54 protein-coding genes (2 of these 54 running past the window's edge) are annotated in these 55,910 nt (G+C 70.5%); 30 read left to right on the top strand and 24 right to left on the bottom strand.

Annotated features, from left to right (window positions below; all coding sequences use genetic code 11):
* Positions 1-639, bottom strand: partial view of a hypothetical protein gene (locus ACZ3I4_RS04535; RefSeq protein WP_465380420.1) — the 5' portion only. The gene continues 756 nt to the left of window position 1, outside the view; 639 of the gene's 1,395 nt are visible here — the first part of the coding sequence; it begins with the start codon at positions 637-639; the stop codon falls past the left edge of the window.
* 281 nt (positions 640-920) lie between these two features.
* Here ACZ3I4_RS04535 and ACZ3I4_RS04530 point away from each other — a divergent pair, with 281 nt between their 5' ends.
* Positions 921-2,273, top strand: coding sequence for an MGH1-like glycoside hydrolase domain-containing protein (locus tag ACZ3I4_RS04530; protein ID WP_465380419.1), 1,353 nt, complete (start codon positions 921-923; stop codon positions 2,271-2,273).
* A 13-nt stretch (positions 2,274-2,286) separates the two neighbouring features.
* Here the strand turns inward: ACZ3I4_RS04530 and ACZ3I4_RS04525 are convergent, their stop codons facing one another.
* From ACZ3I4_RS04525 to ACZ3I4_RS04510, 4 genes are all read right to left on the bottom strand, one after another.
* Complete coding sequence (locus tag ACZ3I4_RS04525; protein ID WP_465380418.1) at positions 2,287-3,372, bottom strand: S-(hydroxymethyl)mycothiol dehydrogenase; 1,086 nt, start codon at positions 3,370-3,372, stop codon at positions 2,287-2,289.
* Between the two features lie 19 nt (positions 3,373-3,391).
* On the bottom strand, positions 3,392-3,898 hold the full coding sequence (locus ACZ3I4_RS04520) for a MarR family winged helix-turn-helix transcriptional regulator (RefSeq protein ID WP_465380417.1): 507 nt from the start codon (positions 3,896-3,898) through the stop codon (positions 3,392-3,394).
* A 222-nt stretch (positions 3,899-4,120) separates the two neighbouring features.
* Complete coding sequence (locus ACZ3I4_RS04515; RefSeq protein ID WP_465380416.1) at positions 4,121-4,510, bottom strand: cupin domain-containing protein; 390 nt, start codon at positions 4,508-4,510, stop codon at positions 4,121-4,123.
* Between the two features lie 19 nt (positions 4,511-4,529).
* On the bottom strand, positions 4,530-6,233 hold the full coding sequence (locus tag ACZ3I4_RS04510; RefSeq protein WP_465380415.1) for an EAL domain-containing protein: 1,704 nt from the start codon (positions 6,231-6,233) through the stop codon (positions 4,530-4,532).
* A gap of 391 nt (positions 6,234-6,624) precedes the next feature.
* On the opposite strand from ACZ3I4_RS04510, the gene ACZ3I4_RS04505 reads away from it, so the two are divergent.
* Positions 6,625-8,220 carry a restriction endonuclease gene (locus ACZ3I4_RS04505; RefSeq protein ID WP_465380414.1) on the top strand — a complete coding sequence of 532 codons (1,596 nt, stop codon included), beginning with the start codon at positions 6,625-6,627 and terminating at the stop codon, positions 8,218-8,220.
* The gene (locus tag ACZ3I4_RS04500; RefSeq protein ID WP_465380413.1) at positions 8,217-8,966 is read left to right on the top strand and encodes an alpha/beta fold hydrolase; all 750 of its coding nucleotides are present in this window, start codon (positions 8,217-8,219) and stop codon (positions 8,964-8,966) included. Before ACZ3I4_RS04505 ends, ACZ3I4_RS04500 begins: the two co-directional genes overlap by 4 nt.
* Here ACZ3I4_RS04500 and ACZ3I4_RS04495 read toward each other — a convergent pair.
* Positions 8,963-13,879: an arginase family protein gene (locus tag ACZ3I4_RS04495; protein WP_465380412.1), complete on the bottom strand. Its 4,917-nt coding sequence runs from the start codon at positions 13,877-13,879 to the stop codon at positions 8,963-8,965. The genes ACZ3I4_RS04500 and ACZ3I4_RS04495 overlap by 4 nt on opposite strands.
* 110 nt (positions 13,880-13,989) lie before the next feature.
* On the opposite strand from ACZ3I4_RS04495, the gene ACZ3I4_RS04490 reads away from it, so the two are divergent.
* Positions 13,990-15,144 carry a hypothetical protein gene (locus tag ACZ3I4_RS04490; protein WP_465380411.1) on the top strand — a complete coding sequence of 385 codons (1,155 nt, stop codon included), beginning with the start codon at positions 13,990-13,992 and terminating at the stop codon, positions 15,142-15,144.
* Here the strand turns inward: ACZ3I4_RS04490 and ACZ3I4_RS04485 are convergent.
* The 7 genes from ACZ3I4_RS04485 to ACZ3I4_RS04455 form a co-directional block, all read right to left on the bottom strand.
* Positions 15,141-15,884, bottom strand: a complete 744-nt coding sequence (locus ACZ3I4_RS04485) for an SDR family NAD(P)-dependent oxidoreductase (RefSeq protein WP_465380410.1) — start codon at positions 15,882-15,884, stop codon at positions 15,141-15,143. The genes ACZ3I4_RS04490 and ACZ3I4_RS04485 overlap by 4 nt on opposite strands.
* Positions 15,884-16,174 carry a DUF2795 domain-containing protein gene (locus tag ACZ3I4_RS04480; protein WP_465380409.1) on the bottom strand — a complete coding sequence of 97 codons (291 nt, stop codon included), beginning with the start codon at positions 16,172-16,174 and terminating at the stop codon, positions 15,884-15,886. The genes ACZ3I4_RS04485 and ACZ3I4_RS04480 overlap by 1 nt, the downstream gene beginning before the upstream one ends.
* Positions 16,175-16,786: 612 nt before the next feature.
* Positions 16,787-17,455, bottom strand: coding sequence for a hypothetical protein (locus tag ACZ3I4_RS04475; protein WP_465380408.1), 669 nt, complete (start codon positions 17,453-17,455; stop codon positions 16,787-16,789).
* Positions 17,456-18,338: 883 nt separating this feature from the next.
* A complete protein-coding gene (locus tag ACZ3I4_RS04470) occupies positions 18,339-18,671 on the bottom strand; it encodes a hypothetical protein (protein ID WP_465380407.1) in 333 nt (110 codons plus the stop codon).
* The gene (locus ACZ3I4_RS04465; protein ID WP_465380406.1) at positions 18,668-19,831 is read right to left on the bottom strand and encodes a WXG100-like domain-containing protein; all 1,164 of its coding nucleotides are present in this window, start codon (positions 19,829-19,831) and stop codon (positions 18,668-18,670) included. The genes ACZ3I4_RS04470 and ACZ3I4_RS04465 overlap by 4 nt, the downstream gene beginning before the upstream one ends.
* Complete coding sequence (locus ACZ3I4_RS04460; RefSeq protein WP_465380405.1) at positions 19,828-20,142, bottom strand: type VII secretion target; 315 nt, start codon at positions 20,140-20,142, stop codon at positions 19,828-19,830. Before ACZ3I4_RS04460 ends, ACZ3I4_RS04465 begins: the two co-directional genes overlap by 4 nt.
* Positions 20,135-20,515, bottom strand: coding sequence for a YbaB/EbfC family nucleoid-associated protein (locus tag ACZ3I4_RS04455; protein WP_465380404.1), 381 nt, complete (start codon positions 20,513-20,515; stop codon positions 20,135-20,137). The genes ACZ3I4_RS04460 and ACZ3I4_RS04455 overlap by 8 nt, the downstream gene beginning before the upstream one ends.
* Before the next feature lie 136 nt (positions 20,516-20,651).
* On the opposite strand from ACZ3I4_RS04455, the gene ACZ3I4_RS04450 reads away from it, so the two are divergent.
* The 7 genes from ACZ3I4_RS04450 to ACZ3I4_RS04420 all read left to right on the top strand — a co-directional run bounded on the left by ACZ3I4_RS04450 (position 20,652) and on the right by ACZ3I4_RS04420 (position 27,572).
* Positions 20,652-21,965, top strand: a complete 1,314-nt coding sequence (locus tag ACZ3I4_RS04450) for an AAA family ATPase (protein WP_465380403.1) — start codon at positions 20,652-20,654, stop codon at positions 21,963-21,965.
* 26 nt (positions 21,966-21,991) lie between these two features.
* Positions 21,992-23,029, top strand: a complete 1,038-nt coding sequence (locus ACZ3I4_RS04445) for a beta family protein (protein ID WP_465380402.1) — start codon at positions 21,992-21,994, stop codon at positions 23,027-23,029.
* A gap of 22 nt (positions 23,030-23,051) precedes the next feature.
* Positions 23,052-23,906: a bifunctional DNA primase/polymerase gene (locus tag ACZ3I4_RS04440; RefSeq protein WP_465380401.1), complete on the top strand. Its 855-nt coding sequence runs from the start codon at positions 23,052-23,054 to the stop codon at positions 23,904-23,906.
* A 77-nt stretch (positions 23,907-23,983) separates the two neighbouring features.
* Positions 23,984-24,658 (top strand): activator of HSP90 ATPase, encoded by a 675-nt coding sequence (locus ACZ3I4_RS04435; RefSeq protein WP_465380400.1) that lies wholly within the window; start codon positions 23,984-23,986, stop codon positions 24,656-24,658.
* Between the two features lie 15 nt (positions 24,659-24,673).
* The gene (locus ACZ3I4_RS04430) at positions 24,674-24,850 is read left to right on the top strand and encodes a hypothetical protein (protein WP_465380399.1); all 177 of its coding nucleotides are present in this window, start codon (positions 24,674-24,676) and stop codon (positions 24,848-24,850) included.
* A 584-nt stretch (positions 24,851-25,434) separates the two neighbouring features.
* Positions 25,435-27,225, top strand: coding sequence for a SpoIIE family protein phosphatase (locus ACZ3I4_RS04425; protein WP_465380398.1), 1,791 nt, complete (start codon positions 25,435-25,437; stop codon positions 27,223-27,225).
* Positions 27,226-27,239: 14 nt separating this feature from the next.
* Positions 27,240-27,572, top strand: a complete 333-nt coding sequence (locus ACZ3I4_RS04420) for a nucleoside triphosphate pyrophosphohydrolase family protein (protein WP_465380397.1) — start codon at positions 27,240-27,242, stop codon at positions 27,570-27,572.
* On the opposite strand, the gene ACZ3I4_RS04415 is transcribed toward ACZ3I4_RS04420, so the two are convergent.
* Genes ACZ3I4_RS04415 through ACZ3I4_RS04405 form a run of 3 tightly spaced genes read right to left on the bottom strand, consistent with a single transcriptional unit; the run spans position 27,544 to position 30,613 of the window.
* Positions 27,544-29,028 (bottom strand): hypothetical protein, encoded by a 1,485-nt coding sequence (locus tag ACZ3I4_RS04415; protein ID WP_465380396.1) that lies wholly within the window; start codon positions 29,026-29,028, stop codon positions 27,544-27,546. The genes ACZ3I4_RS04420 and ACZ3I4_RS04415 overlap by 29 nt on opposite strands.
* Entirely contained in the window at positions 29,025-30,050 is a 1,026-nt protein-coding gene (locus ACZ3I4_RS04410) for a hypothetical protein (RefSeq protein ID WP_465380395.1), read from the bottom strand. Before ACZ3I4_RS04410 ends, ACZ3I4_RS04415 begins: the two co-directional genes overlap by 4 nt.
* Complete coding sequence (locus ACZ3I4_RS04405; RefSeq protein ID WP_465380394.1) at positions 30,047-30,613, bottom strand: hypothetical protein; 567 nt, start codon at positions 30,611-30,613, stop codon at positions 30,047-30,049. The genes ACZ3I4_RS04410 and ACZ3I4_RS04405 overlap by 4 nt, the downstream gene beginning before the upstream one ends.
* Before the next feature lie 154 nt (positions 30,614-30,767).
* Here ACZ3I4_RS04405 and ACZ3I4_RS04400 point away from each other — a divergent pair, with 154 nt between their 5' ends.
* Positions 30,768-31,052 carry a DUF427 domain-containing protein gene (locus ACZ3I4_RS04400; protein ID WP_465380393.1) on the top strand — a complete coding sequence of 95 codons (285 nt, stop codon included), beginning with the start codon at positions 30,768-30,770 and terminating at the stop codon, positions 31,050-31,052.
* Positions 31,053-31,068: 16 nt separating this feature from the next.
* On the opposite strand, the gene ACZ3I4_RS04395 is transcribed toward ACZ3I4_RS04400, so the two are convergent.
* Positions 31,069-31,467 (bottom strand): hypothetical protein, encoded by a 399-nt coding sequence (locus ACZ3I4_RS04395; RefSeq protein ID WP_465380392.1) that lies wholly within the window; start codon positions 31,465-31,467, stop codon positions 31,069-31,071.
* Positions 31,448-31,813, bottom strand: a complete 366-nt coding sequence (locus ACZ3I4_RS04390) for a YbaB/EbfC family nucleoid-associated protein (RefSeq protein ID WP_465380391.1) — start codon at positions 31,811-31,813, stop codon at positions 31,448-31,450. Before ACZ3I4_RS04390 ends, ACZ3I4_RS04395 begins: the two co-directional genes overlap by 20 nt.
* A 200-nt stretch (positions 31,814-32,013) precedes the next feature.
* Here ACZ3I4_RS04390 and ACZ3I4_RS04385 point away from each other — a divergent pair, with 200 nt between their 5' ends.
* Positions 32,014-33,690, top strand: a complete 1,677-nt coding sequence (locus tag ACZ3I4_RS04385) for a putative bifunctional diguanylate cyclase/phosphodiesterase (protein WP_465380390.1) — start codon at positions 32,014-32,016, stop codon at positions 33,688-33,690.
* A 9-nt stretch (positions 33,691-33,699) separates the two neighbouring features.
* On the opposite strand, the gene fxsT is transcribed toward ACZ3I4_RS04385, so the two are convergent.
* The gene (fxsT, locus tag ACZ3I4_RS04380) at positions 33,700-36,120 is read right to left on the bottom strand and encodes an FxSxx-COOH system tetratricopeptide repeat protein (protein WP_465380389.1); all 2,421 of its coding nucleotides are present in this window, start codon (positions 36,118-36,120) and stop codon (positions 33,700-33,702) included.
* Positions 36,121-36,194: 74 nt separating this feature from the next.
* Here fxsT and ACZ3I4_RS04375 point away from each other — a divergent pair, with 74 nt between their 5' ends.
* The gene (locus ACZ3I4_RS04375; RefSeq protein WP_465380388.1) at positions 36,195-36,509 is read left to right on the top strand and encodes an STAS domain-containing protein; all 315 of its coding nucleotides are present in this window, start codon (positions 36,195-36,197) and stop codon (positions 36,507-36,509) included.
* A 4-nt stretch (positions 36,510-36,513) separates the two neighbouring features.
* Here the strand turns inward: ACZ3I4_RS04375 and ACZ3I4_RS04370 are convergent, their stop codons facing one another.
* On the bottom strand, positions 36,514-37,848 hold the full coding sequence (locus tag ACZ3I4_RS04370) for an MFS transporter (RefSeq protein ID WP_465380463.1): 1,335 nt from the start codon (positions 37,846-37,848) through the stop codon (positions 36,514-36,516).
* Positions 37,849-37,867: 19 nt separating this feature from the next.
* Between ACZ3I4_RS04370 and ACZ3I4_RS04365 the strand changes: the two genes are divergently transcribed.
* The 10 genes from ACZ3I4_RS04365 to ACZ3I4_RS04320 all read left to right on the top strand — a co-directional run bounded on the left by ACZ3I4_RS04365 (position 37,868) and on the right by ACZ3I4_RS04320 (position 47,660).
* Complete coding sequence (locus ACZ3I4_RS04365) at positions 37,868-38,830, top strand: GlxA family transcriptional regulator (protein WP_465380387.1); 963 nt, start codon at positions 37,868-37,870, stop codon at positions 38,828-38,830.
* 88 nt (positions 38,831-38,918) lie between these two features.
* Positions 38,919-40,586, top strand: coding sequence for a GspE/PulE family protein (locus ACZ3I4_RS04360; protein WP_465380386.1), 1,668 nt, complete (start codon positions 38,919-38,921; stop codon positions 40,584-40,586).
* A 139-nt stretch (positions 40,587-40,725) separates the two neighbouring features.
* A complete protein-coding gene (locus ACZ3I4_RS04355; protein ID WP_465380462.1) occupies positions 40,726-41,847 on the top strand; it encodes a type IV pilus twitching motility protein PilT in 1,122 nt (373 codons plus the stop codon).
* 4 nt (positions 41,848-41,851) lie between these two features.
* Positions 41,852-43,084, top strand: a complete 1,233-nt coding sequence (locus ACZ3I4_RS04350) for a type II secretion system F family protein (protein WP_465380385.1) — start codon at positions 41,852-41,854, stop codon at positions 43,082-43,084.
* A 76-nt stretch (positions 43,085-43,160) separates the two neighbouring features.
* Positions 43,161-43,682, top strand: a complete 522-nt coding sequence (locus tag ACZ3I4_RS04345) for a type II secretion system protein (protein ID WP_465380384.1) — start codon at positions 43,161-43,163, stop codon at positions 43,680-43,682.
* A 71-nt stretch (positions 43,683-43,753) separates the two neighbouring features.
* On the top strand, positions 43,754-44,539 hold the full coding sequence (locus ACZ3I4_RS04340; RefSeq protein WP_465380383.1) for a prepilin peptidase: 786 nt from the start codon (positions 43,754-43,756) through the stop codon (positions 44,537-44,539).
* A 36-nt stretch (positions 44,540-44,575) separates the two neighbouring features.
* The gene (gene pilM, locus ACZ3I4_RS04335) at positions 44,576-45,601 is read left to right on the top strand and encodes a type IV pilus assembly protein PilM (RefSeq protein WP_465380382.1); all 1,026 of its coding nucleotides are present in this window, start codon (positions 44,576-44,578) and stop codon (positions 45,599-45,601) included.
* Positions 45,601-46,326: a PilN domain-containing protein gene (locus ACZ3I4_RS04330; RefSeq protein WP_465380381.1), complete on the top strand. Its 726-nt coding sequence runs from the start codon at positions 45,601-45,603 to the stop codon at positions 46,324-46,326. Before pilM ends, ACZ3I4_RS04330 begins: the two co-directional genes overlap by 1 nt.
* Entirely contained in the window at positions 46,326-46,928 is a 603-nt protein-coding gene (locus tag ACZ3I4_RS04325; RefSeq protein ID WP_465380380.1) for a type IV pilus inner membrane component PilO, read from the top strand. Before ACZ3I4_RS04330 ends, ACZ3I4_RS04325 begins: the two co-directional genes overlap by 1 nt.
* A gap of 78 nt (positions 46,929-47,006) precedes the next feature.
* Entirely contained in the window at positions 47,007-47,660 is a 654-nt protein-coding gene (locus ACZ3I4_RS04320; protein WP_465380379.1) for a GntR family transcriptional regulator, read from the top strand.
* Here the strand turns inward: ACZ3I4_RS04320 and ACZ3I4_RS04315 are convergent.
* Positions 47,654-48,499 carry an LLM class flavin-dependent oxidoreductase gene (locus ACZ3I4_RS04315; protein ID WP_465380378.1) on the bottom strand — a complete coding sequence of 282 codons (846 nt, stop codon included), beginning with the start codon at positions 48,497-48,499 and terminating at the stop codon, positions 47,654-47,656. The two genes, ACZ3I4_RS04320 and ACZ3I4_RS04315, sit on opposite strands and share 7 nt — an antisense overlap.
* Before the next feature lie 121 nt (positions 48,500-48,620).
* Between ACZ3I4_RS04315 and ACZ3I4_RS04310 the strand changes: the two genes are divergently transcribed.
* The 6 genes from ACZ3I4_RS04310 (at position 48,621) to ACZ3I4_RS04285 (ending at position 54,327) form a co-directional block, all read left to right on the top strand.
* Positions 48,621-49,010: a response regulator transcription factor gene (locus ACZ3I4_RS04310; protein ID WP_465380377.1), complete on the top strand. Its 390-nt coding sequence runs from the start codon at positions 48,621-48,623 to the stop codon at positions 49,008-49,010.
* A gap of 47 nt (positions 49,011-49,057) precedes the next feature.
* Positions 49,058-49,516: a response regulator gene (locus tag ACZ3I4_RS04305; protein WP_465380376.1), complete on the top strand. Its 459-nt coding sequence runs from the start codon at positions 49,058-49,060 to the stop codon at positions 49,514-49,516.
* Positions 49,517-49,560: 44 nt separating this feature from the next.
* Positions 49,561-51,531 carry an ATP-binding protein gene (locus tag ACZ3I4_RS04300; protein WP_465380375.1) on the top strand — a complete coding sequence of 657 codons (1,971 nt, stop codon included), beginning with the start codon at positions 49,561-49,563 and terminating at the stop codon, positions 51,529-51,531.
* Positions 51,532-51,611: 80 nt separating this feature from the next.
* Entirely contained in the window at positions 51,612-52,208 is a 597-nt protein-coding gene (locus tag ACZ3I4_RS04295) for a PulJ/GspJ family protein (protein ID WP_465380374.1), read from the top strand.
* Positions 52,205-53,734 carry a hypothetical protein gene (locus tag ACZ3I4_RS04290; RefSeq protein ID WP_465380373.1) on the top strand — a complete coding sequence of 510 codons (1,530 nt, stop codon included), beginning with the start codon at positions 52,205-52,207 and terminating at the stop codon, positions 53,732-53,734. The genes ACZ3I4_RS04295 and ACZ3I4_RS04290 overlap by 4 nt, the downstream gene beginning before the upstream one ends.
* Positions 53,731-54,327: a type II secretion system protein gene (locus ACZ3I4_RS04285; protein ID WP_465380372.1), complete on the top strand. Its 597-nt coding sequence runs from the start codon at positions 53,731-53,733 to the stop codon at positions 54,325-54,327. The genes ACZ3I4_RS04290 and ACZ3I4_RS04285 overlap by 4 nt, the downstream gene beginning before the upstream one ends.
* Positions 54,328-54,356: 29 nt before the next feature.
* Here ACZ3I4_RS04285 and ACZ3I4_RS04280 read toward each other — a convergent pair whose 3' ends face one another.
* The 3 genes from ACZ3I4_RS04280 to ACZ3I4_RS04270 form a co-directional block, all read right to left on the bottom strand.
* Entirely contained in the window at positions 54,357-54,941 is a 585-nt protein-coding gene (locus tag ACZ3I4_RS04280) for a 3'-5' exonuclease (RefSeq protein WP_465380371.1), read from the bottom strand.
* Between the two features lie 58 nt (positions 54,942-54,999).
* Entirely contained in the window at positions 55,000-55,734 is a 735-nt protein-coding gene (locus ACZ3I4_RS04275; RefSeq protein WP_465380370.1) for a hypothetical protein, read from the bottom strand.
* Positions 55,735-55,893: 159 nt separating this feature from the next.
* Positions 55,894-55,910: the final stretch of a winged helix-turn-helix domain-containing protein gene (locus ACZ3I4_RS04270; protein WP_465380461.1), read on the bottom strand. The gene runs 328 nt beyond the window's last position; the window shows 17 of its 345 coding nt (coding positions 329-345); its start codon lies beyond the right edge, outside the window — the gene reads right to left on this strand; its stop codon occupies positions 55,894-55,896.

Below are 55,910 nucleotides of genomic sequence, written 5' to 3'. Positions count from 1 at the left end.
TTGCGTACGGGATTCGAAGGCGTATTGCGTGTTGCCGAGGAGCGCCGTGCCCTGGACCGGCACCGAGGACGCGTTGGTGATCGTCAGCGGGGTGTCGATGGTGGCGCCGGGCGCGGCCGAGCGTTCCTTCTCGGGGTCGACGGCGTTGAGCGACACGCCCTCGCCGACGGTGATCCGGGCGGTGCGGGTGACCGGGGCATAGCCCTTGACGGTCATCGTCGCGGTCAGCGTGGCCTGGTCGCCGGCCTTGGCCGCGCCGTCGACCTGCACCCAGCCGACCACCGCGGAGTCGACACCGGCCGGGGTCAGCGAGGTGACCTCGGCGCTGCAATTCAGCTCGAGCAGGGTCTCGATGTCGACGCTGCAGTTGTTGGGGTGGCCCGCCTCCTGCAGCCGGAAGACCCGGTTCTGGTTGACGAACCGGTATTTGAGGGCGACCGCGCCGCGCGCCACCGGCAGCGGCCGATCGGCGAAGAGCAGCGTGTAGATCAGCTCACCGTGGCCGGGGGCGATCGTGTAGCTCTTGACGAAGAAGTCGACCTTGGCTTTGGCCGCGGCCTGCGCCGGCAGCGCCCAGGTGAGAACGAGGGTCAATGCCGCCAGTCCGGCGAGCAAACGACGAAGAACGGGTGGGCGCATCGGGCTCCTCCGTATGTCCCCGAGCATCTACAGCGCCCGCAGCATAAGGATCGGCGCAAGATCCTGTGGTCCCGAAACTAAATTGTTACCTCTCGTTCACGTAAACTCGGCTTGCATCTGACCGCCCGGCGCACCGGTGGTCCGTGCTCCGAGCCCGGCTTCCCGGTTCCCTTCATTCAGCCCCGCCTTCGGCGATGAAGGGTTTACCGGTGACCGCAGCGGAAAGGTCTTCTGTTTAGATGCACGCCGACAGCCCCCCGACTCCCGCATTGATGACCGAGATGTCTGCTGAACTCTGGAATTCCGCCGCCCGCGTTCTCGAGACCAACTGGCAGGACGACCACATGGTCCCGTCCCGCCGTCTCTATCCGCACCAGTGGAGCTGGGATGCCGCGTTCATCGCGATCGGCCTGGCCTACGTCAATCCGACCCGCGCCTGGCGTGACCTGCGCAGCCTGTTCGAGGCCCAGTGGCCGGACGGGCGCGTGCCGCACATCGTCTTCGACCCCGCGACCGCCGAGTCCGACTACTTCCCGGGTCCGGCCTTCTGGGGCGTTCCCGCGTACGCGAACCGGCCCGCACACGGAAGCACCGGGATCGTCCAGCCTCCGCTGCACGCCATCGCGGCCTGGGAGGTCTACCGCCGCGCCTCCGCGCACGGGGCGGCGTGCGTGCAGCAGGCGTACGGGGAACTGGAATGGCTCTATCCCCGGCTGGTCGCCCAGCAGGGCTATCTGACGACGCGCCGCAATCTGGGCGGCGACGGGCTGGCCGCCATCGTGCACCCGTGGGAGTCGGGCCTGGACAACAGCCCGGCCTGGGACGCCGCGATGGCCGACGTGCCGGCCGACATGTCGCTGCTGAGTACGTTCCGCCGGCGCGACCTCGACGTCTCCGACGCGGCGCATCGCCCGACCGACCGCGACTACGCCCGGTACGTCGGCCTGGTCCTCAGCTACCGCGCCGAGGAGTATTCGGACGCCGGCCTGCTGCGGCGGCACGCGTTCGCGGTCGAGTGCCCGTCGTTCAACTCGATCCTGGGCGCGGCCGAACTGGCCCTGGCCCAGATGGCCGCCGTGCTCGGGCTGGCCGCCGAGTCCGACGCGCACCGCGAGCGCGCCCAGCGGATCACCGGCGCGATCGTCAAGCGTCTGTGGAATCCGGAGACCGGCACCTTCCACGCCCGCGACGTGCGCACCGGCACGCTCAGCCCGGCCCATTGCGTCAGCGGCCTGATGCCGTTGATGCTGCCCGACGTGCCGGCCGAGCAGGTCGACGGCATGCTGGCCGAGCTCCGCTCGGAACGGTTCGGCCTGCCCCACGAGACCGGGCTGCCGGTGCCGAGCTACGACCGTACGGCGCCCGACTTCGACACCCAGCGTTACTGGCGGGGGCCGGTCTGGGTCAATGTGAACTGGCTGCTGCGCCGCGGCCTGCTGATCCACGGCCTGCTCGACGAGGCCGAGGACCTGCGGGCGGCCATGGTTCGGCTGGTGCACCGCAACGGTCACTTCGAGTATTTCCACCCGAAGAACGGCGAGGGCCTGGGCGCGCCCACCTTCAGCTGGACCGCCGCCCTGGCCCTCGACCTGCTCGCCGACCGTTCCGTGCCGGCGTACGCCAAAGCCGCTTGAATGCTGTGACGGCCTAGAAGACGACGACCGAGCGCAGCACGCCGCCGGTGTGCATCTTGCCGAAGGCCTCCTCGACCTGACCCAGCGCGATCTCCTCGGTCACGAAGGCGTCCAGGTCGAGGCGGCCCTGCAGGTAGAGCTCGGTCAGCATCGGGAAGTCGCGCGACGGCAGGCAGTCGCCGTACCAGCTGGACTTGAGCGCGCCGCCCCGCCCGAAGATCTCGAGCAGCGGCAGCTCGATCTTCATGTCGGGGGTGGGCACGCCGACGAGCACGACCGTGCCGGCCAGGTCACGGGCGTAGAAGGCCTGCTCGTACGTCTCGGGCCGGCCCACCGCCTCGACCACGACATCGGCCCCGAAGCCTCCGGTCAGCTCCTTGACCTTCTCGACCACGTCGACGCCACGCGCGTTGATCGTGTGGGTGGCGCCGAAGCCCTTGGCCCACTCCAGTTTCTGGTCGTCGGTGTCGATCGCGATGATCGTGGTCGCCCCGGCCAGCGCCGCCCCGGCCACCGCGCCGTCGCCGACACCGCCGCAGCCGATCACCGCGACCGAGTCGCCGCGGGTCACGCCGCCGGTGTTGATGGCCGCGCCGATGCCGGCCATCACGCCGCAGCCGAGCAGGCCGACGGCGGCGGCCCGGGCCCGCGGGTCGACCTTTGTGCACTGTCCGGCGTGCACGAGCGTCTTTTCGGCGAACGCGCCGATGCCCAGGGCCGGGGACAGCTCGGTGCCGTCCTCCAGGGTCATCTTCTGGGTGGCGTTGTGCGTGGCGAAGCAGTACCACGGCTTGCCCTTGCGGCAGGCCCGGCACGTGCCGCAGACGGCACGCCAGTTGAGCACCACGAAGTCGCCCGGGGCGACGTCGGTGACCCCGGAGCCGACCGACTCGACCACGCCGGCCGCCTCGTGGCCGAGCAGGAACGGGAAGTCGTCGTTGATGCCGCCCTCGCGGTAGTGCAGGTCGGTGTGGCACACCCCGCACGCCTGGATCGCGACCACGGCCTCACCGGGCCCCGGGTCGGGCACCACGATCGTGGTGAGCTCGACGGGGGCACCCTTGCTGCGGGCGATGACGCCCTGCACTCGCTGACTCATGCGCCCAGCGTAGAGGCGATCACGCGCAGGGGTCAGAGGTCGGCGGGAAGCGCACGTCGAGCGGCTGGTCGAGCAACGCGTCGGCCAGCTTGGCCAGCTGACGCACCTGGGCCGGGGAGAGCCGGTCGAAGATCAGCTGCTGCACGGCCTCGACGTGACCGGGCGCCGAATCCCTGATCTTGGCGAAGCCGTGGTCGGTGAGCACGGCGATCTGCACGCGGCCGTCGCCGGCGTCACGCTCACGGCGCACCCAGCCCTGGCCCTCGAGCCGGGCGACGACGTGCGAGAGGCGGGAGAGCGAGGCGCTCACGTTCTTGGCGAGCTTGCTCATGGCCAGCCGCCGGTCGGGCTCCTCACTGAGGGTCACGAGAACGATGTAACCCATGTGGGTCAGCCCGGCCTCGCGTTGCAGCTGAGCCTCGAGAGCCGCGGGCACCTTGATCAGCACTTCGACGAGGCGGCGCCACGTCTGTTGCTGCTCGTCGGTCAACCACCGCGGCTCAGCCGCGCCAGAAGGCTCTGTCATGCAGGAAGGTTAGTAGCGGCCCGCGCTTAGGTCACGATCCGGGTCCAGGTTGCCCCGGACGTGGGCGAGACCGATCGACGGGCGACGTTGTCCTTGTACGCTGCGCTCGGACTTTCCCCGGGGCCGGCCCAAGCGGCACGGCGCCGGCACCGGTTCGGCTGGGGGGCCACGGCCGGTGCCGGCGCCGTGCTCACATCTGGCGGCGCTGGAATCCCTCGAGCGTTACTCCTGCGGCGGCTCGTCCTGGCCGGCCTCCTCGGCGGCGTCGGCCTCTTCCTTCGTCTTGTGCACCGCGCCGTCGGCGTGCTCCGCCGGGCCGTAGACGGTGTAGAGGACCAGCGGGTTCGGCCCGGTGTTGAGGAAGTTGTGCTTGCGCCCGGCGGGAACCACGACCAGGTCACCCTGGGCGACCTTGCGCTCCTGGCCGGACACGATGGCCTTGCCGGTTCCGCTGACGAAGGTGAGGATCTGGTCCACCTCGTGGACCTCCTCGCCGATCTCGCCGTCCGGCGGAATCGTCATGATGACCAGCTGGGTGTGCTTGCCGGTCCAGAGCACCCGGCGGAAATCCGGGCTCTCCTCGGCGACGGTGGCGATCGTGAAGTGCTCCATGACCGTCCCTGTACCCAGCTCAGGACGTGCGCAATCGGCCTTCGACCACCGGGGCGGGCCGGCCGATCAAGTAGCCCTGCACATAGTCGACGCCCAGCTCGCGCAGGAGCCGCAGGGTGGGCTCGTCCTGCACGAACTCGGCCACCGTGTGGATCCCGTACGCCTGGCAGACCTGCACCAGGGCCCGCACGAGCACCTGATCCTGCGGGCTGTTGACCAGGTCGACCACGTACTCGCCATCGATCTTGACCAGGTCGATCGGGAAGATCCGCAGGTAGCGGAACGACGCGTAGCCCGAGCCGAAGTCGTCCAGCGCCAGCTCGCAGCCGAGATCGCGGATGCGGTCGGCGAACCGGCGCGCCTCGCTGAGGTTGCCGATCAGGGCCGTCTCGGTGATCTCGAAGGTCAGCTGCTCGGGCTTGACCCCGTACCGGTCGATGAGCCTCTCGACCTCGTCGGTGAGCCGCGGATCGCCGACCGAGCGGCCGGACAGGTTGATCTGCAGACAGCGGCCGGGCTGTTCGGCGGCCAGCTGCATGGCCCGCTCGACCACCCACAGGTCGATGTCGAAGACCGCGTCGAGGCGCTCGGCGATGTCGAGCACCTGGATCGGCGACTGCGGGCCGTCGGCCTCGTCGAGCACCCGCAGCAGCAGCTCGTGCCGGGTGATCTCGTTGCTCTGCAGCTCGAGGATGGGCTGGGCATAGAGGGTGAACCGGTCGGTGTCGAGCGCGTCGGCGACCCGGCTGCGGTAGGAGCCCTGCCGGTCGCGGGCCGGCACCGGGTGGGCGATCAGGCCGAGCGGCGTGCCGTCGTCGCGGGCCTGCCGCCAGGCGTGCTCGGCGTCGATCAGCAGTTCGTGGCTGCCGGCGTCACCGTCGGGGGTGAAACGCACGAGGCCGCCCCAGGCGTGCGCGCGCAGCCAGGTGTCGGGCAGCACGAAGGTCTGCGACCGCAGCGCCTCGACCAGCAGCTCCGACTCGCGCCGGGCCATCGGCCACGAGGTGCCGGACAGCAGTACGGCGATCTCGTTGGGCCCGACCCGGCCCAGCAGCGCGCCCTCCTGCATCACGCCCTCGAGCACCCGGGCGGCCCGTTGCAGCAGGTTGGCGTTGCGTTCGGGGCGCACGTGGTCGCCGTCCGGCCCGGACGGTTCCGGCTGCACCCGGATGACCAGCACCGCTCCCCCGCCGCGGCGCAGGGCCCGGTCGATCTCGTCGGCGAACCGGGCCCGGGTGAGCAGGCCGGTTTCCGGGTCGATCTCGACCAGCGTGGCCTGCACGGTCTCGCCCCGGCGGGCCAGCCGGTCGAGCTCGCGGCGGGCGCGCTCGCGGGCCGAGACGTCGGTCACCGTGCCGCGGATGCCTCGTACGGTGCCGTCGGGGCTCTTCACCGGGTCGAGCCGGCAGTCCACGTCGAACCACCCGCCGTCGACCCGCATGAGCCGGATGGTCGTACGCACCTGGGAACGCGTCGTCCACGCCTTGGTGATCGACGCCAGCGCCTCGGCGTGGTCGTCCCGGTGCACATAGCGGACCAGGACCTTGCGGCTCACCTCGTCGTGCGCGGGCGGATCACCGAGCATCTCGCGCAGCGTCGCCGACCACACGATCCGGTCGCCGGTGGCCGTGTAGGAGAACCAGGCGGGACGGTCCTCGGGCGGAGTCCGCTGCTCCGGAAGCCGCGGCGCCGGCACATGCTGATGCTCCTCGGGTGCGGCCATGCGCCCGCCACCTCCCCCCACGACGTTCCCCAGACCCCAGAACTATTACGACCCGTCACACGGCCGATATAACAGTGGACAGCCGCGGCAAACTTTCACCGGATGCCTCCGCACATCGTCGAGCAGCAGGTTCTCGCCCGATCAGAGTAGGGAAATACCTGATCGGTTGACCACTGCGCTGCGTAGTTCACGCCGTGAGATAGCGCCATTTCCATGACAGACAGTCACTGGCAGTGCCGACCGTGGAACCTTAAGCGACTGCTACCCGCCCAACCGCGCCCCTATGCACGCCACGTCACACCAACGACGCGCCGCGTAACTAGATCCCTTACGGATGGATATGGTGGCGAACGAGGGATGTTCTGGGAAGCAACGCGAACGAGGGCGAGGCATGGGCATCATTCGGGACATGCAGCGGGCGCGGGCCACCCAGGCGTTCGCCGATCAGCGGGCCAACACCGCGGCCGCGCAGCAGCGCGACCTGATCCGGCGCAACGCCGACCTGGCCATAGCGGCGGCGCAACAGGCCGCGGGCGACGCCGACCGCAAGCGCGAGCACCAGAGGCTCTACGTCGAGGCGAAGACGGCCGACGCCGCCGCGGCCAACGCGGAGATCCGGGCGCGGCTCAGCGACCTCGACGCTCTGCTGCTCTCCACCCTGGACGTCGACGACCACATCGACCTGGAGGTGTTCAAGAAGCCGGTGGCCGCGCCGCCGTTCGACCCGGGGCCGCTGGGTCGCCCGCTGCCCGAGCCGCGGTGGGACAGCTACGTGCCGCCGCAACCCCGCGGCGTCGGCAAGATCCTCGGTGGGGACCGCCTGCGCCAGCAGTACAACGCCAGCGCGCAGCGGGCCTACGAGGAGGCGCGAGCCCGGTGGGCCGAGGCCGAGGAGCGGCGCAAACGCCAGCTCGTGGCCCGCCAGAGGGCGTACGAGGAAAGCCTGCGCAAGCACGAGGCGAAGGTCGCCGCCTACAACGCCGAGGTCGACCGGTTCGCCCGGGCGGTGGCCGAAGCCGACCCGGCCTCGGTCGTCGAGTACTTCGCGATGGTGCTGGGCAACTCCGTCTACCCCGACGATTTCCCGCAGCATTTCCGGCTGGCCTATCTGCCCAAGCAGCGTCACCTTCTGATCGAGTACCACCTGCCGCCGATCGAGGTGGTGCCGCACGTCAAGGAGTACCGGTACGACCGGTTCCGCGACGACCTGAACGCCGTGCCGCGCGACGAGACCGAGATCCGCCGGCGGTACGTCGAGGTGATCGCCCGGGTCACACTGCGGACGATCCACGAGGTGATCGAGGCGGACCGCGGCGGTCTCGTACGCCAGGTCTCGTTCAACGGCATCGTCGACACCATCGACCGTCGCACCGGCCGGTTCGTGCGGCCCTGCCTGGTGTCCATTCAGACCACGCGGGAGACGTTCGCCGCCATCAAGCTGCGCCGGGTCGACCCGGTGGCCTGCGTGAAACACCTCGAGGGTGCGCTTTCACGCGAGCCCGACGAGCTGACCGCCGTACCGGAAAAAATCGATTTCGACCGGGACGCGGACCGCGACTTCACCGAGGAGTTCAACGTTCTCGCCGACATCGACGAGCGTCCCAACCTGGTGACGCTCACCGACGCGCAGTGGGAGCAGCAGCTGTCCGACCTGTTCGGCGTCATGGGCCTGCAGATGGGCCCGCCGATGCGCGGCGACCTGGGCACCCGGTGGCAGGCGACCGACCCGCGGCCGATCTTCGGCGGGCCGGTGGTGATCTTCGCAATCCGGGGCGGCGCGGTCGGGGCGGCCGCGGTGCACGCTCTGGCCGGCGCGGTCACGGCGGCCGGGGCGACCAAGGGCATCCTGGTGTCGCTCGGCGGCATCGAGCCCGAGGCGTACGACGCCGTGGCGGGCCGCCCGCTCGAGCTGATCGACGGCCCGGCGCTGGTCACGCTGCTGTCGAACTACTGCCGGGTCAAGGCTCGGATCGAGCTGACCTCTTGATCGATCACGGATTCCGGAGCGACTGGACCACGGCCTGCGGGCTCCGGATCCACGATCGCGCACACACGCGGGCGACCGGCCTGCCCGTCGTCATGTTGCACGGGCTGGCCGTGTCGCACCGCTACCTGATGCCGACGGCCGCCGTCCTGGCCCGGCGGCATCCGGTCGTGGTGCCCGACATGCCGGGCTTCGGGCACAGCGACAAGCCTTCCCACGCGTACGACGTGAGGGAGCACGCCGAGGTCATGGCCGCCTGGCTGGCGGCCCGCGGCCTGCAACGCGTCGCCCTGGCCGGGCACTCGTTCGGCGCCGAGGTGGCGGCCCGGCTCGCCGTCCTGCTGCCCGGCACGGTGGCCGCGCTGGTGCTGGCCAGCCCGACCACCGACCCGCGCGCCCGCAACCGCCGCGGGCTGATCGGGCGCTGGCTGGCCGACACCTCGGTCGAGGCGCCGTGGCAGGTGCCGATCCTCGCCCGCGACGTGTTCGACGCGAAACCGTGGCGGGTGCTGGCCACCGTCGGCCACTCCGTACGCAACCCCGTCGAGGACGACCTGGCCAAGATCGACGTGCCCACTTTGGTGCTCGGCGGCTCGCTCGACCCGGTCGCCCCGCCGCGGTGGCGGGCCGAGGTGGCCGCGCTCACCGGCGGCACCTCGGTCACCGTGCCGCAGGGCGCGCACAACGTGCTCACCACCTCGCCGCGCAGATCGGCCGAGGCGATCGCCGCCCACTTGCGCGATCTCTAGAAGATCGCCCGCACCAGATCGGCCAGCACCTCACGGTCGGCCGGATCACCCGGTTGATATTCGGTGATGCCCAGGCCGGCCAGCGGGAACCGGGAGGTGAGCGCGCGGACCGCCCCGGCGAGACGCTCCGGGCGTACGCCGTCGGGCTCGGGGAAGCCCACCGAGCCGAACCACGCCGGGTCGAGAACGTCGAGGTCGATGTGGATGTAGACGGCCTTGGCGCCGGCCGCCGCGACCACCGACGGCAACGATTCCAGGTCGGCCGTCTCGATCGAGTGGTCCGCGATGTACTCCTTCTCGGCCACATCCAGGGCCCGTACGCCCGCCAGCACCACCTGCGAGGGGCGCAGCGTGCGGCGGGGCTCCATCTCGGGCGGGCCCTCCCCCAGCAGCGTGCGCAGCACCATGCCGTGAAACGCGCCCGACGGCGACGACTCCGGCGTGTTGAGGTCGCCGTGCGCGTCGAACCAGACCACCACCAGCCCGTCGCCGTGCCGTTCGAGCGCGGCCTCGATCGGCGCCACCTCGACGCCGCAGTCCCCGCCCACCGTCACCATCGGCGGGTCGGTCACCGCGGCCCGGATCGCGGCCAGGTTGGCGGCCAACGAGCCGGTCACCGGCACGCGGACCCGGCGGTCGCCCGGGATCAGCGAGGCCAGCACGGCCGCGCCCTCGGCCAGCTTGGGCGCGTCGGGTGAGCCGGAACCCTGCCACTGGCCCACCTCGAGCACGGTGCGGCGGGGCGGCGGCGTGATGCCCAGCTCGGCGATGCGCTGCCAGACCGGGGCCATCGCCACCTCGGGCTCGCGGGCATAGATGCTGCCCCGGATGCGCACGAACACGCAGTTGCCGACGCGTTCGAGCACCGCCTGCCGGCGCATGTCGCTCTCCCACTGCTCCGGACCGTGGTACGCGTCCCCGTCGCACTCGATCGCCAGCCGGCGGCCGTCCGGGGCGTTGAGCACGAAGTCGATCCGGTAGGCGCCGATCCGGAACTGCGGGATCGGCCGGAAGCCGCGGGATGTCAGGCGGCCCAGCACGTCCCGTTCGAAGTCGCTCTCGCAGCGGACGGCCAGGTCGGCGACCTCCTCGGCCGGGGCGAGATTCTGCGCGTACGTGAGAAGCAGCCCCCGCGCGTCGTCGGCCAGAAGCGACCCGGCCCGCACCGAATGGAAGATCCACAACTGGTCACGCGCTCGCGAGGCGGCGACGTTGATGCGGCGGTGGTACTCGCGTTTGGTGAACGCGGCCACCTTGGGATCGTTGTCCGAGACCACCATGGACACCAGCACGACGTCGCGCTCGTCGCCCTGGAACGTGTACGCGTCGCCGACCCGCAGCCGCCGCGCCTGGATCTCGTCCTCGCCGATCTCCTCACGCAGCTGGTGCAGCAGGTAGCCGGCCTGACCGCTGGTGCTGAGCATGGAGATCACACCGAGCGTCCGGCCGTCGTACTGCGGGTCGCGGACGATCGACGCCACCTGCTGAACCAGCGCCTCGGCCTCTGCCACGTTGACGTCCCCGAAGCCGGGCAGCGGCTGCCGCACCCCGGCGGGCAGGAACACCGTACGGAGCGGGGTGAACGCCGGCCGGTCGGCCCGCAACGGCATGATCTTGCCGTCGTAGTAGTGCCGCGACGAGAACTCGATGATCTGCGGCACGCAGCGGAAGTGCTCGGTCAGCAGGATCCGCTCGGGCGACCGGCGTACGGCGTGGTCGTAGAGCGACGACTCGGGGTCGAAATGCTCGGCCGAGGGCACGTCGCCGAGATGACTGTGGATCAGACCGGCCACCGGCCCGACGAAGCCCAGCTGGGGGCCGATCTGCTGGTCGTCGCCGACCACGACGGCCCGCTCGGCCAGCGAGAGCACCGGCAGCGCGAACAGGTCTGCCTGCGACGCCTCGTCCACGATCACCACGTCGAAGCGCGCGCCCCCGGCGAACTGCTCGATCGCCCGATCGACCGACATGACCCAGACCGGCACCGCCTCGACGGCCGACTCCATCGCCCGCTGCGCATGCGCCTGCCAGGCCGCGGCGTTACGCCCCGTGCCCTTGCCGATCTTGCGCAGGGCGGTGGTCCAGTCGGCCAGCGCGGCCCGCCGGCGGTCGTCCAGGCTGCGGGACACCTCGAGCCACGCCGACGCCACCACCAGCTCGGCCGTCCGGCGACGGATCTTGTCGCGGGCGCTCTCGACCCGCTTGGCCAGCACCGCCGGGTCGACGCTGCCGATCACGTCGTCGAACCAGGTCTGCGCCCGCCGCCACTGCCACGCCTGGAGGCAGGCCTGACCCGACACCGGCGGCACCCGGCCCGCCTCGATCTGGGCGGCCCATTCGGGGGCGCTGCCCCGGAGGACGTCCAGTTTGTCGCGAAGCTCCTGAGCCGCCGGCCGCAACTGCCACAACCGCCGCACTTCGGCCAGTTCCTCGTCCCAGCCCTGCAGGTTCACCCAGGCCGCGACCAGACGAGGCCACGGGTTCAGCCGCTCCCTGATCCGGTTGTGGCGATCGGTGCGGGCGTCCAGGTCATAGACGGCGAGCGCCGCGTCGAGCAACGCCGCCACCTCGGCCAGCCCGGCCGGGTCCAGGTCAAGTTCGTGCTGCGGTACGAGGGTGGACAGCCGCTCGGCCAACGCCGGCCAGTGCCGGACGTCCCAGTCCAGGGACTGCCCCGCCTCGGCCAGCAGCGCGCCCGCCCAGACCTCGGGGTCGCCCCACCCGCCCGGGGGCTCGGCGATGGCCAGGCGCTGACGCCACTCCGACCAGTGGCCGCCCAGCCGCTGCCGGGCCTGCGCGCGGCGCACCCACGCGGCCACGGCATCGACGTCCTCGACGGTGCGCAGCGGTTCGCCGTCCACGCGCACCTCGTCGGCCAGGCGGAACAGCGCGGCCTGGAGCAGCCGGCTCAGGCCGCGGCCGGTCGCGAACCGCTGCCGGATCTCGGCCAGCTGGGCCAGGAGGCGTTTCGGTTCGGCGGCGTACGGGCCGGGGACGGTGATCTGATGACCGGCGAGCGACCTCGTCAGCGTGGCCAGTTCCGCCAGCAGCGCCTCGGTGGCGGCCACGTGATCGGTCCAGACAGTGCGCCAGTGGTGGTCGGTGAGCAGACGGCCGAGACGGTCGGTCCACGCGCCCTCGCGGCGGCGCAACCAGGTCAGCGCGTCGTGCAGGTCGTCCCGGACGGCGGCGACGTTGGTGTTGCGTACGGCGTTGAGGTCGAGGCCCTGGGCGGCCAGGGCATGGACACTCTTCGCCAATTCGTCCGTCTCGCCGCGCGACCGCGCCTCGTCGGCCGCCGACGGAAGGTCCTCGGCCGGCGGCAACGGCTCGAGCGCGGCCGCCTTGTCGGCGTTCTCCAGGCTGGTGGCCAGTTCCAGCAGCGTGGCGAACTCGCTGCCGTCCAGCGGCGGCGGCCCCGACACCGGATCGGGGATGCCGCCCTCGGTCGCGGCCCGCTCGCGCAGCCAGGCCCCGACCTCGACCGGAGTGAGCGGGGCACCGTCGATCACGTACGTGACCGCCTCGTTCTCGGCGATCGCGCGCAGCCCGCCGAGCGCCGTCGCCAGCTCGCGTTCGGCCTCCTCCAGTAAAGAGGTGAGGCGTTCGACCCGGCGGGCCTCGGCCGTCTTGTCGAGCGTGGCCGCCCGGTCGGCCAGCTCGCGCGCGGCCAGCTGCAGCTGCACGAGCTGATCGGTGGTGCGGCCGAGCACGGCCAGGCAGAGCGAGCGGATCTCCTCGGGCAGCCCGTCCCGCAGCACCCGCAGCGGATCCTCCTTCTGCGCCACGACCAGCACGCGCTTGCCGTTGGCCATCAGGTGGCAGATCAGGTTGCGGATCGTGTGGGTCTTGCCGGTGCCGGGCGGGCCCTGCACGGCGACGTTGCGATGCTGGGCCAGACGGCGGGCGATCGACTCCTGGGCCTCGTTGGTGGGCAGCGGCATGAGCAGGCGCTCGCCGACCCGCTGCCACCGGTCGGGCTCGTCGCCGGGCATCCGCAGCTTGCTCGGCTCGTGCGCGACGATCGCGGCCAGCGCGCCGACCGCCTCGGTGTCGCCGCTCAGCAGACGGTCGCGCAGGCTTTCCAGGAAGCCGCGCAGAAGACGCTGCCGGGGGCGGGCGAACAGAACGCCGACATCCTTGATGTGCGTGCGGGTCTCGTCGCTGTCGCCGCCGGTGACCACACGGTCGTGGCCGAGCCGGCCGAGCGCGCGTTCGAACAGCTCGCGACGGTCGAGGTCGTTCCACAGGTCGACCTCGAGCGTGCCGGCCGGACCGGCCAGGGCGACGAGCTGGGTCAGATAGCGGTCCTCGACGCCGTTGAGCGCGTCGGTCTGCAGGCGGGACGGGCCGGCCGGAGACACCGTGATCATCGATCGGTCCGGCTCGTACTCGATCAGCACCGGCGTCGCGACCAGCGGATAGCGGACCCGCTCGCCGTTGACCACGGTTTCCAGCAGGCCGTGCCCCCAGACCAGCTCGGTGGTGGCCGCCGTCATGTCGAGCTGGTGCATGAGGTCGAAGAGGCGGCGGTGCAGGGCGCGGGTCTTCTCGGCCTCGCCGGTCGCGTACGCCCAGGGACGCCAGACCTCCTCGCGCCAGGTGGTGAACTCCTCGTCGTCGCCGTCGTAGGTGGGTTCCTCCCGCGCCGCCGCGGTCACGTCCCGGCGGAGGGCGGGCGGAACCTTGACGGGCGGGGGCAGATCGGGCAGGCCGACCCGGAGCCAGGACGTGCCGTCGGCGGGCAGGCCCAGCTCGCACGCGGCGTGGTCGGGCAGACTGTCCAGGCGGAGGGCATCGGCGGGGACCGTCCGGGCGGGGCGTTCCATCTGAGCCCGTACGGAGAGCAGATAGTCGGCGACCGCGACGGTCCTGTCCCGGATCGTGGTGGGCGACTCCAGCTGCTCGGCCATCCTCCGAAGTCTAGGGCGCTGCGTCTCGCGGCCTCGGGCGCCGCGCGATCGCGGGTTGACGCCCTGGCCAGCTATGGTGACCGCTGATCATTGACGGGAACGGGGAGAACGTGAGCGACAACGCATCGGACAGGCCGGACGAGGACCGCCCGGATCCCCGGTCTCAGCCGCCCTCGGACCCGTACGGGAATCCGCCGTCTGGCTCTTTCCCTTCTTATCCTCCGCCGCCCGCCGATCCTCTGCGGCCCACTGACCCTCCGCGGCCCGCTTATCCTCCGCCGCCTGCTGATCCTTATGGGCAGCCGCCGGCACAGATTCCGCCGGGGCAGGACCCTTGGCAGGGCTATCGCGACCCGAACCAGGCGCCGCCCCCGTACCCGGGCTACGGCCCTCCGGCGTACGGTTTTGGTCCTCCCGGATACGACCCCAACGCCTACGGGCCGCCGCCCGGCTACAGCCTTCCCTCCGGCTACTACGCCGGCCCGCAGGATCCGCTGGTCAGCCCCGACTACGCCGGATGGTTCCGGCGCGGCTTCGCCCTGCTCGCGGCCGTCTGGCAGCCGATGACCCTGGTCCAGATGATCTGGGCGATCCCGCTGCTGGCCGTCGGTATCGCCGCCGCCTTCATCTCACCCGAATCCACCGTCGAGATCGATGCGCAGAACGCCTCGTTCGGCGACTTGATCACGCCGCTCCTGTGGGTGCTGCCGTTCACGCTGGCCGCCGTCGTGCTCAGCATGGTCGGCCAGCTGGCCACGCTCGACATTCTGGTGCAGCGGGCCACCGGCCGGCCGGTCTCGGTGGGCACGGCCCTGCGCAACGGCCTGCGACGCTTCTTCCCGCTGCTCGGCTGGCAGCTCGTGGCCGGCCTGATGATCCTGGTCGGCCTGCTGTTCTGCATCCTGCCCGGCATCTACCTGGCTATGGTCTTCGTGATCCTGCCGGCGGTCGTCCTGCTCGAACGCGGCCAGGCCGTCGGCCGGGTCTTCGAGCTGTTCCACGCCAACTTCGGAGCCGCGCTCGGGCGGATCGCCACGATCTTCGGCTTCTACATCGCGTTCGGGGTGGTCGAGGGCATCTTCACCAAGATCGTCGACCCGTTGGGCACCGCGGGCACGGGCGTCGACCTGTTCCTGGCGGTGGTGTCGGCCGGCTTCTCGGTGGCCTCCGGCGTGGTGGTCACCCCGCTGATCCTGACCGCGTACGCCGACATGCGGGCCCGCCGGGAACCGTTCTCCACGGCGTACCTCGTCCAGCAGCCTTAGACCTCTTCCGGATCGCGTCCCACGGCGGAGCGGCCCCCGTCGACCGGGATGATCGCCCCGTTGATGAACGACGAGCGGTCGGACAGCAGGAACGCGGCCGCCTCGGCCACCTCGCTGGCGTGTCCCATGCGTCCGAGGGGCTGCAGCAGCCGGATCTCCCGGTCGAATCCGTCCCGCTCGGCCGGTTCGAGGGCGGCCAGATGGGCCTCCGACCGTTCGGTGCCGATCGAGCCGAGGGCCAGAGCGTTCACCCGTACGGAATGACGCCCGTAATCAACCGCAAGCGCCCGCGTCAGGCCCTCGATCGCGGCCTTGGCCGTCGCGTAGGCGAAGGCGCCGCGAACCGCCCGCTGCGCCTGGTGCGACGAGATGTTGACGATCGACCCCGGCGTGCCGGCGGCCAGGAAGGCCCGGACGGCGGCCAAACACCCGGCCAGCACCGGGTCGACGTTCCGAGCAATCAACGCGCCCGCCTCGGAGGCCGGCATCTCGTGCAGCCATCCACCCGGGAACACCGCCGCGTTGTTGACCCAGCCGGCCAGCTCACCGGCCGCCTCGACCGCGCGCGCGACCACCCTCTCGTCCGCGGCATCACCGATGATCGGCGTAAGCCGTCCCGCCGCCCAGTCCAGGGCGTGCTCTTCGAACTCGACCACGACCAAGCGGTGGCCGTCTTCGAGCAGCCGCTCCACGATCGCCCGGCCGATCCCGCGGCCGCCACCGGTCACCACAATTGACATCAGCGCCGCCCCAGGGCAGCCCAGATCTCCGCGACCGTGTGAAATTCCCGCCCGGCCGGAAGACTGTCGATGTCGGCCAGCACATCATCGGGAGCCAGCAGCGTCTTGGCGCTGTGATGCAGCTTCGCACGATCCCCCGGAAGCGCCGCCCGCCCGATGTACCGCCCGAACCGGCTGAGGTCGTCAGTTTCGCCTTCGCCGTCTTCGCCGTCTTTCAGGACCGGACTGGCGTCACCTGCGCCCTGCACCTTCTCAACTCGCGTGCTGTGCTTGTCGCTTTCCCTGTCCATGTCCGGCGAAGTGCCCCTGCCCTTCCCGGACGAAACCGGGCGCCACACGCATGGCGTACGCGCCGGCGTCCTGCTCTCCGCGGTCCAGCCAGAACCATCGTGGCGTTCTGCTCTTACTTGGGTCCAGTCCTGGCTCGGCGTCGGCCACGCTGGTCTGAATCCGGCGTCATCCTGCGGCCGCTCCTACGCGGACTCCCTCCAAGAACCGGCATCACCTCGGTGCCCGCTCATCGCCTGGACCCGCTCCGAGAACCGGCATCACCTCAGCGCCCGCTCATCGCCTGCACCCGCTCCGAGAACCGGCATCACCTCGGTGCCCGCTCATCGCCTGCACCCGCTCCGAGAACCGGCATCACCCCAGCGCCCGCTCCTACGCGGGCCCGCCGCGACTCAGCGGCATCGCCAGGCTCGGCGGCATCGCCCGGCTCCAGGCGATGAGCGTTCCATCCAACGGCAACGACTCACTCTCGCGGCGTCCCGGCCGCTTCGATCCATCGCCATGTTGCCGCAATCGGCGAAACGGGCTTGTCTCCGACAGCCGCCACGTCCAGCCCGGACGTCAGGACGCGCACCTCCGGAGACCGGCAGGTGCGCGTCTGGACTTTCGGTGCGTCAGGGGAACTGCATGCGCCGCGGGCGCGGGATGACCGGTGGAGGCAGCGGCAGGTCGTCTATGTGGCTCCAGTTGAGCGAGCCGTTGTCGGTGGACTTGATCTCGCCGAGGCAGGCCCGGAGCAGACCCAGGTTGGGTGCTCCGGCAAACCCGGCGATGACCACCTCGGGCTTGGGGTCGATCTGCGCGATCGCGGCGCAGATCTTCGCCACTTCGCGTTCGTCGACGGCGTCGAGCGGCAGCGGAGCCTCGGCCTGCGACCGGCGCCACGGCGGGCCGAACCGGCGCAGCAACTCCCTGGTGAGCCGCCCGAAGGAACGCCCGACGGGTGCGTCGAGCATCGAGTCACGGGCGGACTGCCCGTAGCACCACGGCACCACCACATGGCCGTTGATCACGACCAGTTGGTACACCGACTTGGGAACAGAGATGATCTCAGCACCCGGGAGCGTGCCCAGGAAGAGAACGAGTTCCTCATAGGGAAGCGGCCATCGCGGATTCGCGATCACTCGTTCCAGGGTCTGCGTCATCGCGGAGTGGGCGTGGATCTCGCGCTCGATCGCGGTGCTCAAGGCTTCCGGCACCCGGGTCCACAGTTCGCCGGCAACCTTGTCGCCGAACTGCTCGACTACCCACTCGCTCGGACCGACCAGAACGTCTGGGCGCATTCGTTACCACCACCGTCCGTGTCGCTGGCGTTACTGCTGGCTAGAAGAGTTCCACTTCCGGTGATCGACTGGAAGGGTGCACTTTCCTAGATCCCAAAAACGCCCGTGAATGAAATCCAGCGAAACGATCAAAAGCCAGCCACGACGATGGAGCAGCAGCTCAGGAACTTGCGAAACATGCAACTTGCACGGCGAACCGCACGTGCAAGTTGCATGTCGGCTTCGCTTTTCACCCCGTGGAACCAGTAAATCACTCACATATTTCAGGGTGGTGACCAGCGCGCAAACATCCACTCACAGTGACGATCCAATGTGCCCCGACCTGCGACTCCCCAACCTTCAACCGCCGGCACCCCGTACGTGACCCCACCCACTCGCGAGATCAAACACTCCCGGCCGACAGCCCGCGACGACGCAGTCAACCCCATCCGGCCATCAACGCTAGTGCGCCCCCGACCGGACCGTTGTCGGATTTCCGTCAGTGCCACTCTTCCCAATGGGGATACGTGCCATAGACCCGTTTCGCCCGTTCCCAGTCCCCCAACGTCACCCTCCACGCCCCACCGTCCACACGCGACGGAGCCGGAACCGGTAACCCAGAGAAACCAAGCCTCCGCCCGGAACCTTCACCGCAAGACAACATCAAGTAACCAATCAACCACTGTGAGCTATCCCACGGCGATCCATTCCTGCACGCGCGCCATCGCAGAATCACTCGCCACGCAGCCGTCACCCACTCCCCCACCGGCTGAGCCAAATTCATTCACCCCCACCGAACGCCGCAACACCCCCACCCACCAAGCGCTCAGCCCTCGGCAACCCGATAATCCGCACCGGTTTCCGGCGAAGGCGCATTTCCTCAGCACCGCTTTCGCCGGGTGAGTCAGATCTCCCGGCCCTCGCGCAGCTCAGACATCGCCGCCAAGGCTCGCAGGAGGCCGAGCGCGCCTTCGCGATCGGCCATCTCGGACGGGAACTCTTGTTCGGCCGCAGGCACCAGCTTCGTCCTGATCAGCGCTCGCATCTCACGCTCGGCCTCAGGCCCGAAGTCACCAAGTCCAAGCCAACCCAGGTTCTCCGCCTCGATTTCCTCGAGTTCATCTTGAAGACCCGGGACGGTGACGTTGGCCGCCAGGAAGCCCACAGCCCAGTCGAAGAGCCAGCTGCCCGCGGACCATCGCCGGTCCTGCGCAAGGCTGATCGTGCCCGCCATCATTCCCCCACGGTGAAGACCTGCGGCCCGAGCCGGTTGTCCGCGATGAACTCACGAACCGTCCGTTTCTGCCCCTCGGTGAACCGCGCAACGTCGACGGGCACCATATCGGCCTTCTCGACATGATCGAGTATTCGAGTCTGGAGACGGGGCCACTGGCGATCGAAGAATCTGGAATCGAAGTTTCCGACCGCGTCGTAGGTCTTCCCGTCCGAGCCGACCCAGTCGACGTTGCCGCCTGGTGCCCGTCTCAACTCGATACCCAGATGCTGCTCGACACGTACAGCGGTCTCTTCTTCCGACCTGCGATGACCGCCACCCGTGGCGGGATCGATGCCGAGTTCATGCTTTCGTTGCGTCTCTCCCTCCGGCGTTTTGGGCGGTGGCCCGCCCGGCTCACCGCCGGTCCGCGCGTTCAGGCCGATCAACTGCCTTATACGCTCCGAGAGTTCACCCGCGGCCGAGCCGAGGCGGCGGAGGCTGGACAGCAGGTCTCGGAGCCAGCGGGCGATCCGGGCGGCCCACGAGGCGCAGAGTGTGGAGACCTGGCCGGCGACCACCGGGGTGGCCAGGCCGGCCGTGGCCAGCAGTTCGGCGGCGTAGACCATCAGGCGGGAGACGACCGTGGCCACCGCGTCGCGGATCATCAGGCGGACCGTGCCGATCAGGGCGCCGGCGCCCTCAGTCATCTGGGACATCGTGTCGGCCGCGCGGGACAGGGTGCGCAGGGACTGTTCGCGGGCTGCCGACCATGTGCGGTAGGCGTCGGCCGCCGCGCCGGACCACTCCGCCGGCTCGTCCTTAGCCGTACGGGTCAAGGTCTCGGCCTCGGAAGCCAGTGCCGCCGCGACGTTTCGCCACGTCTGGGCCTGGGCGGCTATCTGGGCCGGGTCGCCGGCCAGCCAGTCCAGCGCCTCGGACAAGGGCTTGACGTGTTCCATCAGCCAGGCGATGCCGTACTGCAGAAGCGCCCCGGCCGGATCGGTGGCCAGAGCCAGCGCGTCCAGCCCGCCGCCGACGACCCCGAGCGTGCCGTCGATCCAGCTGCCGTCGCGGATGCCGGAGGCGATCAGCTCGACGTCCTCGGCGATCCACACGCCCGCCCACGGGCTCGGCGCCTGCTCGGTGACCGGCGCGACCAGCGGGTTGGCGGGGCCGGTCATCGGTCGCCCCGGATCCGATCGAACTCGTCGGCCCGGCGCCGGTCGGTCTCGTCATAGCCCTCCGCGGTCGCCTGCAGCCGTGCCGCCGTGTCGTGCAGCGACGTGGCGGCCGCGGTGATGCCGTCGACGAGCGTGTCCTGCAATGCGCCGAGCACAGCGGGGACCATCAGACACAATTTCCCGTACGCCTCCGGGCCCGGCCGCACCGCACTGCCCGCCTGCGCCGCCCGGCCGACCCGGTCGCCGATCGCCGTGACCGACGCGGCATGCGTCATCAGCTCGCCCGGCCGCACCCCGACGTGGTCACTCATCGGGCTCACGCAGCCGTCTCGTGTACGACTCGATCACCGCGCGACCGGTCTCGGACTCGGCGCCCACCGTCTCGGTCGTCACCGCGGTGACCTGAGTCGTCAGCGCGCGCCGGGCCGCCTGCAGGGTGGCCAGGATCGTGCGCGCCGTCTCGGCGGCGGGCTGCCCGCGGATGCCCTCGCCGAGTTCGAGCCGCACGATGTCGCCCGACGACCCGACCGCGACCTCGACCAGCCCGTCGTCGCTGCGGGCGGTCGCCGTCACCGCGGCCAGCCGTGCCGACAGCTCGCGGGCCTGGGCCGCGCGTGCCTCGATGCCGGCCTGCCAGTCGTCGATCATGCGTTCCGCGTCCTCGAGATCACGGCCGTCGAACATGGACCAACACCTCCCCGTGCCGAACTCGGGACTCACCGTAGCCCCGCCGGCAAGCCCTTCCGGGGGCCTGTGGATAACTCCGGCACGCGGCTCATGATCAGCGAAAACTGTCGGCCGCCCGCGCTACGGTGCCCCGGTGAATGCGGAACAGGTGCTTTCCCCGGCCGCCGAGGCTGGGCTCGTCGTCGAGGCTGTGCTGCGCGATCTGCGTGCGGGTGATCATCGTGGCGTGGTGGTCGACTCGCCGCCCGGCGCGGGCAAGTCGACGCTGGTCGTGCGGGCCGCCGGCGAGCTGGCCGCGGCGGGCGAGCCGTTGATGATCGTGGCGCAGACCAACGAGCAGGTCGACGATCTGATAGCCCGGCTCGGGGCCCGCTCGCCCGAGGTGGCCGTGGGCCGGCTCTCCGCCGTCGACTACGAGGCGAGCGAGCGCGTCCGCGACCATCCGAATTGCCGGGTCGGGGCCAAGGTCGCCGAGCTCGGCACGCCCGCGGTCACCATCGGCACCGCCGCAAAGTGGGCCACCGTGCCCGAGGGCACCTGGCCGTGGGCGATCGTCGACGAGGCCTACCAGATGCGCTCGGACGCCCTGCTCCGGGTCGCGCCCCGATTCCTCCGGGCGCTGTTCGTCGGCGACCCCGGCCAGCTCGACCCGTTCTCGACGGTCGACGTCGAACGCTGGACGGGGCTGTCGTGGGATCCGATGCAGAGCGCGGTCGCCGTCCTGCTGCGGCACAACCCCGACCTGCCCGTGCACCGCCTGCCCGTCTCGTGGCGGCTCCCCCACACGGCCGCCCCGGTCGTCGCCGAGGCCTTCTATCCCTTCACCGGTTTCCGTTCGGGCACCGGCCCGGGCGACCGCAGCCTGGTGTTCGGGCGTCCCTCCCGAGACCGGCTCGACGACGTGCTCGATGCCGCCGCCGCGACCGGATGGGGCCTGCACGAGTTGCCGGCCCGCTTCACGATCCGCACCGACGCCGAGGCCGCGGCCGCCTGCGCCGATCTCGCCGTGCGCGCCCTGGCCCGCGAGGGCGTAACCGCGTCGGAGTCGGGCGGCGGCGCGCTGACCGCCGACCGCATCGCCATCGGCGCCGCCCACCGCGATCAGGCCGCGACGATCCGTTCCCTGCTTCCGCCCGAGGTCAAGGGCGTCACGGTCGACACGGCAAACAGGTTGCAGGGCCGGGAGTACGACCTGACGATCGTGCTGCACCCGCTCTCCGGCCGGCAGGACGCGACCGCCTTCCACCTCGAGTCCGGCCGTCTTTGCGTGCTGACGTCGCGGCATCGGCACGCCTGCGTGGTGGTGGCCCGCGAGGGCATCGCCGAGTTGCTCGACGCTCACCCGTCGACCGAGCCGGTGCACCTCAACGTGCCCGTGAAGTTCCCCGACGGCTGGGAGGCGAATCAGGCCATTCTTGCCTATTTGCACAAAGGGAGTGTCACTTAAACGACACTTACCGCTACGTTGAGTGAATGGCGGTCTTCACGACAGCGGCGTCCATGCAGGACAGTGTCTATCGGCCGATCCTGCGACCACGCCGGGGCGAGCTGGCGGCGCTCACGCATTTGACGGCGGACGAGGCCGTACGGGTCATGCCGATCCTCGAACTCGACGACGGCCCCGGCATCCTCCCGCTGATCCGTGAGCTGCCACCGCGTACGGGGGCTCTCGCGGTCGACTTCGGCGAGATCCCCGATCCCGCCGACCCGCTCGTGGCGCCCTCGCTCGACCTGGCCGAGCAGCTCGCCGACCTGGGCGTGGCCATGCTGCCGGTGCTGCGGGCACACGAAAGCCGTCGTCGCCTGGCAGCCCACGGCCTGGCCGCACGCATGCACCTGCGCCGGGCCGTCCTGCGGCTGCAGCCGCACGCCGACGCGGCCAATCCGGGGCAGGCCGACGCGCTGGCCGATCGGATGCTGCACGCCGCGGGCCTCGAGGCCGAAGAGGTCGACCTGCTCATCGACCTGGCCGAGACGGCCTGCGCGGTCCACGCGAGCCGCTTTCAGGAACAGCTCCACCGGATTCTGCGCTGGGCCCGGGGCCGGCCGTGGCGCTCGATCAGCGTGGCCTCCGGCGCGATGCCGCCCAATCTCGACGAGCTGCCGACCGACCGCCCGGTGATGATCGACCGCCACGACGCGCGGGTGTGGGCCCGCATCGGCGAGCCGGGCATCGGCTATGCGGATTACGGAGTCACTTCCCCCGTACGCCGTCGTGGCGTCCAACGGCACCGCCAGTTGCCGACCCTGCGCTACACCGGCGAGCACAACTGGTGGATCTATCGGTGGTCGCGTCGCGGGGGCCGCAGCGACGACCGCTGTCACGACCTGTGCCGCACGCTGGTCACCTCGTCGCACTGGCCGGCCGCCGGGGCTCGCTTCTCGTGGGGCGACGCCGAGATCGCCCGGCGGGCCCGCATCGCCCACGGCGGCGGCAGCCCGGCCGGCTGGATGTCGTGGAGCACCTCCCACCACATCGCGCACGTGCTGCAAACCCTCAAGATCGAGTAAAAACTGTCGTACGCTTGTTCTAATGTCGCTGACAGCCGCATTGGCCTACGCCCGGCATGGCATCCCTGTCCTGCCGGTGCATGCGCCTGACCCGCGCGGCGGCTGCACCTGCGACAGAGGAGTGTCATGCGAGCGTCCCGGCAAGCATCCGCACCTGCGGCACGGTCTTCACGAGGCGAGCACCGACCCGCGTCGGCTCGACGTGTGGTGGACCCAGTGGCCGCGGGCCAACGTGGGCCTGCGCACCGGCGTCGTGATGGATGTCGCCGATGTCGACTCGGCCGAGGGCTGGCACGGCCTCTGCCACCTTTTGGGCGGCGACTTCCCGGCCGGTCCCCGGGTCCGCACCGGTGGTGGCGGCTGGCATTTCTGGTTCAACCCGATGGGTTACGGCAATCGCGTGCGCCTGCTGCCCGGCCTCGACTGGCGCGGGGTCGGCGGCTACGTGGTGGCGCCGCCGTCGCGCCACGCCTCCGGTGTCGGCTATCAGTGGGTGCACCGCCCGAGCGAGCCGCTGCCCGACGGCCCGGCCGCCCTGCGCGCGCTGATCGAGGGTCCCGCTCCGCTGGCGGGCGCCCGTCCGGTCGCGCATCCGAGCCGATATGCGCGGGCCGCCCTCGTCGCCGAGGCCGACCGGGTCGCCCGGGCCCCGGTCGGCGCCCGCAACGACACGCTCAACCGGGCGGCGTATGCGTTGGGTCGTTTTATCGGGGCCGGCCTGCTCGACCTGACCGAAACGGTGCGCGAACTCGAGGAGGCGGCCCGCTTCGCCGGGCTGGGCCGGGCCGAGATCCGGAGCACGCTGCGTTCGGGTCTGACGGCCGGGCGGCGTTCGCCGTTCGACGGGGCAAGCGGAGCGTCTCGACATGTGGCGTAAGAGGGCTCTTGCCCCAAAGATGGGGTCATGACCGAGTGGACCGACACACGTGACTCGAGCGCGGCCGGGGTCCGGGCATGACCCCGGTGCGGCAGTTGAAGCCTTACGACGTGGAGATCTCCGTGCCGGCGGGGCGGGACGAAGTCTGGGAGTCCGTCACGCAGCCGGCCGTGCTCCACCAGTGGTTCGGATGGGATTACGACGGGCTCGAGGCCGAGATCAAGCAGATCTTCCTGGACGAGGCGACCCTGTGGGCGCCGGAGAGGATGGGCTGGGCCGACGGGTCCTATCTGGAGGTGAGCGGCGGCGACGAGTCGGCGCGGGTCCGCGTGACCCGCGAGGGCACCGTGCCGGGCGGGCCGGAGCAGTACGACGCGATCGAGGAGGGATGGCGGGCGTTCCTGATCCAGTTGCGGTTCCTGCTCGAGCAGCGGCCGAGCGGTCGGCGGCGCACGCTCTATCTGACCGGCGAGACAACCGGGCGGCAGGCACTGACGCTCACGACCGGGGAGTGGGAGCGGTTCGGGCCGCGGGTGGCCTGGACCGTCGACAGCGATGGCCACCTGGTCGTCCTGGCCGGCCACCACCCGCTCGACGAGCACGCGGCGGGCCGCTTCGAGGTGACCGTCTCGATGTTCGGCGCCGACGACGCCACCTTCGAGGCAGCGCGCGAGGCCTGGGCCAAGCGATGGACCCCCATGGCCGCCGACGCCGACATCACGACAGCAGCCGACCCGGCCCCCAACTCCTGACCATCCCCGCCCGGGGTGGGCCGGGCAGAGGAGGCGGGCTGGCTGGGTGGGGCGCGCTGGGCGGAGTGGCGGGCCGGCTGGGCGGAGTGGGCCGGCTGGGCGGAGTGGGCCGGCTGGGCGGAGTGGACCGGCTGGGCGGAGTGGACCGGCTGGGCGGAGTGGACCGGCTGGGCGGGCTGGCTGGCGGGCTGAGCACGGTGCGCTGGGCGCGGGCTGAGCACGGTGCGCTGGGAGGGCTGAGCAGTGGGCTGGGCAGGCTGAGCGCGGTAGGGCTGAGCGCGGTAGGGCTGAGCGCGGTAGGGCTGAGCGCGGTAGGGCTGGACCGGCCCAGCACGTTGGGTTGAGCACGGTGGGCTGGGCGCGGTGGGTTGAGCACGGTGGGCTGGCTGGGCGGACCGGTTGGGCAAAGTGGGCCGCCACAAAGCACAGGCGCGGAGAGTCACGGCCACCGCAGGCACCGCCGAGCACGAGCACGAGCAGTACCCGCCGCAACGCATGAGTACAGGTCAGCACACATCCGGCAGGGGCCGTGGAGCATGAGCACCGGTCAGCACGCCATCGGCACGCGCTGCAACGCACCAGCACGGGGTTAGCACGGGCCGCAGAGCGCGGGCTTGGGTGAGTTGGTTTGGGAGCACGCTCGGTGGCGGTGGCGGTCGGATGTGTTGTGGCTTGGAAGGTGTGATTGGCAGGGGATGCGTCTGCGGTCACTCGGGGGTCGTTGATGGCGGTGACGGCCCGGTAGCCTGGCCTCCCTGACCTGCTGGGGAGCGACTGTGCTGCGGGGTGACTTGGCTACGGAGGCGCCTGGAAGCGTTCTCGTGGATCCCGCGCGCCTGCGATCGGTGGGGCGGCTTCGGCTGGGGGTGGGGGCCGATTCGGCGTTTGATCGGATTGCCGGGATTGTCGAGCGGCTTGTGGACGTTCCGGTTGCGCTGGTCACCGTGGTTGCCGCGGATCGGCAGCACCTGCCTGGCCAGGTTGGCCTGCCTGAGCCGATTGCCGGTGGGCGAGAGATGGCGCTCAGCCACTCGTTCAGCCGGCACGTCGTCGAGTCGGGCGCCACGGTCGTCGTGCCGGACGTGCGGTTGGACGCTCGCATGCGGGACAACCAGGCGATTCGGGATCTGGGTGCGATCGCGTTCGCGGGGGTGCCGCTCACCGACGCCGACGGGCTGGTTCTGGGCACGCTCGCCGTCATGGATCGGGAACCCCGGGTCTGGACCAAGAGCGAGATCGTGTTGCTCGAAGAGCTCGGCGAGGTATGCAGCTCCGAGCTGCGGCTGCGGATCGCGCACGAGATCGCCGATGAGGCGCGCCGGGCCGCCGAGTCCGCGCACGATCAGCTGGCGCTTCTGGACGAGTTGACCGACGCGCTGGCGACCACGATGGACATCGACGAGGCCCTGCACCGGCTCGGCGGCATGGTCGCGGGGCGGCTGGCCGACTGGTGCCTGATCATGCTGGTGGATCAGGGCGGCACGGTCCGGCACGTTTCCGCGGCCCATCGCGATCCGGCGCAGACCGGCATGGTCAACCGGGCGGCCGGCCGGTTCGACGCGAAGCCGCTGCTGCGGGCCGTGCAGAGGACGGGCCGCCACGAGACCGGCGACGCCGACCTGGACGTCGCGCAGTTGCGGCACCGGCTGACCGCCGACGTGGCCGACCGGCTGGGCTGTTCGTCGTGTCTCGTTGTCCCGATCACCTCGCCGGTCACCTACGGGGTGCAGGGGGCGGTGCTGCTGGTCAACGGGCCGGGCCGGGCCGGGTTCAGCGACGCCGAGGAGACCACCGCGGCCGAGGTCGGCCGCCGCGCCGGGATGGCGGTCGACAACACCCGGGTCTACGACCGGCAGCGTCACGTCGCCGAGGTGCTTCAGCACAGCATGCTGCCCGAGCTTCCGCAGGTGGACGGGGTGGACCTGCACGGCCGTTACCTTCCGGCCCAGGACGGCGCCTCGGTCGGCGGTGACTGGTACGACGCCTTTTCGCAGCCCGACGGCAGCCTCATCCTGGCCGTGGGCGACGTCTCCGGCCATGACATCGAGGCCGCGGCCACGATGGGGCAGGTCCGCAATCTGGTGCGCGGTGACGCGTACGGCCGGGAGGACGACCCCGGACCCCTGCTGACCCAGCTCGACCGCGCGCTGCACGGACTGCACGTCCCGGCCGCCGCCACCGCCGTCCTGGCCCGCCTGCACCGCGACCTCGACCGCGACGACTACGTGATCTCGTTCGCGAACGCCGGGCATCCACCGCCCGTGCTGCTGCGCCCCGACGGCGAGGTCGAGGTGTGGTGGGAGTCGCCCGAGCCGCTGCTCGGCCTTCTTCCCCGCGAGGAACGCACCACCCATCACCGTCGCGCGGCCCGCGGCAGCACGCTGCTTCTCTACACCGACGGTCTGGTCGAGCATCCGGCTCACCTGATCGACGACGGCATCGCCCGCATCCGGTCGGTGCTGCGCGGGAACGCCGCCCTCCCGGCTGAGGAGCTGTGCGACCGGTTGATCGCCTCGGCCCGGCGACGAGCCGACGACATCGCCCTGCTGATCGTCGGACTGAGCTGAAAGACTGTTCCACTATGGATCTGTCTGAGCTGCAGCAACGTGCCCTCGAGACGGCCGCGCTCTATGACCGGCACAACGTCACGGCGGGCCGGACGCCCTGGGAGCCGAGCGACTTCATGATGGGCTTCGTCGGCGACGTCGGCGATCTGGCCAAGCTGGTCATGGCCGTCGAGGGCCGCCGCGACCTCCCCGGCGCCCGCGAGCATCTCGGGCACGAGCTGGCCGACTGCCTCTGGTCGGTGCTGGTGCTGGCCCACCGTTACGACGTCGACCTGCCGGCCGAGTTCGCCCGGATGACGGCCGAGATCGAGCACTACGTCAAGGAGCAACTGCCGAAGATGGAGTAGCTGCCGAAGATGGAGTAGCTGCCGATGATGGAACGGCTGCCGGAAATGGATCAACTGCCGGAATAGGCGGGCCACCGTGCGTCCACGGGGTGTCGGCCGGGTCCGGGAACGCCGCCCCGGGACGGTAGGCGTCGCTCAGCGTCGTCAGCAGCAACCGCTCGCCGACGGCGGGCACGCTTCCCGGCTCGGCCACCAGCTTGCGGCCCATCCCGCCGGAGAGCTCGAGCAGCACATCGGATCCGCCGGCCGTCGGCGCCACCGAGATGACCTTGGCTTTCTGGGCGGGGCGGGCCGGCGAGGTGAGCGAGGCGCCGGGCTCCACCCGTACGGGCTCGGTCGTCGCCACCATGATCCGGGGACGCAGCACCGGCCGCTTGCCCGTGTCGTCGATCCGGTCGGCCTTGGCCAGTGTCACCACCCCGCCGAACGCCGCCCCGGTCAGCCGATGCTCGGCCATGACCAGCGGATCGTCGAAGGCCCGCTGCACGGCGTAGCGAGCCGCCGCGCTCTCCAGCCGCTGGAGCCGGGCCGCCGCGGCCACCGCGCCGTCACGCCGGGGCTGCGGCGTGCCGTCCTCCTCCAGGTGGGTCACGAAGGCCGAGTACACGTCCCGGTCGCTGTCCCACCGCGTCGCCACCCGGGCGCCCTCGGGCATCGCGCGCAGCAGCGCGATCGATTCCCACATGCGTTCCCACGTCGGCATGAGCAGGCCGCGCAGCGCGCCCGGAAGTGACGGCGACGAGTCGGCGATCAGCGGCGCCAGCACCTTGTTGTCGAATTCGGGGTCGGTGGCCGGTCCGGCGACGGGACCCTGTTCGGCGGCCCGGGCGGCCTCCGCCCCCGAGGTGATCCAGGCGAAGAGCGATCCGAGGTGCGCGTCTTCGGCCGAGCTCTGCCCGGTGGCCCAGTGCAATCCGAGCGCCTGTACGGCGTTGGGCAGCAGCGCCGAGCCCGGCACCTCGGCCGACGAGGCCAGGAACGTGAGCCACTGCCCGAGCAGCGGCACGGCCGGGGGCACCGGGTGGTCGCCGTCCGTACGCCGGAAGCGCGTCGACCGCCCGAGCAGCCGCAGGAACTCGACGCCGCCCGGGTTGGGCACCCAGACCTGCGGCGCGTCGATGTACCGGTAGCGCACGTCGCGTCCCCGGTCGACCGGCACGGCCTCGGTGCCGCCCTCGCCGAACGACGCCAGGTAGGGCACGACCGCGTCGGCGAGTTCGGCAGTGAAGACGAACCGCTCGTCCCGGTTACGGGGCTGGCTCACCACGAGCAGCCGCGGCTCCGACACGCTGGTGCCGAGCAGCACGGCCAGCGGCGCGTTGGCCTCACCCGCCATGGCCAGCGGAATCAGCACCAGCGGGCGGTCGTGGACGTGCAGGTGACGTACGGTGGCGATCGGCTGGGCCCGCCCGGCCGCGAACGCCTGGGCCCGGGCGAGCGCGACGAGCGTGCTCAAAGAGCCTCGTCCCGCAGTCGCTGGGCGGCGCGCAGAAGGGCCGCGGCCTCGGCCTGTTCGGGTGTCGGCGTGGCCCGGCCCTCGGCCAGCGCCAGCACCTCGCCGATCGTCTCGATCCCGCCCAGGGCGTCGCGGACCGGACGGCCCAGAACGGCGGTGGTGCCGGCCGACTCGTGGCGGCAGTAGACCGACAGTTCGCAGGCGGACAGGCACTCGGGCGCATATCGGGCTTCGACGTGGGCCAGGGCGTCGATCAGGTCGGCGGCGGGCTGCACCAGGTCGAAGGACAGCGACGCGGGCAGGGAGTCGACGAGGCCCGTGACGGAGGCGAGCCGCGACAGCTGCCGCCGCAATGTCGACAACTGTTTGCGCACGTCGAGCACGACGGCCACCGGCTGCAGCGAGAAGTTCTCGGGACAGACCAGCACGACCTCGTGGCTGACCGCTTCCTCCCCGAGCAGCTGGCGCAGCGCCAGCACATAGACGGCGGCCTGCACGGCGGCGGCCGACACCGACGTCCCGTCCGCCTGCCCGTCGATGATCGCGAACGACTTGATCTCGACGACCTGCAGCTGCGAGCCGGTGCGGTGGGCGATCAGGTCGGGCTCGAGGAACACCGTCTGCCCGGCCACGTCGAGCGTCAGCAGCGGGTGGTCGATCAGGCCTTCCGAGGCGCCCTGCAGCAGCGCCCGGGTGCGCGCGTGCCGCGCCGTGAGCGTGCCGTCCTCGTCCATTCCAAGATCTTCATAAGTTCCCACGTACGCCCCGAGGGTCGACCTCAGCAGCGCGCAGTCGTCGGCCTTGAGCATCGCCTCGAACGCGTTGCCGCGGGCCAGCGCGAAACGGGACTGCCCGAAGCTGCCCGGGAACCCGATCCGCTCGGCCAGGCGCACCTTGTCGACGCCCGCCGCGTCCAGCACCGCCCGCCGGGTGCATCCCGGGTTGCCGGTGAGGGCGGCCACCGTACGGGCGTTGTGCCTTTTGCCGGGGGCTGAGCCGCGCAGCCGGTCGATCCGGTTCATGCCGGCCCGCGCTGGTGGGGCACCTGCGGCAGACCGAAGAGCTGCTGCGACCGTGGCAGGCCGGCGGCCCGGGCGATCGCCGCGGCCCGCACCGGCTCCTCGGCGGCGAGCGCGCCGGCGAGTTCGGGCGCGGCCAGCGCGGCCCGGGCGGCGTCGGCGAGATCGACAGCCTCGGCGCCGTGCGGCACGTCCTCGGCCAGCGATCGCAGCAGGCGGTGCGCGGCGAGCCCGGCTCCGGGCCGCATCGCCACGAACCCGGCCACCCGGATCACCGTCGCCAGCGCGTCGGCCCGGCGCGTGGCCGGGGTGACGATCCGGCGTTCGAGCGGCCAGTCGCCCAGCGCGATCAGTCCCCGTACGGGGGAAAGGTCTTGATCGAGAGCCGCGCAGAGCCCGCTCTCGCGGTCGCGCAGCAGGGCGGCCAGGGCCGGCACCGAGAGATCACCGTCGAACAGGGCCGCGTGCACGTCGGCCACGAGCCGGGGCGCAGCGGGCGCACCGAGCAGCAACAAAGCATGCCGTGCCTGCTCAGCGGTGGTGGGTAGCGTGCTCAGACCGTTCACCGGCCGCTCTCCCTGGGGGTTAGGAGGATCGCAGTTGACTCTAGATCTTCTTACATTGCGACGGCAATGTTGGGACGAGTCACATCTTTCACCCCCGATAGCGATTAACACTCGCATATCGGACGACCGGCTTTCGGCGCGCTACGTTCGGACTATGCCGAAGGCCATCTGGAACGACGAAGTGATCGCCGAGAGCGACGACACCGTGGTTGTCGAGGGAAGGCTCTACTTCCCACGCGAGTCGCTGCGCGAGGACGTGCTGGCCCCCTCCGAGACGCACACCATCTGCCCCTGGAAAGGCCGGGCGTCGTATTACACGCTGAGCTCGAACGGACACACCACCACCGACGCCGTCTGGTTCTATCCCGAGCCGAAGCCGGACGCCGGGGTGGTACGCGACCGCGTTGCCTTCTGGAAGGACGTGCACGTCGAGGACTGACCGCGGCGGGGGCCCATCACGCGATGCGCGGATGGGCCTCCTCGATCGAGGTCACCTCGAGATAGTCCAGCATGTCCCGCTGCTCCTCGACGTCGAGCGCCCCGAACGCCTCGTAGGCGACCGCGCGCGAGTGCTCCGTCTCGGCCGCGAGCAGCGCGATGATGCCCGACCAGGCCAGCGAGACCCGGTCGAACAGGCGCGCCCGCCGCAGCGAGGTCAGCCGGCTCAGCATCGCCACCTTGGTCGCCGCGTCGTCGTCGGCCGCGATCCGGTCGGACAGCTCGAAGAGCGCCTTGCCCCGGTACGGATGCTCGGCCTCGACCATGCGGGCCAGCTCGGCGTTCGACATCCGGTCGACGGCCGGTGCGGGGCCGCGGCGCGGAAGCGAAGGTTTGTCACCGGGCACGACTGTCACGTCCGCTCTCGAACCCGTTTCCGGGCGGCTGGTGCGGCAGGGTCGGGGTGTTGGCGAACGACGGGAACGGCGGCGCGGCCGGCATGACCGGCGACGGCGGCCCCCCGTCCTCGGGGTCGGCGTCGACCACCTCCGCGACCTGCTCGGCCAGGGCAGCCTGGGCCCGGCGCATGGTGCGCAGGATCTCGTGCGAGAGGGTCGCTCCGCTCAGGCGCTGGACCCGGTCGTCGAGACGCAGTCCGGTCACGACGCCGGTGCTGCCGACAGTCACCGTGACCACGCCGTCCTCGTCGGTTGCGGACGCACTCAGCGACGCAAGTCGATCCGCCAGATTTCCACTCGGCACTACTTCGTCCTCCGTTGCCGACTTTTTCCTCTGTTGCCCTATGAGATCACGCTCCGGCCCGAGCTTGCCGCACACCCCGTCGCTGCGCACGCCGGTCACCCGACCTGACGACCACCGTAACCGGGACGCAACACATCGGTCGTCGCGAAAAGACTCATGCGCCTCCGGCCCCGGCCGATCGAACGCGTCGGAGGTGCTGCATGGTGCGTTTCGGCAAGGCGCTGGACCGCGTGCGACGCGGGGTCGACATCGCCATGATCTTTGCGTCGCTGCTGGTGGTGGCCTGGCCTCATCGGGGCGCAGGCGGGTGGGCCTGGGCACTCTCGCTGGGCGTCGTCGTGGCGGTCGGCGCGATCGTGGTCAAGGCGGCCGGACGCCGGCCGCTGCTGCAGTACGCCCCGGTCGCCGCGGCCCTCGTGACGACGGCCGTGCACACCCATCTGGGCGACGCCGGCCCCGGCCTGATCTGGCTGGTCCTGACCGTCACCGGCATCATCCTGATCCGCCAGTTCCTGGGCTCGCACACCAACCAGGGCCTGATGCGCGACCTCACCCGGCAGCGCGCGATCCTGGCCCGGCAGGCCTTCCGCGACCCGCTGACCGGGCTCGGCAACCGCGCGATGTTCATGGATCACGCCAAGGACGCCCTCGACGACGCCGACGACACCATGACCGCGGTGATCCTGTTCGACCTCGACGGTTTCAAGGGCATCAACGACACGTACGGGCACGCGGCCGGCGACGAACTGCTCAAAATCACGGCCGAGCGGCTGAACGCGAACGTGCGCGCCAACGACACGGTGTCCCGGCTCGGCGGTGACGAGTTCGTCGTGCTGCTCCCCCGGCTGGCCGACGACGATACCGCCGACACGGTGGCCTCCCGGATCCTGCGCGACCTGCAGCAGCCGCTCTCGGTCGACGAACTGATCCTTTCCGTACGGGCCAGCGCCGGCATCTCCGTGGCCCGCGGCGCCGAACACGATGTGGACTCGCTGCTGCGCGAGGCCGACGAGGCGCTCTATCACGCCAAGGACGACGGCAAGGGCCTCGTGCGCCGGTTCGACCCGGCCCGCTTCGCCGAGACCGCCCAGCGCCGCAAGGACGAGAACGACCTGCGCCGCGCGCTCGCCGAGTGTCAGTTCGAGGTGCACTACCAGCCGATCGTCGACCTCAACGGCGAGCACACCGTCGGCGTCGAGGCGCTGGTGCGCTGGCGTCACCCGATCCGCGGGCTGCTGGCGCCGGGCGACTTCATCGACCTGACCGAGCAGCTCGGCCTGATGCACGGCCTCGGCCTGTGGGTGCTGCGCGAGGCGTGTGTGCAGGCCGTCCAGTGGCAGCGCGCACACCCCGGCTTCAAGCTCAACGTCAACCTGTCGGCCACCCAGCTGGCCAGTCCCGAGCTGACCGACGAGATCCGCACGGTGCTGACCGACACCGGGATGCCGGCCGACCTGCTGGTGCTCGAGCTGACCGAGTCGGCCGCCCTGACCGACCTGACCGAATCGGCCCGCGTGCTGGATTCGCTCAAGAGCCTCGGCGTCCGCATCGCGCTCGACGACTTCGGCACCGGCTTCTCGTCGCTCAGCCACCTGGGCGCGCTGCCGGTGGACGTGGTGAAGATCGACAAGTCGTTCGTGCAGGCCATGCAGGAGTCGACCGCGAACGGCTCGGTGGCCGAGGCGGTGCTCCACATCGCCCGCACGTTCAACCTGTCGCCGGTGGCCGAGGGCGTCGAGGACGAGGCACAGGCGGCCATGCTGCGCGAACTCGCCTGCACCCAGGCCCAGGGCTACCACTTCGCCAAGCCGATGCCCGCCGCCGAACTGACCGGGCTGCTCGACAGGCAGACCACGATCGTCCTCGAACGGCACTGATCGAAGGGGCTAGAGCGGCGGCAGGTCGAGGTCGGTCTCGAGCCGCTCGCCCAGGGCCACTCGGGCCGGCACGGGGTGGCCTTCCCCGTACGCCTTCGTGAGCGCCGCCGACACCTGATGACGGGCCTCGTCGTCGCCGCCGTCGAGCACCGCGTTCCAGGCACAGGCCAGGGTGTCGGGGTGCTCGGCGCCGCGGATCATGCGGGACCGCTGCCACGTCTCGCCCGCCAGCTGCTGGCCCTCCTGCCGCTCGCCCAGTCCGAACAGGTCGGACGCGAAGCCGTTGGCGCAGCTCATCGTGAACGGATGATCGGGGCCGACGCTGCGCCGCAGGCCGCCGAGCGCTTCCTCGTCGATGCGGCGCGCCTCGGCGTAGCGGCCGGTCGCGCGGATCACCCCGGCCAGCGAGGCCGCGGCGGCGAGCGTGAACGGATGATCGTCGCCGAGCACCGAGTGGTACCGGGTCACCGCCCGTTCGAGCAGCTCGTGGGCCCGGTCAAAATCTTCCGCTTCCCGTACGGCGTTGGCCAGCGAGACGACCGCGGCCAGCGTCTCGACGTGCAGGTCGCCGAAGCGCCGGCGGGTCAGCTCGACCACCGACTCGGCCAGCGGCACGGCCGACGACTGCCCCCGCCGCCGGGCCGCCATCGCCGCGAACCGGGCCGCCCACAACGCGAACGGATGATCGTCGCCCACCGTGCCCGGCCGCACCGCGGCCACTTCGGCGGCGGCCGCGTAGTCGCCCAGTCCGAAGAGGTCGAACGCCAGCTCGGCCCGCGACGACAGGATCTCCGGATGCCCGTCGGCGAAGATCGCCTGCCGGTGCCGCAGGGTCTGCTCGTCGAGGGTGCGGGCGCCCCGGAAGTCGCCGAGCAGCCGCAGGTCGGCGGCGAGGTTGTTGGCGCAGCGCAGCGCGGTCGGGAAGCTCACGCCGAACAGCCGGCGATAGCGCACCAGGTTGTCCGCGTCGAGCTGGCGGGCCTGGCCGAAGTGGCCGCGGATGCGCAGGTCGGCCCCGACGCTGTTGGCCGTGGCCAGGGTCGCCTCGTCGTCGCCGCCGAGCACCTCGCGCTGGGCCCGCAGGGTCTGCGCGTTCAGCTCGCGGGCCTCGGCCGTGCGGCCCACCGCCCGCAGCGCGTTGCCCAGGTGGAACGAGGCGAGCAGGGTCTGCGGCTCGGTCTCGCCCAGCGACTCGCGCCACCGGGTCACCGCGGCCGCGGCCAGATCGCGGCTGGAGTCGTAGTCGCCGCGGGCGAAGTGGTAGCGCACGCAGTTGATGACCAGCTGGCGGATCTCTTCGGCGCCGGCGCCGAGCACATCGGAGTGGATCAGATGTGGGGTCAGTTCGGCGTAGCGCGAGCGGGTCGCCGGGTCGTCCGGGTCGCCGGGGTCGGCCGCGGCGAGCATGGCCCGGACCGTGCCGAGCAGCGCGGCGTGCCGTTCCGAGCTGAGTTCCTGGCCGAGCAGGCCGCGCACCAGCGGGTGCACGAGCAGGTGCTCGCCGGGCGGGTCGAGCTCGGCCAGCCCGTACCGTCCGATGAGGCGCAACGCGGCCTTGAGCCGCCGCTCGATGCGCACGGTCGGGGCCAGCTCGGGTGGCAGCGGCAGCATGCGCGCGCCCCAGAGCAGCCGCCACGAAACCGGCGCGCTGCCCAGGAAGGCGCACAACTCCAGCAGCTCGTACGCGGCCGGCGAGACCTCCTTCAGCTCGTCGGCGGCCAGACCCCACGCCACCCGTACGGGGGTGGGGAAGGCCAGCTCGGCGGCGCGCGCGTCGTAGCGGGTCAGGTAGTCGTCGATCGTGCGCCCGGTGGCGGCTCGGACCGCGGCGGCCAGCTCGAGGGCCATCGGCACGTCGTCCAGCCGCCCGGCCAGGTGTTCGGCATCGTCCACGGTCAGCTCGGAAGCACGCCGGCGCAGCAGGTCGACGCTGTCGGCCCGGTCGAACACGCCGATCGGCATGGCCTGGGCCACCTCGGCCGACCAGCGCGGGTTGCGGCTGGTCACCAGCACGTGGCCGGCCCCGCTGGGCAGATAGGGCTTGATGTCCTCGGGGCGGTTGGCATCCTCGAAGACGACCAGCCAGTTGCGGTACGGCTCGCCCCGGCTCAGCGCGTCGCGCACCGCGGCCAGCGTGCGGTTGATGTCGCCCGACTCGGGCAGCCCGAGCCGGTGGGCCAGCCCGATCAGCGCGGCGCGGGTGCCGGCGGCCTGCTCGGCCGGGATCCACCAGACCAGGTCATAGGTCTCGGCATATCGATACGCGTATTCGGCGGCCAGCTGGGTACGACCGGTGCCACCGAGCGGATGGTCCTCGCCGGGCAGGAGCACCACCGGGCCGGTTCCCAGACGGGTCCGGAGCTGCGCGAGAAGATCTTCGCGCCCGACGAAACGGGTATTGCGCGGCGGCAGACCGCCCAGGACCGGCACACCACGCTCCTCACGTGTTTGGTGATGCCGATTACCGTACGTGGAATCATCGCCACAGTGGAAGAAGGATCGCCTTGCCCGACGAGTTCGTGACGAGCCTGGACCGCGACGGCGAGGTCGCGACGGTCGCGCTGCGCGGCGAGGTCGACGTGCTGACCGTCGACCAGGTCCGGGCGGCGCTGACCGACGCGCTGGCGACCCGCCCGCGCGACATCGTGGTCGATCTCGCCGATCTCGTCTTCATCGACTCCACCGGCCTGGGCGCGCTGATCTTCGGTTTCCAGCGCGCCCGCGACGCCGGCGTCCGCTTCCGCCTGACCCGCGCGCCGGCCCCGATCCGGCAGATTCTGATGCTGAGCGGCCTGCTCGAGGTCGTCGAACTGAGCTGAGCGGTCAGGCCTTCGAGACGGCGAGGCCGATGCCGGGCGCGATCGGCTTGAGCCGCCCGCCGGCGAACAGCATCAGGCTCAGCACGCTGGCCAGCACGGCCAGTGCCCCGGCGCCGTACCAGGCCCACGTGTACGCCCCCAGCTGATCGCGGACCAGACCGGCCGCGGTGGCGGCGGCGGCCGCGCCGAGCTGGTGCGAGGCGAAGACCCAGCCGAAGACGACCGCGCCGCTCTCGCCGAAGTACTCCCGGCACAGCGTGACCGTGGGCGGCACCGTCGCGACCCAGTCCAGGCCGTAGAACAGGATGAACACCAGCATGCTGGGGTGCGCGGTGGCGGCGAACAGCGACGGCAGGATCAGCAGCGACAGGCCGCGCAAAAAGTAGTAGGCGCCGAGCAGGATTCGGCTGTCCACCCGGTCGGTCAGCCAGCCGGAGAAGATCGTGCCCGCAATGTCGAACAGCCCGACCAGGGCGAGCAGGCCGGCGGCGGTGGTCTCGGCCATGCCGTGGTCGTGCGCGGCCGGGATGAAGTGGGTGCCGACCAGGCCGTTGGTGGTCGCGCCGCAGATGGCGAAGCCGCCGGCCAGCAACCAGAACGGCCGCGTCCGGGCCGCCCGGCCGAGCGCGCGCAGGGCCGTGCGGGCGGCCCCGGCGGGCGCGATCGGCTTGGGCTCCTCGTATTCACCGCCGAGGGCGCCCAGGCCGAGCTCGGCCGGATGGTCGCGCAGCCGCCACCAGACCAGCGGCACGACCAGCAGGGCGGCGGCGGTGACGGTCAGCGCCGCGGGCCGCCAGCCGGAGTGCTCGGTCAGCGTGGCCAGCACGGGCAGGAACACCAGGTTGCCGGCCGCGCCGCCCGCGGTGAGCACGCCGGTGACCAGGCCGCGGTGCTTGACGAACCAGCGGCCGGTGATGGTGGCGACGAAGCCGAGCGCCATCGAGCCGGTGCCCAGGCCGACCAGCACGCCCCAGAGCAGGATCAGCTGCCAGCTCGACTGCATGAACACGGTCAGGCCGGAGCCGGTGGCCACCAGCAGCAGGGCGATCATGACGATCCGGCGGATGCCGAACCGTTCCATCAGGGCCGCGGCGAACGGCGCGGTCAGGCCGTAGAGCATCAGGTTGACCGAGACGGCGGCCGAGATCGTGCCGAGGGACCAGCCGAACTCCTCGTGCAGTGGGCGGATCATCACGGACGGGGTGGCCCGGAAGCCGGCCGCGCCGACCAGCGCGACGAACGCCACGACGGCCACCAGCCAGGCGGGATGGATGCGGAACTTGGTCACGTACAGATTCTGCGAATCCCGGGCCGCTCGGGCGAGTGGCCGGGAGGCCATCATGCGTAAGAATCGGGCCATGGCTTCCCACACCATCGCCGTCCTGGCCCTCGACGGGGTCGTCACGTTCGATCTCGGCACCGCCACGCAGGTGTTCAGCGCGGCCCGGGGCGCCGACAAGCGGAAGCTCTACGACATCCTGGTCTGCGGCCCCGGCCCGGTCCGCAGCGCGGCCGGGTTCACGATCGTCGCGGATCACGACCTGAGCGTGCTCGAGATCGCCGACACGGTCGTCGTGCCCGGCGTCGATGCCGGGAGCACCGTGACGGACGGGACGCTGCGGGAGGACGTACGGGAAGCTCTGGTGAAAGCGGCGGCCCGGGGCGCGCGCATCGTCTCGATCTGCACCGGCGCCGCCGTGCTGGCCGCGGCCGGCCTGCTCGACGGGCGCCCGGCCGCCACCCACTGGTTCTGGGGCGACCGCATCGGCCGGCTCTATCCGCGGGTCAGATGGAATCTGGACGTGCTCTTCGTGGACGACGGCGACGTGCTCACCTCGGCCGGGGTGGGCGCCGGGGCCGATCTCTGCCTGCACATCGTGCGCAGCGACCACGGCGCCGAGGTGGCCAACCGCGCGGCCCGGCGCTGCGTGCTGCCGCCGTGGCGCGACGGCGGTCAGGCCCAGTTCATCGAGCGGCCGGTCCCGCACTCCGACGGCACCGGCACCGCGCCGACCCGGGCCTGGGCGCTCGACCGGCTGGCCGAGCCGGTGACGCTGGAGGAGATGGCCGGGCACGCGCGGATGAGCGTGCGGACCTTCACCCGGCGCTTCCGCGAGGAGACCGGCACGAGCCCGCGGCAGTGGATTTTGCGGCAGCGCATCGCGCACGCTCAGCTTCTGCTCGAGTCGACCGATCTGGGGGTGGAGGCGGTGGCCCGGCGCTCGGGCCTGGGCAGCGCGACGGCGCTGCGGCAACACCTGCAGGCGACGATCGGCGTAGCGCCCACAGCTTACCGCCGGACCTTCCGCCAACCGGTGTAAATTACGTCATAACTACCCGGATCTCAGCTTTAGCCCCCGACGCCCGATAGGCATAGGCAAGCACCGTTATGCCTAGACCAAGGACGTCATGGACCAGACTTTCCGCCCGCTGCTCGACGCCCTGAAGCAGATCGGGATCGATCCGCAAGCCGTGGACTCGGCGGCGGCGGAAGCGCAGCGCAGCGGCCGGTCCGTGCGCGCGGTCCTCATCAACGACCAGGTCGTCACCGAGGAGCAGCTGACCCAGGCGGCCGCCCTGGCGTTCGGCATCAACACGGTCGACCTGGTCAGCTTCACGCCCGATCCGGCCGCTCTCAAGAAGATCCCGCTGTCCGTCGTGCTGCGCCACCGCGTGCTCGGCATCTCGATGTCCGACGGCGAAATCGTCGTGGGCGTCACCGACCCCGGCGACGTGGTCGCCCTGGACGACGTCCGGGCCGCCACCGGCATGACCGTACGACCGGTCGTGGTGGCGCGCAGCGAGGTCCGCCGGATCATCGAGAAACTCCAGCGCGAGTCCAGCGACCTGGGCGACATGGTCGACGACGAGGCCGAGTCCCAGAGCGGGATGGCGGCCCAGGCGACCAGCGCCGACGACGCGCCGATCGTGCGCTACGTCAACAACCTGATCGAGCAGGCCGTCATGAACCGCGCCTCCGACCTGCACCTCGAGCCGACCGAGGACGACATGCGGGTCCGCTACCGCATCGACGGCGTGCTCCACGAGGTCGACATCGTGCCGCGCGGCGTCATGGCCGCCCTTACGTCGCGCATCAAGATCATGTCGGGCGTCGACATCACCGAGAAGCGGGTGCCGCAGAACGGCCGCATCACCGCCCTCATCCGCGACCGCACGGTCGACCTGCGTACCGCCACGCTGCCCACGGTGTGGGGCGAGAAGCTGGTGCTCCGGGTGCTCGACACCGGCGGCATCGACCTCGACGTGAACAAGCTCGGGTTCACCCAGCACAACCTGGAGCGATACGCGGCGTCGTTCAGCAAGCCGCACGGCATGCTGCTGGTGACCGGCCCGACCGGTTCCGGCAAGTCGACCACGCTGTACGCCACCCTGGGCCGGATCAGCAAGCCCGAGGTCAACGTGATCACCGTCGAGGACCCGGTCGAGTACCGGCTCCGCGGCGTCAACCAGGTGCAGGTCAACGCCAAGGCCGGCCTGACCTTCGCGGCGGTGCTGCCGGCCATCCTGCGGTCCGACCCGGACGTCGTGCTGATCGGTGAGATCCGGGACGGCAACACCGCGCAGATCGCCGTCGAGGCCTCGCTGACCGGTCACCTCGTGCTCTCCACGCTGCACACCAACGACGCCCCGGGCGCGGTCACCCGTCTCACCGAGATGGGCATCGAGCCGTTCCTGGTCGGTTCGTCGCTCGACTGCGTGCTGGCCCAGCGGCTGTCGCGGCGACTCTGCGACTGGTGCAAGGAGGCCTACAAGCCGACCGAGGAAGAGCTCGTCGGCGCGCGCTGGCCGTTCGAGGACCTGACCGTGCCCGAGGTGCTCTACCGGCCGGTCGGCTGCCGTAACTGCGCCAACACCGGCTATCGGGGCCGGATCGCACTGCACGAGGTCATGCCGATCTCGCCCGAGATCGAGGCGCTGACCATCCGGCGGGCCTCCACCAACGAGATCCGCGAGGTGGCGCTCTACCAGGGCATGTACGACCTGCGCGCGGACGGCCTGGCCAAGGCGTCGGGCGGGCTCACTTCGGTGCGCGAGGTGTCCCGAGTGGCGATCTAGCAGCCGTGCCTGAGCGGCGAACCAGATTATCCCGTACGCCGATCGACCGCCCGAAAACGCCGGAAGAGCCCCTAAACCGGTCCGGCCCGGTGCCGAATCTAAGGGGCGTCCCGAACCGACGAGCAGATTGCCGGTGACGATGTACCAGACCGACCAGATGGTTCCCCAGCAGGCCGCGCCGGCCGCGCCCGGCGATCTCGCCGTGCTCAACCAGATGCTCGTCACCCTGGTCGAGTCCAAGGGCTCCGACCTGCACCTGACCGTCGGCACGCCGCCGATGATGCGGGTCAACGGCGGCCTGCGCCCGATCCCCGGCTACGGCAACCTCAACTCGTCCGACACCGCGCTGCTGGCCCGGGCGGCCGTCTCGCCCGACCAGTGGCAGACCTTCCAGGAGTCACAGGAACTCGACTTCGCGCACAGCATCGTCGGCGTCTCCCGGTTCCGCGGCAACCTCTACATCCAGCGCAACTCGTGCGGCGCGGTCTTCCGGGCCATCCCGCACGAGATCAAGCCGCTGGACGAGCTGGGCATGCCCGACTCGGTGGCCCGCTTCGCCCACCTGCCCCGCGGCCTCGTGCTGGTGACCGGCCCGACCGGTTCCGGCAAGACCACGACGCTGGCGTCGATCCTCGACCTGGCCAACCGCAGCCGGGCCGACCACATCATCACCATCGAGGACCCGATCGAGTTCCTCCACCCGCACAAGCGCAGCGTGGTCAACCAGCGCGAGGTCGGCAGCGACACCGAGGACTTCGCCAGCGCGCTCAAGCACGCGCTGCGGCAGGACCCCGACATCATCCTGGTCGGCGAGCTGCGCGACCTGGAGACCACGGCGACCGCGCTGACCGCGGCCGAGACCGGTCACCTGGTGCTGGCCACGCTGCACACGCAGAGCGCCACGCAGACCATCGACCGCGTCATCGACATCTTCCCGCCGCACCAGCAGCTGCAGATCCGCGCCCAGCTGGCCGCCTCGCTCCAAGGCGTGATCACCCAGGCGCTGGCGCCGCGCGCGGACAACAAGGGCCGGGTCGTGGTGTGCGAGATCCTCACCGCCACCCCGGCCATCCGCAGCCTGATCCGCGAGGGCAAGTCGCACCAGATCCCGTCGTTCATGCAGGCCGGCGCGGGCGACGGCATGCTCGCGTTCGACCAGCACCTGGCCGAGAAGGTGCGGGAGCAGGTCGTGACGCTGCAGGCCGCCCTGGAGATCTGCCACTCGAAGGAAGAGCTCAAGCGACTCGTGGGACGGATGTGATCCGATGCCGGCTACCAAGGTCTATCGGTACAGCAGCATCGACGGCGCCGGTCACCGGACCAAGGGCACCGTCGAGGCGCCCAACGAGACGGCCGCCGGTCACCTTCTGAAACAGCGCGGCGAGACGCCCCTGGAGCTGGTCGAGACCGGCAAGGGCCTCGACATGGAGATCAAGATCCCCGGCTTCGGCAACCGGGTCAAGCTCAAGGATCTCGCCGTCTTCGCCCGCCAGTTCTCCACCATGACCGCATCCGGCATGTCGCTGCTGCGGTCGCTGGCAATCCTCGAGGAACAGTGCAGTTCGGCGCCGCTCAAGAGGGCGCTGGGCGATCTGCGTACGGATGTGGCCGGTGGAGCGTCGCTGTCCGGTTCGATGGCCAAGCACGACCGCATCTTCCCGCGCCTGATGATCGCCATGGTCCGGGCCGGTGAGACCGGCGGCATGATCGACCGCGCTCTCGAGCAGATCGCGGACAGCCTGGAGAAGGACACCGAGCTCCGCGGCAAGATCAAGAGTGCGATGACCTACCCGGCGATCGTGCTGTCGTTCACCTTCGTGCTGATCGCCGCGGTGCTCATCTTCATCGTCCCGATCTTCGAGGGCATGTTCAAGAACCTCGGCGGCGAGCTGCCGGCGATCACCCAGTTCCTGGTCGACGCCAGCCACAACATGTGGTGGATCGGGCCGCTCGTCCTGGGTGTGGGCATCGGCGGGTCGATCTTCTACAAGCGGCAGATGCGCGCCAGCGAGGAATTCCGCTACAAGGTCGACAAGATCAAGGTGCGCCTGCCGGTCTTCGGCCCGCTCTTCCGCAAGCTGGCCATGAGCCGGTTCTCGCGCAACCTGGGCCTGCTGCTCAACGTCGGCGTGCCGGTGATGCAGGCGCTGACCGTGGTCGGCGAGACCACCGGCAACGAGGTCATCAACGCGGCCATGAAGGACGTGCAGGCCGCCGTGCGCGACGGCCAGACGATGTCCTCGGCCCTGCGGCACCACACGATCTTCCCGGCCATGGTCACGCAAATGATCGAAGTTGGCGAAGAAAGCGGCCAAATCAGTCAGATGCTGGACAAGGTTGCCGATTTCTATGACAGGGAAGTCGACGCCGCCGCCGAGTCCCTGACCGCTTCGATCGAACCGATCATGGTGCTCGTCATGGGCGCCGTGGTCGGCGGAATGGTGATCTGTCTGTACCTGCCGATGTTCACCATTTACCAGAACATCCAGAGCAATTGACGTCTGGACCAGGCCGGACTCCCGCCGGCCGAACGGGCCCCCGCCCGGTAACACCCGCCCGTCCCACCCTGACGCCATGGAGGCACCCCCAATGCAGGAAACGATCAACCGGCTGCGTAACAAGAAGGACGACGAGGGCTTCACCCTCATCGAGCTCCTCGTGGTCGTGGTCATCATCGGCGTGCTGGTCGCCATCGCCGTGCCGGTCTACCTCAACTACCGCAAGGGAGCCGCGGACAAGTCGGCGCAGTCCGACGTACGCGGCGCGGTGAGCACGATCGAGCAGTACTACACCGACAACGGCAACTCGTACCCGACCACCGCGATGACGGAGAAGGCCGAGAGCTTCAGCCTCTACCCCAACACGCCGGCCAACACCAGCGCCGCCCCGGCCGGCTGGGTCACCCTGTCGGACAAGACCAAGCTCACCTACCTGGTCGGCACCTCCGCAACGGCCAACAGCGTCACGACCGTCTCGACCTACAAGGTCTGCGCGATCAACGACAACGGCAGCGGCAAGCTCTACGTCTACGACAGCGCCCTCGGCGGCTCGGTCAAGACGATCAACAACGGCAAGATCGCCAGCTGCACCGCCTGACGCGCTGAATCGGGTGGCGCCCTGAGGCGCCACCCGCTTCCCATCGCCCGGCTCGAGAACGGAGGACTCCGATGCAGACCTTTCTGCTCGTCGTGGTCGCCGTGCTCGGCCTGGTCGTGGGTTCGTTCCTCAACGTCGTGATCTACCGGGTGCCGCGCGACGAATCGCTGTCGCATCCCCGGTCGCACTGCCCGGCCTGCGGCAACCAGGTCCGCAACCGGCACAACATCCCGGTGCTGAGCTGGCTAGTGCTCCGCGGCCGGTGCGCCGACTGCCGGGCCCCGATCAGCGTCCGCTACCCGCTCGTCGAGGCCGGCACCGCCATCCTGTTCGTCGCGGTGGCGGCCCGGTTCGGCTTCTCCTGGGAGCTGCCGGCCTATCTCTACCTGGCGGCGATCTCGGTGGCCCTGGCCGCGATCGACCTCGACGTGATGCGCCTCCCCGACAAGATCGTCCTGCCCTCCTACGCGGTGGCCCTGGCCCTCATGGCCCCCGCGGTGATCGCCGAAGGCACCTGGTCGGCGGCCGGACGGGCGCTGCTCGCGGCGGCCGTGCTCTACGTCGGCTACTTCATCCTGGCCAGCCTGCCCCGCGGGATGGGCGGCGGTGACCTCAAGCTCAGCCCGCTGATCGGCTTCTACCTCGGCTGGCTCGGGTGGAGCTCGGTTGCAATCGGCGCGTTCGCCGCGTTCCTGTTCGGTGGCGTCGTCGGCGCAGCGCTGATGCTGACCCGCCGGGCCGGCCGCAAGACCCGCATCCCCTTCGGTCCCTACATGCTCGCCGGCGCCTTCCTCGCGGTCTTCGCCGGCGCCCCGATCGCGCAGTGGTACGCCTCGCTGCTCGTCCCCACCGTCTGACCCACTCTCCGCTCTTCGTTCCAAGGAAGGAATCCGATGGCTGGCGTCACCCCGATCGGCCTGGACATCGGCACGTCCTCCATCCGTGCCGTCGAGGTCCGCCGAGGCAAGGACGACTACTCGTTGTCCAACTTCGGCCAGGTCCCGCTGCCGCTCGGCGCGGTGCACGGCGGAGTGGTGCAGGACCAGGTGATGGTCACCTCGGCCCTCAAGCAGCTCTGGGCCGCGTGCAAGTTCGGCACCAAGAACGTCAACCTCGGCGTGACCAACCCGCAGCTGGTCGTGCGCGAGATGTCGGTGTCCAACCTGCCCGCCAAGGAGATGCGGCAGGCGCTGCCGTTCCAGGTCAAGGACGCGCTGCCGCTGGCCGTCGAGCGCTCGCTGCTGGACTTCTATCCGCTCGAGGACCCGGGCGACAACCCGACCGTACGGGGGCTGCTCATCGCCATGCCCAAGGAGGCCGTGATGAGCGCCGTGAACGCGGTCGAAAAGGCCGGACTGCACGTCAAGGGGGTCGACCTGGCGTCGTTCGCCCTGCTGCGCGCCGCCTCCCGGCTGGACGCCCAGGTCGAGGCGATCGTCGACATCGGTCTCGACGTCACCAGCGTGGTCGTGCACGCCGACGGCGAGCCGCTGATCGTGCGGACCGTGCCGCGCGGCGGCCAGGAGATCACCGACAGCATCGCGTCCCGGCTCGGCATCCCACGGCCCGAGGCCGAGGAGCTCAAGTGCCGGTTCGGGCTGCACGGCGACGGCCGCGAGGACGCCGCCGAGGCCGCCGAGGAGGCCGTCCGCCCGCTGGTCAGCGAGCTGCGCAGCTCCTTCACCTACCTCGCCTCGGGTGAGCGGCAGAAGCAGGTGACCCGGCTCGCGCTCTGCGGTGGCAGCGCGCTCATGCCCGGCCTGGCCGAGCACCTTCAGAACGAACTGCGGATCACCGTCATGTACGCCGACGGCGCCAGCCGCCTCAAGGACACGCGCCGGGGCCGCGAACGCGGCTTCGACAGCTTCGTGCCCTCGGCCGCGGTGTCGATCGGCCTGACCCTGGGAGCGGCAGCCTGATGACCACGACTCAAACCGCCCTGATTCCGGTCGACCCGGCGGTCTCCCCCGCACAGGCGTCGCGCATCCTGACCATCCGCGCCAACCTGCTGCCCGAGGAGATCACCGCGGGCCGCCGGGCCCGGCGTACCCGGGGCGCGCTGATCGCCGCCGTGGTCGTCGTCCTGGCCGGGCTCGGCGGCTGGTACTTCTACGCGGTTCAGCAGCTCGACACCGCGAACGAGAACCGGACCCTGGTCAACGAACAGGTCGATCGGGCGCGGGACGACAAGCGGGACTACGCGGGCGTGACCGGCATCATCAGCGACCGCGACACCGTCAAGGCCGACCTCAAGACGCTGATGGCCAACGACCTGCCCTGGGCTCAGAAGACCGACGCCCTGCGGGACACCGCGGCGGCCGCCGACGTCACGATCCAGGAGATCGGCGGCACCGTGCTCCGGCAGGACGCCGTGGTCACGAATGCCCCGGGCACCACCGGCAAGGCGGCCGCGGCCACCGAACGTACGGTGGCCACGGTGACCATTGCCGGCACGTCGCCGGACAAGCCCCAGGTTGCCGCGTTCATCGACAAGCTGGCCGACCTCAAGGGCTTCTCGGACCCGTACCTGACCAACCTGTCGGAGAACGAGGACGTGTGGGACTACGCCCTCACAGTCAACATTAATTCGTCCGCGCTGTGCGGTCGCTTCACCAAGACCTGCCCCGCGACCGGAGGCAACTGATGGACGCCCGTCGCACCGACCGGATCTGGCTCATCGGCGGCATCGTGGCCATCGTCATCCTCGTCTCGGCGGCCTGGCTGCTCGCCATCTCGCCCAAGTACGCCGAGGCCGACACCGTGCAGACCGAAGCCGACGACACCACCCTCCAGCTGACCAAGCTGAAGAAGGAGGTGGCCGCGCTCAAGGCGCAGGACGCCAAGAAGCCCGCCTATCAGGCCCAGCTCGACGCCCTCATCAAGAACCTGCCCGAGACGTACGGGCAGCCGGCCTTCATCCGCTCACTCAAGGACGCGGGAACCCGGGCGGGCGTCTCGGTGACCGTGCTCTCGGCCGGCAACACCGTCGTGTCGTCGAACGTGGCGACCGCGGCGGAGATGCCTCTCACGATCAGCGCGTCCGGCACCGCGGCCGAGGTCAGCACCTTCCTCGATCAGATGCAGCAGATCCAGCCCCGGGCCGTGCTCGTCAACGCGGTCAACCTCACCACCGGCGACGACAATGTGGTCACCGCCAGCCTGACGCTGAGCGCCTTCTGCACCACCTCGGACGTCGCCGACAGCGCGAAGACGGACCGCACCGACCGCTGCCGGGCCGCCGGATGAGCTGGGCCCGACCGGCGCAAGGGTGAACCACCGACGGGTGGCACGACACTCCATTGTCACCCTGAGTACGCTGCCCGTATGTCATACGCGGTCCCACCGACCCGTACCGCGGCGGTCGTCCGTCAGCTGCGCAACGAGATCGTCACCGGCGAGCTGCCCCCCGGCACGCTCATCAAGGACGCCGAGCTCGCCGCGCGCCTGGGAGTCAGCATCACGCCCGTACGAGAAGCGATAGCCCAGCTCAGCGTCGAGGGCCTGATCGACATCGCGCCCAACCGCACGCGGCACGTCACCAAGGTCACTCAGAAGAACGCGCTCGAGCTGATCGATGTGATGAGCGTGCTGGCCTGCGCCGGCTTCGAGTGGGGGGTCGACAATCTGACCGACACCCACATCGGGCTGCTGCGCCAGCGCCAGAAGGAGTTCATCGACGCGCTGGCCGCGGGCAACGTGCTCGCGGCCGGGGCGGCCGGCGCCGACTTCAGCACGATCATCATCCTGGCCAGCGGCAACCGCGAGCTTCAATCCATGGTGGACCTGGTGGTCGCGCGCACGATGCGCATCCTGGCCATGACGGCCGAGAGCGACCTCTGGACCAGCTGGATCGAGGGCCACGACGCGATCCTGCGGCTGCTCGAGGAGGGCGACCGCGATGGGGCGCTGGCGCGCTACCGGCAGATCTACGTCGACTACCGCACCCAGGTCGAGCGCGAGATCTTCGTCGATCAGTAGCGTCGCAGCAGCTGCGTGACGCCGTCGATGGCGTCGCGGCGTACGGCGAACCGGGTGATCCCCCACCGGTTCTCCACGTCGCGCAGCTTGGCCGCGATCTCGTCGAGCGTTCCGGCGAATACGTACGGGCAGGTGGTCACCGCCTGCTCGTCCTCGTCGCTTTCTTTGGCGTACGCGGCGTAGGCGGCACCGGCGTCGTCGGTGACCTCGAACCGCTGCACCAGCGCCTCGGCCGGCTTTTCGCCGCAGAGCTCGATCTGGGCGTCGATCTGGTCGCTCCGCCACCGCGCCTCGTGCATGTGGCCGTCCTCCAGCGTCCGGCCCAGCCCGGACAGGCCGATCAGGTCGGCGTTGCGGGACGCCCAGCGCAGCAGCCGGCTGTTCCCGCCCCCGATCAGCAGAGGAACCTTCTCCTGTACGGGCCGCGGCTGCTTCAGACCTTCACCGGCGAGCATCCGGACGGCCGCCTCGGCGACCGCGATGCAGTGGTCGATCCGCCCCCGCACGTCCGGCCGCACCCGCCCGACCGCCGCCCACTCGGCCGGCGTGTGCCCGGCGCCCAGCCCCAGCACGGCGCGCCCGCCCGAGACGACGTCGAGCGTGGCCACGTCCGAGGCGAGAAGCATCGGCTCGCGTACGCCCGCGTTCGAGACGTACGAGCCCAGACGGATCCGTGAGGTCACCGCGGCCGCCGCGGCCAGCGCGACGAACGGGGCGGCGCACGAACCCGGGTGGTCGGCGACATAGAGCGACTCGAACCCGGCCGCCTCGGCCCGGCGGGCGGTGTCGAGCCAGCCGGCGGCGGTGTCGGGCAGGGCTTGCAGCGCGAAGGTGACCATGCGCCGATCCTGGCCCGCGACTCGCGTGGTTGCCCAGACCTTTTCGCGCCGGGCGAATTAGCAACCCGGCGGCAACCGTGATCTTCCTCGCGTTGGCACCGGCCGCGCCGATGGACGAGGCGTGACCCCCAATCTGGTCCTCGTCGCCGAGGACGACCCCGACATCCGCGACTTGCTGACCGTGACCCTGGAATCCGCCGGGTTCCGGGCGGTGGCGGCCAAGGACGGGCACACGGCAGCGCGCATCCTCACCGTCGCCCGGCCGGCCGCCCTGATCACCGACGTCCGGATGCCCGCTCTCAACGGCATGGAGTTGTGCCAGCTCGCCCGGCGCGACCCGGCCTCCCGCGACACCGCGATCCTGATGATCTCGGCGCACGCCCACATGTTCGACATCGACGCCGGCCTGAGCTCCGGCGCCGACCGCTACCTGCCCAAACCGCTGTCCCCGCGGCGTCTGGTGGCCGAACTGCGCGACCTCATCACCGAGCGCGGCTTCGCCCCGAACTGAACCGCTCAGCCCCGCCGACCGTTTCCGAACCAGGAGGTACAACCGAAATGACCGCGCTTCTCGCACCGCCGATCGAAGAAACCGACGCCTTCACCCGCGCGCTCTCCTCCAGGCCGATCATGGCGCCGCTGTCACCCAGTGTTCTCATCGCCGATGACGATGACGACGTGCGCGACGTCATCGAATACCGCCTGCAGGTGGCCGGATACCGCACGATGACCGCGGACAACGGCCGGTCGGCGCTGAGCCTGGCCATCGAGCGCCGCCCCCGCGTGATCATCCTGGACGTCACCATGCCGCAGATCGACGGTCTCACCGTCTGCAACCGCCTGCACGAGAGCCCGGCCACGGCCGAGATCCCGGTTCTCATGATCAGCGGCAACGGCCGGCCCACCGACCTCGAACTCGGTTTCGCCGCGGGCGCCGACGACTACCTGCCCAAGCCGTTCAGCACGCGCGAGATGATGCGCCGGGTCAGCTGGCTTCTCCTTTCCGCCGGGCGGTGACGGGCGTTCCTCAGATACGGGCGTCCGTTGCCGAACGTCACTTCGTGTCTCCCCTGCTGCGCACGCTCGGTTTCGCCGCGCTGTACGTGATCGCCACGTACGCGGGCCGGCTGACCGTGCTCGACCAGACCAACCTGAGCCTGGTCTGGCCGGCGGCGGGCGTGCTGGCGGTCTGGTTCGCCGGGCAGCCGCGCTCCCGGTGGCGCTGGGCCGACCCGGCCGCCCTGCTGGCGATCACCGTCGGCGTCAACCTGGCCACCGGGTCGGGCGCGGCGATGGCCGGCTTCTTCGCGGTCGCCAACCTCGTTCAGGCGTACGGGCTGGTCTGGCTCCTCCGCCGCTGGTTGCCCACGCTCTGGGCGCCGGGTGGCGAAACCATCAGCCGCATACCTCAGCTGTGGCGGTTCCTGCTCGCCGCGCTCTTGAGCAGCGCGGCCGGCGCGGGCCTGGGCGCGGCCGGGCTGTGGCTCGTGCACGGCGTCCACTCGCCGGTGTCCGCGGTGGTGTGGCTGGCCCGCAACACGGTCAGCATCGTCGTCGTCGGCATGGCCCTGCACCTGCTGCTGCGGCCGGGCCGGCTCTGGACCCGGTGGAAGGAGTTGGGCGCGCCCTGCCGCATCGAGCACATCGGTGTGGCCGCGGCCTCCGCGCTGGCCTACCTGCTGGTCTTCGGGATCACCCACGGGCTGCCGCTGGCGTTCACTCTGATCACGTTCACCGTGTGGGCCGGCGTACGGCTGCGCACCTCGTCCGTGGTCGTCCACTCGCTGATCTTCGGCGGCTCGGCGATCATCCTCACCCTCCACGGCACCGGCCCGTTCGCGGCCATCACGTCGCACCCGCTGCGGGCCCTGGTGGCACAGCTCTTCGTGGCCACGGTGGCCGTCGTCGGGCTCGTGCTGGCGCTGGGCCGCGACGAGCGGGCCGCCCTGGTGGCCCGGCTGCGCGCCTCGGAGGAGGCGGCGGTCCAGCACGCCACCACCATGGCCACCATCATCGACTCGATGCAGGAGGGGCTCGTCGTCATCGACGAGACCGGCCACCACCGCCTGGCCAACGCGGCCGCGGGCCGGCTCATCGGCATCACCAGCGGCACCTCGTACGTCAAGGAACCGGGTTTCTACGGCCTGGCCCGCGCCGACGGCTCACCGCTGGCCGACGGCGAAGCACCGCACCAGCGCATCCTGGCCGGCACGTTCGAGCCGTCCGACCTGATGATCCGCAACGCGGCCACCCCCGGCGGCCGTGTCATCCACGTCAACGGCCGCGTGCTGCCCAACAGCCGGGAGGCGCTGGTCGTCTTTCACGACGTGACCGCCGACCGCCGGCACCGCGACGAGCTGACCTCGTTCGCCGGCGTGGTCGCCCACGACCTGATGAACCCGCTGGCCACCATCGAGGGCTGGTCCGAGGTGCTGGCCGGCGAGATCGACCAGGACAACGACTTCTCCGTGGACAGCGTGATCCGCATCCGCCGCGCCTCCGAACGCATGCGCTGCCTGATCGACGGCCTGCTGGCCTACACGACCGCCCGCGACGCCGGCCTCGACCCGGTCCCCGTCGACCTCGACGCGGTCGTCCGCGACATCGCCACCGGCCGCCTCGACCACGCCGCCAGCATCGGCGCCCCCATGCCCCGCTTCGACCTGGAAGACCTGACCCTGGTGCGCGCCGACCCGCTGCTCACCCGCCAACTGCTGGAAAACCTGATCGGCAACGCCATCAAATACACCGCCCCCGGCGTGGTCCCGCAGATCGTCATCCGGGCCCAGGTGGCCGGCGACGGCTTCGTCCGCATCTCGGTGTCGGACAACGGCATCGGCATCCCGACGGGCCAGCACGAGGCCATCTTCCAGAACTTCCACCGCGCCCATGTCGCCCAGGGCTTCATCGGAACCGGCCTGGGCCTGGCCATCTGCAAACGAATAGTCGAACGCCACGGCGGCACAATCGAAGCCACCCCCGGCAACGAGGGCGGCTCCCAGATGACCTTCACCCTGCCCGTGTCGGCCTGAGCCGAGCCGCCTCGCGTCCTAATGAACGGCCGCAAACCGCCGATTTATCTGGTAGGACCGGCGACAGTGGTGGAGGAACCTTGGGAGCGAAAGGCAAGCCTGATCGCGACGCCGGTGTGACGCTCGTCGAGGTCATGGTCGCGATGGGCGTGACATCGGTGGTGATGGCGATGGTAACGACCGCCGTCGTGCAGATGTACCGCTTCAGCAACCGCAACGAGGTGCTGTCCCAAGCCATGGTCCAGTTGCAGTCGGCCTTTCAGCAACTCGACCGGTCGATCCGGTACGCCGGCGCGATCAGTCAGCCGAACACCGCCGCCACGACGACCGGCGGATGGTACGTGGAATGGTCCACGGACACCGACGGCACCGCGGTGTGCACCCAACTCCGGCTGAACACGACGTCGGGCGTGCTGCAGCAGCGGACGATGCCCGCGGACCAGCCGATCGGCGGCTGGGTGACGGTCGCCTCGTCGCTCGGCGGAAGCCGGCCGTTCACGCTGCAACCGGCGAGCACCAGCGGCTACCCCCACCAGCGCCTGACCGTCGACGTCACGGTCAGTTCCCCGAGCACCTCGTCGCAGGCCCCTCGCCGTTCGACCTTCTCGTTCACCGCCCTCAACACCACGCTGACGACCGTGAGCGGCGGCGTCTGCACCGGCATGAGCCGGCCGTGAGGACACCGCGCCGCGACGACGGCTCCATGCCCCTGGCCATGCTGGTGGTGATCGTCGGACTCGGTCTGACCATCCTGACGGCGACCACGGTCACGCGGGGCGAGCAGGACACCCGCGCGGCCGTCAGCCGCACGACGGCGCTGCAATCGGCCCGCACCGGACTGGCCAGCGGCCTGGCCTCGCTGCGCGCCGCGGTGAGCGCCGGTAACGCCGGTCTCCTCACCGCGCTCCCCTGCACGACGGGCGCGGGCCAGGTGACCGGCACGGCCGGCGCGAAAGCGGGCAGCTATGCCACCACCATCTGGTATCTCGACACCGATCCGGGCCACCAGGACGAGGCCTGGGTGCGGGCTCACGGGGTCGCCTGCGCCACCACGATGCCGGAGACGCCGCGATACGCGCGCCTGATCTCCGAGGGCACCTCATCCGACGGGAAGTACCGGCGCACCCTGGTTGGCACGTACCAGTTCCGGCTGCGGGCAGCCGGCAACATGCCCGGCGGGCAGATCCGGGTCTATCGCACCCCCTCGGCCACTCAGGACTATTGCCTGACCGCCAACACTCCCACCATCGGCTCGCCCCTGACCATGTCGGTCTGCACGACGAACGCGGACGGCACCACGGTCGGCAAGCAGAAGTTCGGCTACATGTCTGACATCACGATCAAGCTGATGACCGCGAACCCGTCGCTCTATCCCCGCGGGCTCTGCGCCCAGGCGGGCACTACGCAGGCAATCGGGCAACGCGTCGAACTGCGCGAATGCGGCCTCACCACGCTGACCCATCAGCAGTGGAGCTTCGACTCGGCCAGCAACCTGCGAGGCACCACCGACGGGCGCAACCTCAACGTCTACTGCTGGAACATCGTGCCTTCGAGCCAGCAGATCGTGCTCAACAACACGACCGGAGGGCTGAACAACGACAACTCCCGCCGGTGCGGCCTGACCACCACCGACTACCAGTCGTGGAACATCACCGCCGACGCCGGATCGGGCGCCGCCGGGCCGGAATCCGGTCAGCTGGTCAACTTCCGCCAGTTCGGCAAGTGCATGGACTACAACTACAGCGCCGGGCTGAACTGGGCCTTCCCGTGCAAGCAGTCGCCCAGCATCGAGTTCCGGGACATGAGTCAGGTCTGGAATCAGGTGTGGACGCTCCCCGGCTACGGCACCAAGGGCCTGGTCTACGTGACGAAGACCGACAACGTCACGAGGATGTGCCTCAGGGCTCCGGCCGCCGGCCAGACCAGGGTCACGGTCGTCACCTGCCCGGCCAATGCGGCCATGGCCGCGGCCGATTACATCTGGCTCATTCGAGGCGACAAGGCGGCCACGTACGACGAGAAGTACCGTATCGAAGGCACCGGCGGCTGGACCGGTCAGTGCCTGGCCCCTCTGCCCGCCCCCGGCAACCCGGTGCAGGCCGACTGGATCGGCTTGACCGCCTGCAGCGGCGACTACCTGCAGAAATGGAACGCCGTCCCACCGGTCAGCACGTCCGGCCTGACCGGGGTGATCGAGCGATGAGCCCCCGCCGCGCGAGCGATGAGGGCTTCACCCTGCTGGAGACGATGGTCGCGCTCGGCATCGTGGGCGTCGTCATGGCCGCCCTGGCCCTGTTCTTCATCCGCACGTCGACCGTCCAGCACCGCCAGGCCGACGTGCAGGTCGCGTCGCAGCTGGCGGCCAATTCGCTGGACTATGTCAGCCAGCTCCCGGGCGAGAACGTGCTGCTCGGCCGCACCCAGACAGCGGTGCAGGGGCAGTGGCAGGCGCCGGCCGCCGCCGTCCATCTGGACCCGGCTCGCACCGAGCAGGCCTGGCAGGACCCGTCCCTGCCGACGCCGGTCTCGGTGCAGGGTCTGCCGACGACCCCGGAGACCATCCAACTGACCCAGGACTCGGTCCCCTATCAGCGCTGGTGGTACGTGGGACGCTGCTGGCAGGCGAAGACCGGCGGCGACTGCGTCGTGGTGCCCACCGCGCTGCGAACGACCCGCGTCGAAATGTTCCGCATCGTCATCGCGATCACCTGGACCGCCCCCGACTGCGCCGGTCGGCAGTGCCAGTACGTGACCACCATGCTGGCCGAATCCAGCCTGGACGACCCGATCTGGTGACCGGGTAACCTCACCCTCCCTCCAGGCCTCTAGCCGATCTCGGCACTGATCACCGGGTGACCCTGCTTGCGCAGATAGCGCAGGACCTCGGTGATCGAATAGCAGTCGGCCAGGGCGTTGTGCTCGCGGTCCACTGTGCCCGTCAGGCCGGCGGCGAACGACAGCCGGCCCGCCGACTCGGCTCGGGTGGCCGGGAGCAGGGTGTTGACGTACGGGCGGATGTTGATGAACGGGGGCAGGCTCCGCTTGGGTGCGCTGCCCCCGGGGACCTGCAGGACGAGGTTTTCGCCGACAACGACCATGTCATTGCCGTACGAGAGAACGTAGTTGTCGTCGCAGAAATCGAGGAACTCGTCGAGGGCCGTCAGGAACGGGACGCCGTGCGTGTCGACGTCGGCCTGGCTGATGCCGGTCAGCTCCTGGAAGAACGGCGACAACTCCGGGTTGCGGACCGGGCGCACCAGCCGGTCGAACTCGCCCTCGACCTCGAGACCGGTGGAGTCGAGCCGCAGCGCGCCGAACTGCACGATCTCGCGGAACTCGCCGGCCCCGGACCAGCCCCGATCCTGCGCACCGTCCCAGGTAGTGAACTCCAGGTCAAAGACGATGATCACGGCTCGACGCTACTGGATCTTTCTGGTCCGCCTCATCTTTCTGGTCCGCCTCAATTTGTCAGCCGAGACACTTCCGGACCGCGACCGAATAGGCCGGATCGCTGGTCGCCTCGCCCACAGCCTGATATTTGGCGCCCGCGAAACCCCAGCCGCCGCGCGCCCCGGTCGACGAGGCCACCCGATAGAGGACCCGGCCGTCCGTGCAACCGAGCGCCGGCACCACCTGCACCCGGCCACCGGCGCCGCCGCAGGTCCCGTTGAACCCCTTGGCGATCAGTTGCCCGTTCCGGAAGATCTGGGCGCAGGTCGCGATTCGTTCTGCGCTCGCCGGTTCGGCCACTGCCTTTCCGGGCGGCGGCTCCCCGGCCGCGTCGATCGGCAGGAAGATGCCCTGGTCGGCGCAGGCGGATTCCAGCCCGAGCACCTGGGTGACCAGCGGTTGCGCGTACAGGAGGCTGTCCTTGCCCTCGGTCTGTGACATGCGCCAGGCGATGTCCATCACCCTGGTGCCGTGCTCCCGCAGGTCTTCGTGCCGCGAGTCGGCGAACACCTGCCGCGCGCGGCGATACTCGTCCTCGGTCATCGGCTTGCCCTTGGCCGGGTCAATCCGGAACGTCGTGGATCCGCCCCGCATCGCCTCGCAGGCGCCGACCCCCGAATCCTCGAGGATCATCCCGCGGTCGTACGCCGTCCACACCCCGCCGCCGAGCACGAGCACGGCCAGCAGGAGCACAGCGTAGGGCCACCGGGGTGTCTTGCTCGCCGGCTCGGGTTCGTCCCCGATCGGCGGCACACCACCGTCCTTCATCTTGCCCCCAACGCCGGAAGCGCCGGAAATCGGCCGCACCGAAACCCAACGACACTCCCCGACACCGCGCAGTGGCCCGATCAGATATTCACGGCCGCCGATCATCCGAGGGCACCCCCAAACCTGGGTGGCCGTCGCGATGCATTACTGGGCGCGGTTTC

It is taken from the genome of Actinoplanes sp. NPDC021490 (assembly GCF_055562135.1).
Note: the sequence above shows the minus strand (reverse complement) of the source record. Positions and strands in the feature narration are given on the sequence as shown.

Excerpts from the sequence above, each read along its gene's own strand:
- ACZ3I4_RS04530 (WP_465380419.1), top strand. The coding sequence starts at position 921 with ATGTCTGCTGAACTCTGGAATTCCGCCGCCCGCGTTCTCGAGACCAAC.
- ACZ3I4_RS04525 (WP_465380418.1), bottom strand. The coding sequence starts at position 3,372 with ATGAGTCAGCGAGTGCAGGGCGTCATCGCCCGCAGCAAGGGTGCCCCC.
- ACZ3I4_RS04520 (WP_465380417.1), bottom strand. The coding sequence starts at position 3,898 with ATGACAGAGCCTTCTGGCGCGGCTGAGCCGCGGTGGTTGACCGACGAG.
- ACZ3I4_RS04515 (WP_465380416.1), bottom strand. The coding sequence starts at position 4,510 with ATGGAGCACTTCACGATCGCCACCGTCGCCGAGGAGAGCCCGGATTTC.
- ACZ3I4_RS04510 (WP_465380415.1), bottom strand. The coding sequence starts at position 6,233 with ATGGCCGCACCCGAGGAGCATCAGCATGTGCCGGCGCCGCGGCTTCCG.
- ACZ3I4_RS04505 (WP_465380414.1), top strand. The coding sequence starts at position 6,625 with ATGGGCATCATTCGGGACATGCAGCGGGCGCGGGCCACCCAGGCGTTC.
- ACZ3I4_RS04495 (WP_465380412.1), bottom strand. The coding sequence starts at position 13,879 with ATGGCCGAGCAGCTGGAGTCGCCCACCACGATCCGGGACAGGACCGTC.
- ACZ3I4_RS04485 (WP_465380410.1), bottom strand. The coding sequence starts at position 15,884 with ATGTCAATTGTGGTGACCGGTGGCGGCCGCGGGATCGGCCGGGCGATC.
- ACZ3I4_RS04480 (WP_465380409.1), bottom strand. The coding sequence starts at position 16,174 with ATGGACAGGGAAAGCGACAAGCACAGCACGCGAGTTGAGAAGGTGCAG.
- ACZ3I4_RS04475 (WP_465380408.1), bottom strand. The coding sequence starts at position 17,455 with ATGCGCCCAGACGTTCTGGTCGGTCCGAGCGAGTGGGTAGTCGAGCAG.
- ACZ3I4_RS04470 (WP_465380407.1), bottom strand. The coding sequence starts at position 18,671 with ATGATGGCGGGCACGATCAGCCTTGCGCAGGACCGGCGATGGTCCGCG.
- ACZ3I4_RS04465 (WP_465380406.1), bottom strand. The coding sequence starts at position 19,831 with ATGACCGGCCCCGCCAACCCGCTGGTCGCGCCGGTCACCGAGCAGGCG.
- ACZ3I4_RS04460 (WP_465380405.1), bottom strand. The coding sequence starts at position 20,142 with ATGAGTGACCACGTCGGGGTGCGGCCGGGCGAGCTGATGACGCATGCC.
- ACZ3I4_RS04455 (WP_465380404.1), bottom strand. The coding sequence starts at position 20,515 with ATGTTCGACGGCCGTGATCTCGAGGACGCGGAACGCATGATCGACGAC.
- ACZ3I4_RS04445 (WP_465380402.1), top strand. The coding sequence starts at position 21,992 with ATGGCGGTCTTCACGACAGCGGCGTCCATGCAGGACAGTGTCTATCGG.
- ACZ3I4_RS04440 (WP_465380401.1), top strand. The coding sequence starts at position 23,052 with ATGTCGCTGACAGCCGCATTGGCCTACGCCCGGCATGGCATCCCTGTC.
- ACZ3I4_RS04435 (WP_465380400.1), top strand. The coding sequence starts at position 23,984 with ATGACCCCGGTGCGGCAGTTGAAGCCTTACGACGTGGAGATCTCCGTG.
- ACZ3I4_RS04420 (WP_465380397.1), top strand. The coding sequence starts at position 27,240 with ATGGATCTGTCTGAGCTGCAGCAACGTGCCCTCGAGACGGCCGCGCTC.
- ACZ3I4_RS04410 (WP_465380395.1), bottom strand. The coding sequence starts at position 30,050 with ATGAACCGGATCGACCGGCTGCGCGGCTCAGCCCCCGGCAAAAGGCAC.
- ACZ3I4_RS04400 (WP_465380393.1), top strand. The coding sequence starts at position 30,768 with ATGCCGAAGGCCATCTGGAACGACGAAGTGATCGCCGAGAGCGACGAC.
- ACZ3I4_RS04385 (WP_465380390.1), top strand. The coding sequence starts at position 32,014 with ATGGTGCGTTTCGGCAAGGCGCTGGACCGCGTGCGACGCGGGGTCGAC.
- ACZ3I4_RS04370 (WP_465380463.1), bottom strand. The coding sequence starts at position 37,848 with ATGGCCTCCCGGCCACTCGCCCGAGCGGCCCGGGATTCGCAGAATCTG.
- ACZ3I4_RS04365 (WP_465380387.1), top strand. The coding sequence starts at position 37,868 with ATGGCTTCCCACACCATCGCCGTCCTGGCCCTCGACGGGGTCGTCACG.
- ACZ3I4_RS04360 (WP_465380386.1), top strand. The coding sequence starts at position 38,919 with ATGGACCAGACTTTCCGCCCGCTGCTCGACGCCCTGAAGCAGATCGGG.
- ACZ3I4_RS04355 (WP_465380462.1), top strand. The coding sequence starts at position 40,726 with ATGTACCAGACCGACCAGATGGTTCCCCAGCAGGCCGCGCCGGCCGCG.
- ACZ3I4_RS04350 (WP_465380385.1), top strand. The coding sequence starts at position 41,852 with ATGCCGGCTACCAAGGTCTATCGGTACAGCAGCATCGACGGCGCCGGT.
- ACZ3I4_RS04345 (WP_465380384.1), top strand. The coding sequence starts at position 43,161 with ATGGAGGCACCCCCAATGCAGGAAACGATCAACCGGCTGCGTAACAAG.
- ACZ3I4_RS04340 (WP_465380383.1), top strand. The coding sequence starts at position 43,754 with ATGCAGACCTTTCTGCTCGTCGTGGTCGCCGTGCTCGGCCTGGTCGTG.
- pilM (WP_465380382.1), top strand. The coding sequence starts at position 44,576 with ATGGCTGGCGTCACCCCGATCGGCCTGGACATCGGCACGTCCTCCATC.
- ACZ3I4_RS04330 (WP_465380381.1), top strand. The coding sequence starts at position 45,601 with ATGACCACGACTCAAACCGCCCTGATTCCGGTCGACCCGGCGGTCTCC.
- ACZ3I4_RS04325 (WP_465380380.1), top strand. The coding sequence starts at position 46,326 with ATGGACGCCCGTCGCACCGACCGGATCTGGCTCATCGGCGGCATCGTG.
- ACZ3I4_RS04320 (WP_465380379.1), top strand. The coding sequence starts at position 47,007 with ATGTCATACGCGGTCCCACCGACCCGTACCGCGGCGGTCGTCCGTCAG.
- ACZ3I4_RS04315 (WP_465380378.1), bottom strand. The coding sequence starts at position 48,499 with ATGGTCACCTTCGCGCTGCAAGCCCTGCCCGACACCGCCGCCGGCTGG.
- ACZ3I4_RS04305 (WP_465380376.1), top strand. The coding sequence starts at position 49,058 with ATGACCGCGCTTCTCGCACCGCCGATCGAAGAAACCGACGCCTTCACC.
- ACZ3I4_RS04285 (WP_465380372.1), top strand. The coding sequence starts at position 53,731 with ATGAGCCCCCGCCGCGCGAGCGATGAGGGCTTCACCCTGCTGGAGACG.